Consider the following 57226-nt stretch of genomic DNA (forward strand, 5'->3'; position numbering starts at 1 on the left):
AAAACAAACCCTGCACTTCCAGCATCGATCACCTCCTGTCTATAAGGAGGCGTCAACGCATGGCCTTCAACGCGGATCGACGCGCCGAAAAGTCATATGCGATAGCCCTGCCCTTGCGGGGAGGGGTCAGGGGTGGGGGTCGCGCAGAAGGCACCGCTGCGGTTACTTCTGAACCACCCCCACCTCCTACCTCCTCCCCGCAAGGGGGAGGAGAACGCCACGTTCGGCTGCCGAGCGAAGCCGGCAGCCTGTCTCAAAAAGAATCAGTTGCGCGGCTGCGGCGCCGTTCCGCCTAAGTGAAACACCCGGTGCGGCACCAGCTCGCCGCGCTCGACGTCGCCGACGGCGACCAGCACGCCGCCGCAGGTCGCGTAGGCCTTGCCTTCCATCGGGGCGTCCTGGCCGCGCAGGATCACCGGCTGGCCGCGCATCAGGCGCAGGCCCATGTCGCGGCTCACCGCCACCGAGGGCACCTCGTCGAGGGCCGTCTCGACGGGCTTGAGCTGCGCCTCGGTGCTCTCCTCCAGCGACTGGACGGAGCACGCATTCGCCTCCTCGAACGGGCCGACGCGGGTGCGGCGCAGGGCCGAGACGTGGCCGTGGCAGCCGAGCATCCGGCCGAGGTCGCGCGCCAGCGCCCGGACATAGGTGCCCTTGCCGCACTCGGCCGCGATCACCGTGCGGTCGCCCGAGTGTTCGATCACCGAGAGATGGTCGATCTGCACGGTGCGGGCGACGAGTTCCACCACCTCGCCGTCGCGGGCGAGGTCGTAGGCGCGCTCGCCCTGGATCTTGATGGCGGAGAAGCGCGGCGGCACCTGCTCGATCTCGCCGACGAAGTTCGGCAAAGCGGCCTCGACCGCCTCGCGGGTCGGGCGTTCGTCGCTGGTGGCGACCGGCTTGCCCTCGGCGTCGTCGGTGTCGGTCTCGACGCCCCAGCTCACCTCGAAGCGGTAGGCCTTGCGGCCGTCCATGACGAACGGCACCGTCTTGGTCGCCTCGCCGAGCGCGATCGGCAGGATGCCCGAGGCCAGCGGATCGAGGGTGCCGGCATGGCCCGCCTTCTTCGCGTTGAACAGGCGCTTCACGATGGCCACCGCCTGCGTCGAGGTGATGCCGACGCCCTTGTCGAGCACGACCCAGCCGCTCACGTCGTTCTTCTTCGGCCGGTCGTGGCGCGGGCGCCCGCGCTGGGGCCGGCGGCCGGAGCGCGGCGGACCGTCATGGCGGCGGGCCTCGCCGCGCGGCGCCTCGTCCGGCGATGGGGAAGAAATTTCGTCCTGCATCCTGTCCTCGATCGACGGGGGTTTTCGGGAAGACTCGTCCCGTCATCGGGCCTCGCGCGGAGGCCCGGATTTCTGCAAAGCGTAGGGCCGGTCCGTGCCGGCCCGTCTTTCGGATCAATCGTCCGCGGACGAATCCGTTTCGCCGTCGCGGGGCGCGCTCTCAAGGTCCCGCTGAACCTTGTCGCTTCTGAGGAGCCGGTCGATCCGGGCGGCCTCGTCGAAGGTCTCGTCGCGGCGGAAGCGCAGTTCGGGCGCGTATTTGAGGTTCACCCGCCGGGCGACCTCCTGGCGCAGGAGCTTCCGGTTGCGCTCGAGCGCGGCGATCACCGGCTGCTCGTCCTGGCCGCCGAGCGGCATGACGTAGGCGGTGGCGAGCTTGAGGTCGGGCGACATGCGCACCTCCGGCACGGTGACGACGTGCGAGCCGAGCACCGGGTCCTGGATGTCGCCGCGCTGGAGCACTTCGGCGAGCGCGTGGCGCACGAGTTCGGCCACGCGCTGCTGGCGCTGCGAGGGGCCGGACGGGGTCTGTTTCTGGGCCATGTCGTTCTAACGGAGCCGCGAGGCTCGATGGAAAGGGAACGGGGCCGCGGCTCTCGCCGCGGCCCCGCTTTCCGAAGGGCAGTGAGGCGGGCGCCGCTTAGAGCGTGCGCTTGATTTCCTCGATGTTGAAGCACTCGATGAAATCGCCGACCCGCATGTCCTGGTAGTTCTGGAAGGACATGCCGCACTCGTAGCCGGCCGTGACTTCCTTGGCGTCGTCCTTGAGGCGCTTGAGCTGCGACAGGCGGCCCTGGTGGATCACCACGTCGTTGCGCAGCAGGCGGACATGGGCGCCGCGCTGGACCACACCCTCCATGACGCGGCAACCGGCGATCTTGCCGACCTTCGACACGTCGAAGATCTGCAGGATCTGCGCCTCGCCGAGCTTCTCCTCGCGGAGCGTCGGCGGCAGCATGCCCGACAGCGTGGCTTTGATGTCGTCCACGAGGTCGTAGATGATGCTGTAGTAGCGGATCTCGGTGCCGTCGCGCTCGGCCGCGTTGCGGGCTTCCTTGTGGGCCCGCACGTTGAAGCCGATCACCACCGCCTTGGAGGCGTTGGCGAGCGTGATGTCCGACTCGGTGATGCCGCCGACCCCCGAGAGGAGGATGCGCACGCCAACCTCGTCGTTGCCGAGCGCCGTGAGGGCGCCGTTGATCGCCTCGACCGAGCCCTGCACGTCACCCTTGATGATGATCGGCAGTTCCTTGCGGTTGGCGCCTTCCTTGGCCTCGCGCATCATGTCGACGAGCGAGCGGTTGGCACCGCCGGTGCGGGCATTCAGGCGCTCGCGCTTGATGCGGGCGCGGTACTCGGTGACCTCGCGGGCGCGGGCCTCGTTCGCCACCACGATCACGCGGTCGCCGGCGTCCGGCGTGCCGTTGAAGCCGAGCACCTCGACGGGCACGGACGGGCCCGCGTAGGGCACGTGCTTGCCGGTGTCGTCGATGAGGGCGCGGATGCGGCCCCACTCGGCGCCGGCCACGACGATGTCGCCGGTGAACAGCGTGCCGCGCTGGACCAGCACCGTGGCCACGGGGCCGCGACCGCGGTCGAGCTGGGCCTCGATCACCGTGCCCTCGCCGTCGCGCTTCTCGTTGGCGCGCAGATTCATGATCTCGGCCTGAAGCTGCAGGCCCTCCAGCAGGTCGGACAGGCCGTCGCCGGTCTTGGCCGAGACCTCGAATTCCAGGGTCTCGCCGCCCATCGACTCGACCTGGATATCGTGCTGGAGCAGCTCGGTGCGGACCCGCTGGGGGTTCGCCTCCGGCTTGTCCATCTTGTTGATGGCGATGATGATCGGGACGCCCGCCGCCTTCGCGTGCTGAATCGCCTCGACGGTCTGGGGCATCACGCCGTCATCGGCGGCCACCACGATCACGACGATGTCCGTCACCTTGGCGCCGCGGGCGCGCATGGAGGTGAAGGCCGCGTGGCCGGGGGTGTCGATGAAGGTGACGAGGTCGCCCGACGGCGCCGACACCTGATAGGCGCCGATATGCTGGGTGATGCCGCCGGCCTCGCCCTCGACCACGTTCTCCTTGCGGATCGCATCGAGCAGCGAGGTCTTGCCGTGATCGACGTGACCCATGATCGTGACGACCGGGGGACGCGGCTCCAGATCCTCCTCCAGATCCGGCTCGTCGGAGCTGAGGCCCTCCTCGACGTCGGACTCGGCGACGCGGCGGACGGTGTGGCCCATCTCCTCGGCGATGAGCTGGGCCGTGTCCGAATCGATCACGTCGGTGATCTTGTGGATCTGGCCCTGCTTCATCAGCAGGCGGATGACGTCCACGGCCCGCTCCGACATGCGGTTGGCGAGTTCCTGGATCGTGATGGTCTCGGGGATCGTCACGTCGCGGGCGATCTTCTCCTTGGCTTCCTCGTGCCGGTGCCCGCTCATGCGCTGCTGGCGGCGGCGGAAGGCGGCAACGGAGCGCGTGCGCTCCTCCTCGCCCGAGGTCGCGTTGGCGATGGTGAGGCGCCCGCGGTTGCGGTCGCCGCCCGGCGACTTCGGCGTCTTGGGCGGCGTGATGATCTTGAGCGGCATGCCCGGACGACGGATCACGCGCTTGGTGTCCGACTCGTCCTCCATCGCCGGGGCGCCGGGGCGCGCGGTCGCGGGGCGAGCGGCTCCCGCGCCCGCAGGGCGGGCGGCGGTCGCGGGCGTCGGCGCCTTCTCGGGCTCGGGGGCCGGAGCGGGCTTGGCCATGAAGTTCAGGTCGCGCGGCTTGCGCGTGTCGGCCGTGAGGACGCGACGCGGCTCGGCGGGCGGCTGCGGCGTGACCGGACGCGGGCCGGCCGAGGCCGCCGGACGCGGCGCACCGGGACGCGCCGGGGCGGCACCCGGACGAGCCGGAGCGGCCGGACGGGCCGGGGCAGCGGGACGCGCAGCAGCAGCGGCAGGACGCGCCGGAGCGGCGGGGGCCGGACGGGCAGGTGCGGCAGCCGCAGGCGCAGCAGCAGCGGGCGCCTCGGCGGCCGGGGCGGTGGGCTGAGCGGCCGGAGCGGCGGGCGCCTCGACCGGAGCGGCGGCGGCAGCCGCGCGGGCGGCCTCCTCCTCGGCGCGGCGGCGCGAATCCTCGGCGGCCTTGCGGCGGAGTTCGTCCTCCTGGCGGCGACGGTCCTCCTCCTCGCGGCGGCGGGCCTCGGCGGCCTCGCGTTCGCGGCGCTCGGCCTCCTCACGCTCCTGGCGGGCCTTGACCTCGGCCTCGGCGCGGGCGCGGTTTTCGGCCTCGCGGCGCTGGGCGTCGGCCAGCGCGCTGGCGCGGGCGTCCCGCTCCTGCTCGCTCAGCGTGCGCAGCACGACGCCGGACGCGGAGCGGCCGGGGGACCGGGCCGCCGGGGCCGGGGCGGGCGCGACCGAGGCCGGACGCGGCGGCGGAGCCGCGATCGGCTCGCGCGGCGCTACCGTTCCGGGGGCGGCGCCGATCGTGCGCCGCTTCACCGTCTCGACCACGACGGACTTCGACCGCCCGTGGGAGAAGCTCTGACGCACGGTGCCCTGCTCGACCGGACGCTTCAGCGACATCGGCTTCGAGGGGGCTCTGTTCTGCGTCTTGTCACCCGGATTGTTCGTATCGCTCATTCAGTCTGAACCCTGAGGGCTTCCATCGTCAGCGCGGCCGGCGGCGGGCGCGCCCGGCCGAGTCAACGTCATTACATCGTCGTGCGAATCGAAGGCCGTCGCGCCGGCACCGGGCGGGGCGTCCACCTTGGACGCCGACGCCACACCTTCGAAGGCCCGGAACCGACGCCAACGCGCGAGATAGCCGGTGGTGCCGGCTCCCGCGACGAGGGCAGCGTGTATCACATGATCCCGCCCCAAGGCCATGTCCAATTCGACGTTGGACAGGTCATCGATGACGGGAATTGCCGATATGGCCTCGCCATGGCGCCGACGCAAGGCCGCGGCGAGCTTGCGGCGCCCGTCCGGCATGGCGTCGGAGGCGTGAATCAGCGCCGCGACGCTCTCCGCCCCGAGAATCGCCGACTCGACCTTGCCGAAGCCGGTAACGAGGCAGCCGGCCTTATTGGCGAGCGCCAGGGCTTGGCGCATGTCGGTGCGAAGCCCGTCCGCGACGCGCTCGGGCAGGTCGGGCGGGGTGCTCGCGCCGTTCGTCCTGAAGGCGCGGTTGAAGGCGCGGCGCTTCATCGCCGCGGCCACCGTCTCCCGGTTCGCCGTGACCCAGGCGCCGCGGCCGGGGAGCCGGGCGCGCAGGTCCGGCACCACCGTGCCGTCGGGGCCGAGCACGAAGCGGATCATCGCCTCGGGCGATTGGGTGACGCGGGTGACGATGCAGGTGCGCAGGGGATCGCGACCGCGGGCGGGCCCACGGTCGAGGGGCGGGGCGTCCTCAGCCTCCGCCGGCCTGTCGATGCTCTCGCTCACCCGCGCGCGCCTTTAGGCGTTCTGCGTCTCGGGACGGGTCTCGCCCTCGGCGGGCGCTTCCCCGGCCTCGCCCTCGGCGGCCTCGCCCTCCTCGCCCTCGGGCTCGGGCAGCGACTCGATCCAGCCGGCCTTGAGGCGGGCGGCCATGATGAGGGCCTCGGCCTCGGCCCGCGACAGCTCGAAGCCGTCGAGATAGCCCGCGTGGCGCACGGCCTCGGGGCCGCGACCTTCGGTGTAGCCGACGAGGTCGTCGGTGGCGCAGCCGGCCAGATCCTCGACCGACTTCACCTCGTTCTCGCCGAGCGCGACCATCATCGCGGTGGTCACGCCGTCGATCTCGCGCAGCTCGTCCTCGACGCCGAGTTCGCGGCGGCGGTCGTCCTGCTCCTGCTCGATGCGGGCGAGGTGGTCCTGGGCGCGGGCCTGGATCTCGGCACCGGTCTCCTCGTCGAGGCCCTGGATGTTGGAAAGCTCCGCCACGTCGACGTAGGCGATCTCCTCGACGTTGCGGAAACCTTCCGCAGCGAGGAGCTGGCCAACGGTCTCGTCGACGTCGAGCGCCTCCATGAACACCTGGGTCCGCTCGGCGAACTCCTTCTGGCGGCGCTCCGATTCCTCGGCCTCGGTCAGGATGTCGATGTCCCAGCCGGTGAGTTGCGAGGCCAGCCGCACGTTCTGGCCGCGGCGCCCGATGGCGAGCGAGAGCTGGTCGTCGGGCACCACGACCTCGATGCGGTCGGCCTCCTCGTCGAGCACCACCTTCACGACTTCCGCCGGCTGGAGCGCGTTGACGATGAAGGTCGCCTGATCGTGCGACCACGGGATGATGTCGATCTTCTCGCCCTGCAGCTCGCCGACCACCGCCTGGACGCGGGAGCCGCGCATGCCGACGCAGGCGCCGACCGGGTCGATCGAGCCGTCGCGAGAGATCACGGCGATCTTGGCGCGCGAGCCCGGATCGCGGGCGACCGCCTTCACCTCGACGATGCCGTCGTAGATCTCCGGCACTTCCTGGCCGAAGAGTTTGGCCATGAACTGCGGGTGCGAGCGCGACAGGAAGATCTGCGGCCCGCGAACCTCGGTGCGCACGTCGAACAGGTACGAGCGGATGCGGTCGCCGGGGCGGAAGGTCTCGCGCGGGATCATCTCGTCGCGACGGACGATGCCCTCGCCGCGGCCGAGATCGACGATGACGTTGCCGTACTCGACGCGCTTGACCGTGCCGTTGAGGATCTCGCCGATGCGGTCCTTGTACTCGTCGTACTGGCGGGCGCGCTCGGCGTCGCGGACCTTCTGGACGATGACCTGCTTGGCCGATTGCGCGGCCACGCGCCCGAAATCGAACGGCGGCAGGGTGTCGGAGATGACGTCGCCGACGAGCGCGCCGGGGTTGTAGCGGCGGGCCTGATCCAGGGTGATCTCGCGGGCGTCGTTCTCGACCTGATCGACCACGAGCAGATGGCGCGACAGGCGCAGCGCGCCGCTCTTGGTGTCGATCTCGGCATGCACGTCGGTCTCGGCGCCGTAGCGCGAGCGGGCGGCCTTGGCGATCGCCTCCTCCATCGCCTCGATGACGATCTGGCGGTCGATCACCTTCTCGCGGGCCACCGCGTCGGCGATCTGCAGGAGTTCGAGCCGGTTGGCGCTGACGACGGCCATGGGGTCTGTCCTCTTGTGCGGTCTCGTGAACGTCCGCCGCTCGGGGCGGATTGCTCGTCATTTTGTTTGGAGCATCGTCTTTGTCCGAAAGCCGGAAACCACCTTTCGGGACGAGGCTCTAGTGAAGGGTGTCGCGGTTCTTCAGGCGGGCGGCCTTGGTGACGACGCCGGGGCCGGGCTTGCCCTTGGGCTTCTGTCCCGCCGGGGCCTTCTTGCCCTTCACCGGCTTGTCAGCCTTCGGCTTCGGGCGCTTGGGCTGCGGGATGACGCGGTACTGGGGCGCCTCGTCGGTCCCTTCCGCCTCGTCGTCCTCCGCATCCTCGTCGAACGCGTCGCCGTCCTGGGGCGGGGCCGAACCGCGGCGCAGCGACTCGCGGATCAGATCGTCTGTGAGCACGAGATGGGCTTCCGCCAGATCGCGCAGCGGCACGTCGATCCGGCTCGGCAGGCCGGGCTTCACGTCGGGCAGGTCGATCGGCACCGTGGCGCCGTCCGGGCTCGGCACGCCGATGATGCCGCGGAAGCGCTTGCGCCCGTCGAGCGGCACGGCCAGCTCGACCTTGGCCTCGTAGCCGGCCCAGCGCTCGAAATCCGAGACGCGCACCAGCGGCCGGTCGATGCCGGGCGAGGAGACTTCGAGGTAATAGGCGCCGCCGACCGGGTCTTCGAGATCGAGCAGCGGCGAGATCGCGCGGCTCACCGTCTCGCACTCGTCGACGCCCATGGTGCCGTCCGGCCGCTCGGCCATGATCTGCACGGTGCAGCCGTTCTGGTTCGAGATCTTCACCCGTACCAGCCGGAAGCCGAGACCCTCGATCGGGCCCTCGATCACCTGGGCGACGCGCGCGGCGACGCCCGTCTCCCCGACCAGACGCTTCTCGGTGGGCTCCGCCATGCTGTCGTTTCCGGCCCGCTCGACTTGACGTTAACTTGACTGTTCCGGTGCAGGCCGGCTCGCGGAAACAAAAAAGAGCGGGCCCCGGAGGACCCACTCCCGCAAGCAGCCTATCGACTGCACCAGAAATGTTGAGGCGTGACTTAGCCCCGGCCGGCGCAGAATTCAAGCGATTCGATTGCGGCGCCTTGCGTGCGAGCGCTCGCGCACGACTCCAAATTCCACCCACCGTCATTCCGGGGCGCCGAAGGCGAACCCGGAATCCACGACTGGCCGCGACGGTTCGGCTGCAACCGGGCACCGCGCATCACGGGTGGATTCCGGGTTCGCTTCGCGCCCCGGAATGACGGTGCGAAGATTGACACCGGCCGGTGCGGGTGGCGTTACCGAAGCCCGCCGCGAGAGGAGACATCCTTGCCCCATCGCTCCGGCCCCGACCCGGACGCCCTGCACCCCATGCCGGGCCACAGCCGCGTCACCTTCATCCGCAACTTGCCGCTCCCCGAGAACGTCGAGGTCGGCGCCTATACCTATTACGACGACCCGGCCGGGCCGCAGGCGTTCCTCGACGCGATCCTCTACCATTTCCCCTTCCTCGGCGACCGGCTGGTCATCGGGAAGTTCTGCGCCCTCGCCGCGGGCACGCGCTTCCTGATGAACGGTGGCAACCACCGCCTCGACGGGCTCTCGACCTATCCCTTCCCGATCTTCGGCGGCGACTGGACCGGCCGCTTCGAGGGGGAACTGAACTTTCCCAACCGCGGCGACACGGTGATCGGGAACGACGTGTGGCTCGGCTTCCAAAGCACGATCCTGCCCGGCGTCACCATCGGCGACGGGGCGGTGGTGGCCGCGCATGCGGTGGTGAGCCAGGACGTGCCGCCCTACGCGATTGTCGCCGGCAACCCGGCCCGCGTGGTGCGCCGCCGCCTCTCGGAAGAAGACGCCGCGCGGATGCAGCGGATCGCGTGGTGGGACTGGCCGGTGGAGCGCATTACCGCACATCTGCCGCTGATCGGCGGCGGGGATGTGGGAGCGCTGGAGGCGGCGGCACGGGACGGCTGAGCGCTCTGCAGCGACGAGGCGTCGCCTCAGCCCGTGCTCTCGAGCGGGAACGGCGTCGGCGTCCAGAACGGCTCGACCGCCGTCCCCACCACGTTCTCCCGCTCCCAGCCATGAAGGATCGCGGCGAGCGCGGTGCGGTCGTTGTCCAACAGTGGAGGGCCGATCTCTTGGATACGCTCGCAGAGCCGCGGGTAGCACGTTTCGACCTTTTGCCACCAGCAACGCGCCAAGTTCAAATTTCCCATCGCAATATCGTATACTAAGTTTTCGACGAAAGTCTTACCCCAGGTATAATCCATATGCGCCTCGGTAAATGAGCGACACGATCGCAAATTATCAAGCGTTCTCAAGAGACGAAGGGTCTTTTCAATGCGGAGATGAAGCTCGCCCTGCATCAGCGGATTGTCCCAGAACCAGAGATCCAATGACTTTGAGTCATCGACCGGCGGGTAGATATATGCATGGCAAAAACCGATATCCCTTGTGGGTTCCGTGTCAGGAAGAAAGAGGGGGAGCAACCACCAAGCCGGATTGCAATAAAGGGCTGAAGAAGTCCGTCCGATATGGATCACCCTGGCGACATGCGTCACCGGCGTCAGCCACAGCGAATCGCTGGTGACGAGCGCGAGGTCCGGATGGCGCTTCAGGAGAGGGCGGACAAGTTGCCGGATCTGCCGAGCGGTCGTCATGAGCGAGGTTTCACCTGAATCACGATGACCCGAACCGTATCAGGAAAATGTCGGCTGGCGGCAGCGGCGAGCCGAAGCGCGCGATCATCGCCGATGTTGGCGCTCCCGGTCTTGAAATCATAGACGCAGGTCGTTCCTGGCGATGTCCTTTCGAAAAGATCGATCCTCGTGGAATTTCTTTCGCCATAACGCGCAGCGCGAGACGCGTCGTTGAAAGAAATCTCCGCCACTAAATTCGGGTCGCCTTTTTTATTCACGGCAGCAGCGATCCAAGCATGGACCTTGTTGCCGAAGTCCTGTGGCGAACGATACAGCCCGCTCGCACGCACGCTCCGAACGGCCTGCTCGGCCAGCGCCTCGACCTCACCGTTCCGGCGGCAGGCCGCATCGAGCGTTCGCTGATCGATACGGCCTGCGAACGCCGCGCTCACCCCCGTTTCGGTCAGATCGATGGCGTACTCGTTCGCCGTGAGGCCGAGGACGGCTTTCCCGAAGCGGTCGTTCCGCGCGGAGAGAACCGCGAAGAGTGCCCCCGCTAATCTGACTGTCACCGCTGTCGTCAGCGGGACGGCCGGAAGAAACGTCGATTGAACGAACGCCTCCGGCTCCGCGCCCGCGGCGGTGAAGGTGCTGCGCCCGAGCACCGCGCCGGTCGCACCGTCGCGGATCGTCTGGGTCAGGCTGGAATTCTCGAAGATCCGGCTCTCGCCGTCCGGCGCGGTGACGATGTGCTGCTCGTCGTAGTCCCGGCGACCGGCCCGGACCCGGATCGACAGGACTTGCGTCCCATCGTCGAGGAGCGTCCGCTCGCGGCCGTCGACATCGCCGTCGGAGCCGCCGGACCGGCCGCCCGTCGAGCCGCCCCCGGCTCCGCCCGCCGGCACCCACTGCCCGCCATCGGACCGGCCCGCGGGCGCCCGTGGCTGATCGTCCGAATATTTCCGTCTCAGCGTCCGTTCGAGCCGGATCGCCGCCCGATCCAGCGTCGCCCCGGCCAGCAAGCCCCGGATGGCCGCGATCTCGGTGCGACGGTCGATGCGCCGGCTCATGCTCGATCCTCCTGTTCCTCGAACAGGAAAATATGCATAATATGACTTATGTCAGCTTACAAGACTTTTGTCCTATAGGACGGCTTCGGCGGCCTGTCGGGGCGGGGGACCGCCCAAACGAAAACGCCGCCCCGGTGGGGGCGGCGCTTCGAAGCGTCGGCTGATGGAGCGGGATCAGGCGGCCTGACGCGCCTTGCTCAGCAACTTCCGGTTCACCAGCACCTCGGCGATCTGCACGGCGTTGAGGGCCGCGCCCTTGCGCAGGTTGTCCGAGACGCACCAGAAGTTCAGGCCGTTCTCGACCGTGGCGTCCTCGCGGATGCGGGAGATGTAGGTGGCGTCCTCGCCCGCCGCCTCGTGCGGGGTCATGTAGCCGCCGTTCTCGCGCTTATCGATCACCAGGACGCCCGGCGCGTTCCGAAGAATCTCGGTCGCCTGCTCGGGGGAGAGCGGGCGCTCGAACTCGACGTTCACGGCTTCCGCATGGCCGATGAACACCGGCACCCGCACCGCGGTCGCCGTGAGCTTGATCTTGGGATCGAGCATCTTCTTGGTCTCGGCGACCATCTTCCACTCTTCCTTCGTGTAGCCGTCCTCCATGAACACATCGATGTGCGGGATGACGTTGAAGGCGATCCGCTTGGTAAACTTCTTCGTGACGACTTCACCAGCGGTGAAGACGGCGCGGGTCTGGCTGAACAGCTCGTCCATGGCGTCCTTGCCGGCGCCGGAGACGGATTGGTAGGTCGAGACCACGACGCGCTTGATCGTCGCCGCCTCGTGCAGGGGCTTGAGCGCCACGACGAGCTGCGCCGTCGAGCAGTTCGGGTTGGCGATGATGTTGCGCTTGGTGAAGCCCTCGACCGCGTCGGCGTTCACCTCGGGCACGATGAGGGGCACGTCGGCGTCGTAGCGGAACGCGGACGAGTTATCGATGACGACGCAGCCGGCCTGCCCGATGCGGGGGCTCCACTCCTTCGAGGCCTCGCCGCCCGCCGACATCAGGCAGATGTCGGTGTCGGAGAAGTCGTAGGTATCGAGGACTTTGACCTTGAGGATCTTGTCGCCGAAGGAGACTTCCTGGCCCTGGCTGCGGCGCGAGGCGAGCGCCACGACCTCGTCGGCCGGGAAGGCGCGCTCGGCCAGGATGTCGAGCATCTCGCGGCCCACATTGCCCGTGGCTCCGACGACGGCGACCTTGTAACCCATCTGTCCAACTCCGCTGCGCGGACGTGATCTCTTTTGCGATGAAAGACCGGCCCGCTCCCCGTTTGGGCGGCGTCCATGCCGGGCCCTCGGGGAATCCATAGGCGGAAGAGCCCGCCCCGACGCGGCGAGGTGGGTTTTTCCGGCGGGCGGAGCAAGATGCCCGTCCGGGCCCCCTGTCAAGGGGGCGAGGGAGCCGCGCTGACGAAGCGGCCGGGTTGAAACCGCCGATTCACCTTGGGGGCAGAATCACGAGGACGGCGCCGGCGCGGCAACCGGGCGGTGCGAGGCATGTGGGCAGGATGGAGCATGCCCCCTTCACGCCGCGAGGACGTGCCATGCCCCCCAACCTCGACGAAGCTCTCGTCGCGGATGCGCGCGACGACCACCACGACCTGCGCGGTCTCGCCCAGCCCCGGCGGATGCGCCGCGCCCGGCTCGCCGCGCAGCTCACCGCCTGCGCCGCGCTGATCGCGGGCCTGTCGCTCGTCGCCCGCGAGCGGATGACCGCCCCCGAACCGCGGGACTGGGCCGACCCGCCCCGCAGCGAGGCCGCGGCCCCGCGGATGGTGGCCTCGGCCGAGCCCCTGCTGACCCTGACCGCTGCCGCCTCCGATCTGCCGGTGCCGCCGCCGCAGGCCGAGCCGAGCCGGTGGGACGCGACCCGCGGCCAGCGCGAGGACAGCGTCAGCCAGGGGCGTTTCGACGCCATCGAGGCGCCGTGGCTCCTCGTCACCGCGACCGATCCGGGCGTGGCGCGGACCGAGCCCGCCCCGAGCCTGTTCGTGACGCTGGTGCGCCGCGCCGCCGACGGGCGGGGCCTGTCCGTCACCCGCACCGGCGAGCGCGGCGTGGTGGCGACCCGCTACGGCAGCTTCGAGACGATCGAAGCGGTGCTCGCCGGCGACGGCAGCCGCACCTGCACGGGTTTCCGCAGCCTCGACCTCCACAGCTTACGGCTCGACGGCTGGCTCTGCGGCATCCTCGGACAGGCGCCGGAGCGGCGGGCGGTGGCCTGCGCCATCGAGCGGATCGCCCTCTCGGGCCGGGTCGCGGCGGCGCTCGGCGCGGGCGAGACGGGCAAGGGCGGCACGGGTGCCTGCGAGCCGGAAGCGGTGGCCGGGGTGCTCGGCGACCACACCGGCTCGATCGCCATGGCCACGGCGGCGGGGTCGGTCGCGGCCCTTGGTGCCGGGCGACACATTACGGCAAAACGGCGGCGGAAATGATCGGCTCCCCGCCACAATCGGGGAACAACGGCCACGCCTGGGCGTCTACCCTGCAACACAGGCGGGATTCTTAACGAAGGCCCCGATACGGTCCCCTCGCAATCAACAAGGTGTGCCATGCGCTCGACCAAGATCGCCCTCCTGGGCGCCATGACCCTCACGGCAATCGGCTTCGGGACGGCGGCCGAGGCGCAGGGTCCCTACGGCAATCCCGGTTACGTGCGCGTGAGCCAGCCCCTGCCGATCCGCATTCGTCCGCGCTCCTGGCTCGACGCCGGCAACGTGGTCGAGCCGGGCAACGGCTCGGTCTCGAACCCGGCCACCAACCCGGCCTTCATCGCCGCCTCGAACCAGCTGAACCCGGTCTACGGCCGCAACGACCGCTTCGGCAACGGCATCCTGCCCGACCCGATCACCAACGGTCCGTTCATCGGCGCCCGCTCGACGGCGATCCGCAACGTGGATCTCTCGTTCATCGACGGGATCGACCCGACCTCGTACGTCTCGCGCACCGGCATGAACCCGTACCGGTAAGCCGTTTTTCCCGACGACGGTTGGACGATTGCGGGCCCTGCGGGGCCCGTTTTCGTTTGTCCGAAGGCCGCCTCACATGAGGCAGCCTCTTACTAGCCTCCCCGTCATTCCGGGGCCGCGCAGCGGAACCCGGAATCCACGACTGGCCGCGACGCTTCGTAAAGCCGGCGCATCACGGGTGGATTGCACGCCTCGGGCGCGCCCCTCCGGGTCCGGGTTCTCGCCTACGGCGAGCCCCGGAATGACGGGGAGGGTCACGCCCCCTTCGGCAACCCCGTCTCGATGATCCGCGCCCACAGCGAGGCGCCGTACGGAATTGCCGCGTCGTTGAAGTCGTATTCCGGGTGATGCAGCCCCGCCGACGGACCGTTGCCCATGAAAATGTAGGCGCCGGGCCGGTGGGCCAGCATGTAGGAGAAATCCTCCGCCGCCATCATCGGCGCCACGTCGCGCTCCACCGCCTCAGACCCCACCACCTGCGCGGCGACGTCGGCCATGAAGTCGGTCTCGGCCGGGTGGTTCTCGGTGGCCGGGTAGCCGCTGGCGAAGTCGACGCTTGCGGTGGCCCCGAAGGCGGCGGCGACGCCGGTCACGATCTCCTCGATGCGGCGGAGCACCAAGTTACGCACCTTCGGGGTCAGCGCCCGCATGGTGCCGCGCAGCTCGGCCCGCTGCGGCAGCACGTTGAAGGCGTGGCCCGCCTCCACGGCGCAGACCGAGACCACCGCCGAATCGAGCGCCTTCACGTTGCGCGACACGACCGATTGCAGGGCGACCACGATGTGGCTGCCCACCAGCACGGTATCGACCGCCGCGTGCGGCAGGGCGGCGTGCCCGCCCCTGCCCTCGACATGGATGGTGAAGCGGTCGGTCGAGGCCATGATCGGGCCGGGGCGGATCGCGAAGGTGCCGAGCGGCTGGTCGGGGATGTTGTGCAGGCCGTAGACCGCCTCGACGCCGAAGCGCTCCATCATCCCGTCCTTCACCATCGCCTCGCCGCCCCCTCCCCCTTCCTCGGCGGGCTGAAAGATCAGCACGGCGCGCCCGTCGAAATCGCGAGTCTCGGCGAGGTATTTGGCGGCACCCAGCAGCATGGCGGTGTGCCCGTCATGGCCGCAAGCGTGCATCTGGCCCGGCACGGTCGAGCGGTAGGGCAGGTCGCGCACTTCCTGGATCGGCAGCGCGTCCATGTCGGCGCGCAAGCCGATGGCGCGGTTCGAGGCGTGGCCCCGGCCGCGGATCACCCCGACGACGCCGGTGCGGCCGATGCCGGTGGCGACCTCGTCGCAGCCGAATTCCCGCAGCTTGTCGGCGACGAAGTCGGCGGTGCGGTGCACGTCGTATTGCAGCTCGGGATGCGCGTGGAGATCGTGCCGCCACGCGGCGATCTCGTCGGCGAGGCCGGCGATGCGGTCGATGACGGGCATGGATCTTGAACCCTTGCGGAGCAACGTCCGAACGTCCCGGATCGTCCCCAGCAAGCAGAAGGCCAAGGCCGGGTCAACGGCGAAGCTTGTTTTTGGGACGGGGCCACGCAGGTGGTCCCTCCGTGGTTTCGGCCCCACCACCGTCATTCCGGGGCGCGAAGCGAACCCGGACCCGAAGGGGCGCGCCGGAGGCGTGCAATCCACCCGTGATGCGACGCTGCGCAGGGCGTCGCGGCCAGTCGTGGATTCCGGGTTCCGCTTCGCGGCCCCGGAACGACGGCGGAGCGGTGAGGCTCACCCCTCCCCGGCAAGATCATCCAAAATCGGACAATCCGGCCGCCCGTCGCCGCAGCAGCGTTCGGCCAGATTCTCCAGGGTGCGGGCCATGGCCTCCAGTTCGCGGATGCGGCGGCGCAGGTCGCCGACATGGGCGAGCGCCAGCCCCTTCACCGCGGCGCTCGCCCGCTCGCGGTCGCGCCAGAGCGCCAGCAGGTCGGCGATCTCGGCCATCGAGAAGCCGAGGTCGCGGGCGCGGCGGACGAAGCGGAGTGCGTGGAGGTCGGCCTCGCCGTAGACGCGGTAGCCGGACGCCGTGCGCTCGGCCGGCCCGAGCAGGCCGGTTTCCTCGTAGTAGCGGATCATCTTGGCCGAGACGCCGCTGGCGCGGGCCGCCTCGCCGATGGTGACGCTCATGGCGTGCCTCCGGCGCGGCGCAGGCGCAGCGCGTTGCCGACGACGAAGACGCTGGAAAGCGCCATCGCGCCCGCCGCCAGCACCGGCGAGAGCTGCGGCCCGCCGAACACCGCGAGCGCGCCCGCGGCCACCGGGATCAGGGCGGCGTTGTAGGCGAACGCCCAGAACAGGTTCTGGCGGATGTTGGCCATGGTGGCGCGCGAGAGCGCGACCGCCTCGACGAGGCCGGTGAGCGCGCCCGACATCAGCACCACGTCGGCGCTCTCGACCGCCACATCGGTGCCGGTGCCGATGGCGAGACCGACTTCGGCTTCGGCCAAAGCGGGCGCATCGTTGATGCCGTCGCCGACGAAGGCGACCGGGCCGTGGGCGGCGCGCAGGCTCCGCAGGGCCTCGACCTTTCCCTCGGGCAGGAGTTCGGCGCGCACCTCTTCGATGCCGAGCGAGCGGGCCACGACCTGCGCCGTCGCGGAGGCGTCCCCGGTCAGCATCGCCACGGTGAGGCCGCGGGCCCGCAGGGCCGCGACCGCGGCGCGCGCCTCGGGCTTGACCGGATCGGCCACCGCCAGCAGGGCGGCGAGGCGACCGTCGAGGGCGAGATGGACCGGGCTCTTGCCTTCGCCGGCCAAGCGCTCGGCTTCCGCGGCCAACGGGGCGACATCGACGCCGAGCCGCTCCATGTGGCGGCGGTTGCCGAGCGCGACCGCGTTGCCCCCGACCCGCGCGGTGACGCCGTGGCCGGGCACGGCCTCGAACGCAAAAACCTCCGGCAGGGTGCCACCCTCGGCGCGGGCGGCCTCCGTGACCGCGCGGGCGATGGGGTGCTCGGAGCGGGCCTCGACGGCGCCGGCGATCGCCAACGCCTCGGCCCGCCCGACGCCGGGCGCCACCAAAAAGTCGGTGAGGCGGGGGCGGCCTTCCGTCAGCGTGCCGGTCTTGTCGAGGGCGACGACGCGGGCCTCCTGCAGGGCCTGCAACGCCGCGCCCTGGCGAAACAGCACGCCGCGCTCGGCGGCGCGGCCCGTCCCGACCATGATCGAGACCGGCGTGGCGAGCCCCATGGCGCAGGGGCAGGCGATGATGAGCACAGCGATACCCGCGACGATTGCCGGGCCGAGCGCGGGCGCCGGGCCGAGCGCCAGCCAGCCGAAGAAGGTCAGCGCGGCGACGCCCATGACGGCGGGGACGAACCACAGGGTGATGCGGTCCACCAGCGCCTGGACCGGCAGCTTGCCGCCCTGCGCCTCCTCGACCATGCGGACGATGCGGGCGAGCACCGTGTCGGCCCCGGTGCGGGTGACGGTGAGATCGAAGCCGCCGGTAGTGTTGAGCGTGCCGCCGACGACGGACGCCCCCTCGCCTTTCCGTACCGGCACCGGCTCGCCGGAGATCATGCTCTCATCGACGTAGGATTCGCCCGCCGTCACCGTGCCGTCGGCGGGCACGCGCTCGCCGGGACGCACCCGCACCCGGTCGCCGACGCGCAGACTCTCCACCGGCACTTCGTGTTCCTCATCGCCGTCGAGGCGGCGGGCGGTGCGGGGCGAGAGGTCGATCAGCCGGGCGATGGCCGCCCCGGCCCGGCCGCGGGCGCGGGCTTCCAGGGTCCGGCCGAGCAGGATCAGGGTGACGATGAGGACGCTCGCCTCGAAATACAGATGCGCCGCTCCCGCCGGGAGCCATTGCGGCGCCGCGACCGAGACGAGGGAGTAGAGGTAGGCCGCGCCCGCGCCCAGCGCGACGAGGGCGTTCATGTCGGGATGGCCGCGCAGCAGGTTCGGCACGCCGACGCGGAAGAAGCGCCGGCCCGGACCGGCGAGCACGAGGGTCGCCAGCACGGCCTGAAGCCACGCCACGGTGCCGCCACCGAGCCGGCTCGCGAGCGCGTGGTGGAAGCCGGGAAACAGGTGCCCGCCCATGTCGAGGACGACGACGGGGGCTGCGAGCGCGGCCGCGATCACGAGGTCGCGCCGCAGGGCCGCTTCCTCCTCCGCCTGACGGTCGGGGCGGGTGGTGTCCGCGGCGCGCTCCGACGTGAGCGGTTCGTAGCCGGCCTCGCGGATCACCGCCTCGATCTCAGTCAGCGAGACGGTGCCGACGGCGTGGCGCAGCTCGGCCCGGCCGGTGGCGAGGTTGACGCTCGCCGCGACCGCGCCGGGAAGGCTCAGCAGCGCGCGCTCGACGCGGCCCGAGCAGGAGGCGCAGCTCATGCCCTCGACCGTGACCGCGGTGACGGTCTCGGGCACGTCGTAGCCGGCCTTGCGGATCGCCGCCACGGCCGCGGCGGGCCGGGCGCCGGTCAGGCTTGCCCGACCAGTCGCGAGGTTGACCGAGACGTCGCGGGCTCCTGGCAAAGCGGCCAGCGCCCGTTCCACGCGGCCGACGCACGAAGCGCAGCTCATGCCCTCGACGGGCAGGCTCAGCCGGGACGGCGTTTCGTCCGCGCGGGAGGAGGAGACGGGGCGGTCTGCAATGGCTTCCATACGCGACAGATGGGGCTTCCCATGATGGGAAGGTCAAGGGCGCAGGTCAGGCCGCCATCGCACGGCATTCGCGCTCGCAGGCGCGGCAGGCGGCAACGCATTCGTCCATGTCGCCGACGTCCTCGCAGGAGCGGGCGCAAGCCGCGCAGATCTCGGCGCAGGCGCCGCATTGATGGCGATGGACCGGGCTGCCGATCAGCATCATCTGCGCGCTCGCCCGGCAGGCTTCGGCGCAGGCAAGCATGAGGCGAAAGTGCTCCGGCTCGACATGGCGCCCGCCCGTTTCGAGGCAGTGGTTCGAGGCCATGCCGAGGCAGGTGCGGTAGCAATGGAGGCAGGCCTCGAGGCAGGCCTGCATCGCGTCGGGAGTGTGGGCCATGTGATGGCTCCGCCGTGATGGGAGAAAGGGTCTCCCCCGGCCAACCGGGGGGCGCACGGCCCCGTTCCCAACCTCCAAGCCTGCCGCCCGTGGAGACGAGGAGCGCCGTCCGATTATCGACGGGCAGGGTTCCGGACGCCTCGGCGCCGGACGGATTCACTGCTTTCGCGAACCGCATCGCCGCACCGCCATCGGCAATTGCAGACATCCGGCCTAGGCCCGACGGCATAGCCACGGACAAATATACACATTATCCAATATTTCAGGCGAACCGCCATGGTGTTATAGTACCATTACCCGGGACGCCATTTCCTCCACCTAGTCAAAGCCTTCAGAGCGAGCGAGGTCGCGTCGGAGCCCATGGAACGCGCCATGACTGCACGATCGGTGGAAAGCCTCGTCGGCCTGCTCTCCTTCCTGCTCGCCGCGGGCACGATCCACCTTACGAGCGACGGGCGCGACATCGCGGCGGTGTGGCCGGCCAACGCCGTGCTCCTCGCCGCCCTGCTCGACCGCCGCCCCGGCACCGGCACGGGGGTGTACGTCGCCGGCTTCCTGGCCAACCTCGCCGCCAACATTCTTACGCGCGGGGTGAGTATCGGCCTTCCGCTCTACGGGCTGTGCAACCTCGTGGAGATCGGGCTCGCGGCCCGCCTGCTCCGGCCCGCGCTGGGGGAAGACGGCCTCCTGAGCGCGCCCTCCGTCGTCGGGCGGTTCATCGTGGTCTGCGGCCTCCTCGCCCCCGCGCTCAGCGGCGTCGGCGGGGCCACGATCGCCGCGCGCCTGTACGGGCAGGACTTTTGGGATTCCTTCACCACCTGGATCCTCAGCGACGGCCTGGGCCTGCTGATCCTCACGCCGTTCTTCTCGGCGCTGCTGCGGGGCGACTATCGCCGGTGCTTCGCCGACAGGAACGGACGGCAGCGCCTGGAAGCCGCGGGGCTGCAGGCGCTGACTGCGGCGGTCGCCTACGGGGTGTTCTACGTCGCCGCTCGGCCGCTGCTGTTCGTGCTGTTCGGCCCGGTGATGCTGGTGACCTTCCGGCTCGGACGGCTCGGGACGACGCTGGCGGTGATGATCATCGCAGCGATCGGCGCCGTCGCGACGCTCAGCGGGCATGGGCCGATCGCCACGATCGCGCCGGACCCGCGCGAGCAGGCCGTGCTGTTCCAGCTCTTCCTGGCCGGGCTGCTGCTGACCTGCCTGCTGGTGGCGGCGGCCCTCTCGGCGCGGGGCGCGCGCTTCACCTCGCTGTCGCGCAATGCCGAGGCCTTGCAGGTCCAGCGGGCGGAACTCGCGCGTCTCGCGGCCACGGACGCCCTGACCGGCATCCTCAACCGCGCGGCCTTCGGCGCCACCGCCCTGGCCGTGATGCAGGACCCGTCCGGCGCGCCGCTGAGCCTGATCGCGGTCGATCTCGACCTGTTCAAGCCGATCAACGACCGCCACGGCCACCGCACCGGGGACCGGGCGCTGATCCATCTGGTCTCGGTCCTGCAAGCGGGATTGCGCGAGCACGACGCGATCGGGCGCGTCGGCGGCGACGAGTTCCTCATCCTGCTGCCGGGGACCGAACGCGACCAGGCCGAGGCGATCGCGAAGCGGCTGCAGGAGGCGCTGCACCGCGCGCCGATGACGCTCGACGACGGCACCGCGCTGCGGCTGGCGATGTCCTGCGGCGTCGCGCAGCATCGACCTGGGACGAGCTTCGAGGAGTTCGTCCACACGGCCGACATGGCGCTCTACGCCGCCAAGCGGGCCGGGCGCCGCGACGCGTCGGCGGCGTAAGGCTGCGGGCCGATGCGGCGCAGGGAAGACCTCTACTCGTCGCTCAGCCTCAGCCTGCCATCGACGAAGACCGCTCGCGCCCAGGTGTCGGCATAAGAGTCGGCCCCGAACCGGTAGTCCTTGGTCCATTTTTCGGGCGGCAGCTGCATGAACCCGCCGACTCGGACCTCCCCTTGGGTGAAGTGCGATCCGCAACTGGTGGTGTCGTAGAGGACGCCGAACGTGCGCGGAAGCTCGCCCCGGATGGGCCGCACGATCCGCAGGCGTGCAAACCGCTGGAATTCCGAGACCTTTCGGACGCGCAGCACCTTCACCTCGCCAACGAGGATGCGTTCGGGCCATGTCACGACGGAGCCCGGTGCCGGAAGCCGGATATCGCATGCCAGCGCGGTCGTTGCCGACGGCAGCAGCATCGCAAGACACATCAACCCGAGGCGCATCGACCCTCTCCCCCATCGACATCGCGGTCTTCACACGGCCGCGGCGGAAGCCGCGAGCCTCGCCGGTCATCCCTCCGGCGACGCCTCCGCCACCTCCGGCCGGTACGCCGGCAGCGTCACCCGCACCGTCGTGCCGGCCCCGAGCTCGCTCTCAATGCTGAGCCGGCCGCGGTGGCGGTTGAGGCTGTGCTTGACGATGGCGAGGCCCAGCCCGGTGCCGCCCTGCTGGCGGCTCGACGCGACGTCGACCCGGTAGAACCGCTCGGTCAGGCGCGGGATGTGCTCGGGCGCGATGCCGGGGCCGGCGTCGCTCACCCGCAGCTCGATCCGGTCGGGGCGGCCCTCGCCATCGGCGACGCGGTGGAGCGAGATCGTCACCACGCCGCCGCTGCCGCCGTACTTCATCGCGTTCTCGACGAGGTTCTCGATCACCCGCTGAAGCTCGTCGCGCTCGCCCAGCACCGGCATCGGCGCGTCGGGCGCCTCGACCGACAAAGCGATGCCGCGCTCGCGGGCGAGCGGGGCCTGCATATCCACGAGCTGGCGGGCGATCCGGGCGAGATCGACGGGACGCGTCGGCGCCACGTGCTCGCGCAGCTCGATGCGCGAGAGCGAGAGCAGGTCGTCGATGAGCCGCGTCATCCGCTGCGCCTGGGTGCGCATGATCCCCAAGAACTGCTCGCGGGCGCGGGCGTCGTCGCGGGCCGGGCCCTGGAGGGTCTCGATGAAGCCGAGCAGCGCCGAGAGCGGCGTGCGCAGTTCGTGGCTGGCGTTCGCCACGAAATCGACCCGCATGGTCTCCAGGCGGCGCGCCTCGGTGAGGTCGCGCAGGAACAGCACGATGTTGGGCTCGCCGCCCCCCGGCATCTCGGGCATCGGCAGCGCGCCGATCTGCACCGCGAAGGCGCGCTCGGTCGGCAGGCGGGCGACGTAATCGACGGTCAGGCTCGCGCCGGTGCGCAGCACCTCCTCGATGCCGTCGAGGATGTCGGGGGCGCGTAAGGAAAACGAGAGCGGATGGCGCAGCTTCAGCCCCGGCAGCAGGCGGCGGGCGGCGGGGTTGGCCTCCATCACGACGACGCGGCGGTCCACGAGGATGACCGGATCGGGGATGTTGGCGAGCAGCGCCTCGGCGACCGCATGGCGGGCGGGCAGGCCGGGCTCGCGCGGGGGCGGCGCCACCGGGCGCCGGGTGCGGCCGAGCAGGCCGCCGACGATCAGAGCGGGCACGGCCGAGACGATCAGGGCGGTATCGACATGGCCGGCGAGCGCCGCGCCGGTGAGGACGACGGCGACCGTCACCGCGGCGCCGATCCAGGCCGACGGGTCCGAGGCCACGGTCAGGTCCTCGCGCGCATCACGGGTCGTTCGCCGCCCGGCGGCGGCGCAGCCGCGACAGGCCCTCGTAGACGCCGAGCATCAGCAGGGCGAGCACGAAGGGCACGAGGTAGTAGCAGATGCGAAACAGCAGCAGCGAGCCCAGCACCTCGTCGCGGGGCAGGTAGGACAGGGCGATCAGGATGGTGGCCTCGAACACGCCGAGGCCGCCCGGCGCGTTCGAAGCGATGCCGAGCATGGCGGCGAGCACGTAGATCGCGAGGAACGTGGTGAAGCCGAGCGTCATGCCGTCCGGCAGCAGCACGTAGAGCACGGCCGCCGCCGCGCAGACGTCGCCGATGCCGACCAGCATCTGGCTGAACGAGACGGTGGCGCCGGGAAGTTCCAGCTGCCACTGGCGCACGGTGATGTAGCGGCGCTTGACCGAGACCCAGGCGATGTAGCCGAGCACCGAGCCCAGCGCGCCGAAGCCGAGGATCTGGTTGAGCCGCACCGTCGTGTTCACGCCGATGCTCTGGAAGGTGAGGCTCGCGAGCTGCCCCGCCTCGATGATGAGGCTGAGGCCCAGCACCACCCCCATGCCGAGCCAGAAGGTGAAGCCCGCGATCACCGTGAGCGCGGCGATCTTGGCGGCCGAGAGCCCGCGCTTGGAGTAGATCCAGTAGCGGATCGTCGCCGCGGTGATGAGCGGGAAGCCGAGGGTGAAGCTCACCGCGTAGCTCGTGAACGAGGCGAGCGCCGTCGTCCGGTAGGGCACCTTGAGCCGGAGTTGGCGCAAAGCCAGCGCGTCGTAGCAGGTGAGGAACAGGTAGCTCACCGCCACCATCCCGAAGGCCTCGGCGAGTTGCCGGTTGGTGACCTCGGTGAAGGCCTTCTGCAGTTCGGCCCAGGTGATCTCTTCCGAGAGCTTCCACAGCACGAACAGCGAGGCGAGGATGAGGATGATACTCGCCAGCGTGCCGAACCAAGCGTAGGGGCCGCGCTTCACCTTCGGCCCGGCGGCCTCGCCGTCCGAGGCGGCCTCGGCCGGTGCGGCTTTGGCCGCCGGCTTATGCTTTCCGGCAAAATTCATCTGAGATCGGCGCACGCCTCCGCTGATCGCCCGCCTCGCGCCGTCGGCGCGCGTCGCGACCCGAGCGGGTGCCCTGCTCGCCCGCCCCGGCGCATTTAGGGTCAAAGCCCGCCAAAGGCCAGCGAGCGCGCCGACGATGCACACCCGCCCTGCGCGCCGATGGCGACGGACACGGCGATGTCATCCCTTCGCGGCGAGCCGGATTGCCGCCTCGCGAAAGCCGGCCAGGATGCGCTCGCGCACCGCGGGCGACGTGCAGACATAGGTCGGGCTCGGATGCGGCACCGGAATCACCGGCAGATCGGGCCGCAGTTCGGCCAAGGGTGCGGCGGCCTGCGCGGCGAAGCGCCCGGCCGGCACCACGACGGCGAGCCGCGGCAGCAGCGCGAGCAGCGGGGCGAAGTAGGGCGCGGCGGCCTTAGCCTCGGCGCGCCGCGGGGCGCGGTTGCGGGCGCCGGGCGCGTGGATCACCCAGGGGATGGCGTTCCAGATCAGCGTGTTGCCCCGCGCGATGCCGGCCTCGGCGAGGAAGCGGAACAGGTTGGCCGCCGTGCCGGTGGCGTTGTCGCGGGAGACGAAGCCGGTGCGGCCGATCGACGGACCGGGGGTTTCGAGGAGCAGCAGCAGGCGCGCCGCGACCCCGCCGTCGAGCGGGTCGGGATCGGGCACGGGGGCGCCGCGCTCGGCGGCGATGGTTCGGGCAAGCGCCCGCAGGGGGGCGATGTGCGGGGCGCCGAGCAGGGCGCGGCGGGCTTCGAGGGCGGCCGGGTCGGCGAGGGTTTTGGGGGTGGTGGGTGGCGCCCCGGCGTGCCTCGGATCATCCGGGATGTCCGTCGGGCCCTCCGAGCCGCGTCGAGCGCGGGTCCCCTCCCCCTTGCGGGGAGGGGTCAGGGGTGGGGGTCGGCCAGAAGGCACCACTGCGCTCAATCCTGAACCACCCCCACCTCCTACCTCCTCCCCGCAAGGGGGAGGAGACGCTCCGTCCTGCTCACGAAACGGCGGGCGGGTACGGGAGAACCAACCTCGCCTGAGCCAAACCGGATCAGCCCAAGATCCCATCCGGCAACCGCCCTTGCACCAGGAACCGCTCGATCCCCTGCTCCGCGGCGAGCCGCGCCTTCAACCCCTCCGCCCCGCCGAACTGGAACCCGATCTGCGAGGCATACGCCGCGCAGGCCTCGGCCTTGCAGCGCTCGGCCTCCGCGCCGAGGCGGACCGTCTGCTCGGGATAAGGCTCGAACAGGTGGCGCAGCGGCTCCTTCGGCGTCGCGTCGCGCACGGTGTAGGGAAAGTCGCGCCACCACAGCACCGGCAGCGGCGGCTGGGCGCCGCGGAAGGCGCGCACGACCTGGACGTGATCGACATGGCCGCCGACCGCTTGCGGCGCGAGGATCAGGTCGGGGCGCGTGTCGGTCATCAGGCGTTCGAAGGCGTCGGCGAGGTTGAGGCCGACGTTGTCGTCGGGGCGCAGTTCCGCGAACAGCTCGGGGGCCGATGCGTAGCCGCGGTGCGGCGCCTCGCGGAACGGGAGATGGACCGGGGGCTCGATGCCCAGCGCCTCGGCCGCCACCACGTCTTCCGCCCGGCGCAGAGCCATGTAATCGACCTCCGCCCCGAGTCCCTTGTCGAGCTGGCAGGCGAGCGCGAAGCCCTTTGGGTCGGCGACGGAGGCGGTGAACACCGTCGCCATCACGACCTGCCAGCCGTTGGCGGCCAGCCGCGCCAGCGTGCCGCCCGCCGAGAAGGCGGCGTCGTCGAGATGGGGCGAGATCGCGAGGGCGACGGGCATCAGAGCAGGTGCGGCTCGGCGCGGAAGCGGCAGGACGGATCGTAGGGCAGTTCGTCCGCAAAGTCCGTGTGCGGTGCCTTCCCGGCGACCTGCGCGTACACATCCATGATCTGGCGCCCGACCGCATTCCACGAATAGACCCGGCGGCACTCCTCCAGCCCGTCGCGGGCGAGGCGGTTGCGCAGGTCGTCGTCCTCGACCACGCGGCCGAGCGCCTTGGCGAGCGCCGGCACGTCGCCGGGGTTCACGAGCAACCCGTTCTCGCCGTCGCGCAGGCAGTCCGAGACGCCGACCGAGTGGGTCGAGACCACGGCGAGCCCCGAGGCCATCGCCTCCAGAATCGTGTTGGAGAAACCTTCCGCGTAGGTCGGCGAGACGAACACGTCGGCCTGGCGGTAGAGGTCCGGCACGGTGTCGTAATCGGCGTAGCCGGTGAAGCGCACCTGATGCGAGGTGAAGCCGATGGCCTCGGCGCGCGCGCGGGCGGCGTCCACGTCCGGGCCGATGCCGGAGATGGTGGCGTCGAACGGCAGGCCGGCCTCCCACAAGCGCTCCAGGGCGTCGAGGAAGTCGAGCACGCCTTTCCGGCGATCGACGCGGCCGTGATAGAACAGGCGCACCGGCTCCTCGTCCTCGCGCTCGGCCTCGAAGCGCGCGCCCGGCGTGAACCGGGCGGTGTCGACGGCGCCCGGCACGATGGTGAAGCGGGCGGGGGCCGAGCCGAGCCGGTCGCAGACTTCCCTCACGAAGGACTCGCCGCCGATCAGAAGGGCGTTGGCGTGGGCCAGCACCTCGACCATCGCGACGCGGTGGGTCTCGCAGCAGGAGCCGACCCAGTGGCCGTCGCCCCCCTGGATCGACACCACGGTGGGCAGGCCGAGCCGCTTGCCGGCGACCAGCACGGCCCAGCCGGTCGGGTAGCCGTACTGCGCGTGCAGCACGTCGAACGGCTTTTTCGCGTGCTCGGCTTGAATCGTGGCGATCATCTCCTCGATGTCGCGTTCGAAATCGCCGTTTTCCTGCTCGCCGCGCTGCTCCAGGCCGATGACGTGGACGCCCGGCACCGGGGGCGGCGGGCCGCCGCCATAGACGCGCGTGCCGAATTCGTCGCCGCGGTACTGCGAGATCATCGTAACGTCGTGGCCCGCCCCCGCAACCTCGCGCAAAAGATTCTGGGCGTAGACGCTCATGCCGGAGATCGCCGGGAAGTAGCGGCGGCTGACGAAGCAGATTCTCATGGATTAGGCAGTCCCGGAACGGGGGTCTCGCGGGGCGTCTCGTCCGGCCGGGGCAGGCCGGGGCCGGGGCGGCGGCACGTGCGCAGGTATTCGAGGGCTTGGCCCACCATCACGTCGGCCCGGTGCGAGTCGCGCGACAGCTCCACGCAGACGAGCTTTTGGAAGCCGATACCATCGAGGGCGTCGAGAACGGAGGCCACGTCCATGTCGCCCTCGCCGAAGGGCAGATGGATGTGCTCGCCCCGCTTCATGTCCTCGATCGCCACCGTGCCGATCCGGGGTGCGAATTCCGTCACCGCCGCCGCCGGGTCGCGCTCCTGCGTGACGAGGCAGTGGCCGGTGTCGAGAGCGAGATGCAGGCCGGGGATGTCGAGGTCGGCGAAGTCGTCCAGCGTCTCGATCAGCATGCCGGGCTCGGGTTCGAGCGCGGCGACGACGCCCTTCTCGGCGGCGAAGTCGGCGACCTCTTTGAGACCCTCGATCAGCCAGCCCCGCGCCGCGCCGTGATCGACGCCGGGTTTCGGCACGCCGGCCCAGAACGAGACGGCCTCCGAGTTCAGGATCTTGCCGATTTCGATCGCCCGCTTGAGGAAGCCGACCCGGCGGGCACGGCCCGCGGCGTCGGCGGTCACCAGCGTCGGCTCGTGCTTCGCGGTCGGGTCGAGCAGGAAGCGGGCGCCGGTCTCGATTACCGAGCCGAGTTCGAGCCGGCTCAGGATGCTGGCGATGCGGTCGGCCTCGACCACCCAATTGTCGGCGAAGGGGTCGAGATGGTGGATGTCCAGCGTCAGCGCGACGCCGTCGTAGCCGGCGTCCCCGATGAGGCGGATCGCGTCCTCGATCCGGTGGTTGGCGGTGCCGTTGGTGTTGTAGGCAAAGCGCAGCGTCATGCCGGCCTCCGATCGGCGCGGCGGCCCTGGCGCTCGTAGCGGAACGGGGCGTGGTGCGATTCCGGCTCGCGGTAGAGCGGGTAATGCGAGCCGACGATCTTTTCGGCGAGCGCCGTGTCGAACAGCGGCTGGCCGCCGAAGCGTTCGATCGCCTCCGGGGGCAGGCGCACGGGGAGCAGCGTGTCGGTGGGGGTGCCGAAGCGGATCAGCGGGTGGTCGCGGTCGATGAGCTTGCGCGTATTGCGCTCGCCGATGCGGTAGTAGCTCATGGTCTCGACTTCGAGCCCCGGCACGATCGCCTTGACGACGCCGATGCCGCCGCCGGGGGGCGAGCAATCGACGTAGAGCACGTCGAACCCGGCCTGCTCCAGCCGCTCGCGGGCGATTCTTCCGCGGGCATGGCCGTCCGGCGCGGGGGTCGTCGGCAACTCGGAAAACGCCTTGGTGCTGCGCTGGGAATAGACCGTCTCGCCGAGCACCCCGCGGAGTTCGGCGGGCTTCATGTCGATCCAGGCGAGCATGGCCTGGAGCGCGCGGCTCTCCTCCAGATCGAGACTCGGCAGCGCCTTCTGGATGAAGGCCTCGACGTAGCCGGGGGGCGCCACGGTGTCGGCCAGCGCCAGCGGCCCGTGCCCGAAGGTTTTTCGCACACGCGCCGCCTGGAATTCCAAGAGAGCCTTGCGCAGAGCGCGTTCGCGGTCGGGGTCGCAGGCCTCGCCGCAGGCCGAGAGTGCGATGGGCGCGGGCGTGCGGGCCGGATCCTCGTCGTAGCCGACGACGTAGAGGTTGGTCATGCCGAATTCGTCGGTGGCGAATTTCGGGAGCGCCCGGATGCCGAGCCCTTCGAGGCGGTCGAGCATGGCGCGGGTCTCGGGGCCGATGCCGGTAAGATCCAGCATCACGCCCTGGTCGAGCGCGCGGAACAGCAGGCCGTTGCCGTCGCGCTGGAGCATTTCGAGCAGGCCGTGGCCGAGCGCAAACTCCACGTCCGGGCCGGCGCCGAGGCCGTTGGTGATGAGGTTGGTGAAGGGCTGGTAGCCCTGGCGCAGCTCGAAATAGTCGGTCGCGGCGACATCGAGGGGCGCCCAGACGGATTCACCCGTTCGCGCCCGCACGGCGCGGGTCCAGTCGAGGGGGGTGTCGCGGTCCACCGAGGAGCCGGCGGGGAGGCCGAGCGTCAGCGGATCGACCACCGCGCCCGCGCCGTGGACGCGCACGAGGTCGTGGTAGGAGCGCTGGTCCTCGTTGTCGCCGCCTCGCGCCCGCAGGCGCGGCAGCAGGGCGACCGAGGGCATCAGGTTCTCGGCGATCTCGGCCACCGCGCCGATCAGCGCCTCGTCGTCGGTGGCGCCGTAGCCGATGCCGGACGGCATCGCGCCGACATAGAACGGATCGTCGAGGAAGAGCGCCACGAACCAGACCGGGATGCCGGTGCGGTCGAGCCCCGCGAGGTTGAAGCCGACGACGCGGCCCTCGGGCAGCACGTCGAGATAGGCCCGCACCGGCTCGGGCAGCCGCTCGGGCAGCCCCTCGATGACGCGCGGGGCGCCGCGGCGATAGGCGCGGGGCGCGGCGAGCGTCGCGTGGCGGGCGCGGTCGTCCCGGTCGAGGGTCTCGGTCATCGCTTTTCCATCCGCAGAACCGAACCTCGTTCCACCCTCACCCTCATCCTGAGGTGCTGAGCGCAAGCTCAGCCTCGAAGGAGGGCTCCAGTATGCGCGCGATCCGCTGGAGCCCTCCTTCGAGGCTGCTTCGCAACACCTCAGGAAGAGGGGGTTGGGTGGGACGGGGCCAGTTTCCTCTCTCTGGTTGCCTTCAGGCCGCGTCGCGGCCCGCGGGCGTGCCGGCCGCCGCGTAGGCGCGGGCGATCAGGCGCATGGTGTGAAGGTCGCGCTCGGCGTCCCAGGCGGCGCGCAGGGCCGGCTCGCGGAGCGCTCGGCCGAAGGCGCGCACCTGTTCGAGGAAGGGCGAAGCGTCGGTGTCGAAGGGGATCGGCCGGCTCGCGCCGGTCGCGCCGTCTGTGAAGGTCACCGAGCCGCCCGCGGTCTGGCCCATCGTGTCGATGGCCGTCAGCAGGCCCCCCGTGCCGACCACTTCGAGGCGGCGGCGCGGGAGCGCATCGGGGCAATTGTAGGCGACGTTGAGTTGGGCCAGCGCCCCGCCCTCGGTGCGGCCGATCAGCAGGGCGCCGTCATCGACGGCGTAGTCCTGGGCGCGGGCCTGGGTCATGGCGGCGATCTCGACGAGGGGCTCGCCGAGGAGGAAGTCGACGAGATCGAGGCCGTGGGGGGCCAGATCCATCAGGGCGCCGCCTCCCGCCTGGGCCGGGTCGATGCGCCAGTTCGGTTGCCCCTGAAACGAGGTCCAGGCGCGGTCGAGCCAGCAGGCATAGACGATGCGGACCGCCGTCACGGTGCCGATGCGGCCGTCGCGGATCGCGGCGCGCAGCGCCGCGTGGCCGGGGTGATGGCGCTGGTCGAAGGCGGTGCCGTAGAAGGCGCCGGACCTGCGCACGGCCGCCGCCATCGCCTCGGCGTCGGCGAGGATCGCCGCCATCGGCTTCTCGCAGAGCACCGCCTTGCCGGCGGCGCACAGCGCCTCGACGGCGCCGCGGTGGAGATGGTTCGGGGTCGCGACGTAGACCGCCTCGACCTCCGGCTCGGCGATCAGGCCGGCGAGATCGGCGTGCGCGCGGGCGCCCTCGGCCTCGGCCGCAGCCCGCGACGCCTCGCCCGGATCGGCCACCGCGACGAGGCGATGCCCGGCGGCGCGGATGCCCGGCGCCATGTAGTCGCGGGCGACCCAGCCGTAGCCGACGATGCCCCAGCCAACGGGTTTCATCACCAGCGCTCCGGCAGATCGACGTATTCGCGCCGCCGCACCCGCTCGACCTCGGGCGCGTCGGGCTTGCCCTCCCAGGCGATGGCCTGGGGCCCGTCCGAATGCAGCGGATAGGTGGCTTGGGTCGCGTATTCCGCCTCGTAGCGCTCGGACGGCCAGCGGATGGCGAAGCCCTCGTCCTCGGCCGCGTAGAGCGGATTGAGCTGGAGCCTCGCGTCGGCGGGCGGCAGGGTGATGCCGTCGATCACCGCGCGGGGGGCCGGGCGCATGCCGGGGCCGGCGACCACCGAGAACGCCTCGCAGGTCTTGAGATGGCCGGGCTCCTGCGGCTGCGGCGCGCGGGCCTCGACCAGCGCCCGGGTCAGTTCGGCATCGTCGTAGACCAGCGCGTCTGGGAAAAGCTCTTCCACTTCAGCGGAAGAAATCGCCTTGCCGGCCGAGAAGCCAGGGCGGCCGCTGTTGTGGATGTGGCTCACCGCGAGCCAGCCCTCGTCGCCCGCGGTCTTGCGCAGGCAGGCCAGCACGCCGGGCTTGTCGTCGAGGAAGTAGAAGGCGTCGTTGCAGATCACGAGATCGACCGGCGCCTCGGCGATCGGCCAATGGGCTGAGGCCGCGTCGAAACAGACGAACTGCGCCTTGTCGCCGACGACCCAGTGACGGGCGACCCAGAGCTTGGCGAACACCACGTCGCCGCCCGCGACCTTGACGCCGCGGCGGCGCAATTCGCGCAGGTAATGGCCGATGCCGCAGGCGAGTTCGAACGCGCAGCCCGGCTCGTTCCAGTGAGCTTCGAGCAGACTCAAGCCCGCGAGATAGGTCGGGTCCGACCAGCGGTTGACGAAGTAGTCGCCGACGCGGCCCCAGCCGAGGAGATCGACGGCCTCGCGCAATGTCAGCCCATCGCGCTCGGCGATGAGGCGGCGCAGGTCGTCCGGGTCGGCGGGCGGCCCGGTCCACCAATCGTCCTGATCGGCGAGCAGCAGGATCAGCGCCTCGTCCTCGCGGTCGGCGTCGAGCGCTTCCAGCACGACCTCGACCAGCCGCGCGCGGCCGGTGCGGAGATAGGGAATGCCGTCGATCACCGGCCAACGCTGGCCGGTCTCGACATCGCGCAGGGCGTGCGCGCCGTCGGCCTTCAGCGGATGGCCGGTCTCGGGGGAGAGCAGATCGAAGGGGATCATGACCGGGTGGGCCGGAGCGCGTTCTGTGTCACGGAATCCGCATATCGGTCAGCACGCGATCCTGGAAAGCCTTCACCGGCCCGGCATGGACCAGTTCCATCTCGCCGAGCACCGTGTCCATGGTGAGCGAGGCCGCCCGCAGGTGCTGGGCGATCTGCAGGACGCGGTCGATCGAGTCGGCGGCGTGGAAGGCGCGGCCCTCCGCGGTCGCGTCGTCGGGCAGCACCGCACGGGCGGAGCGCACGGTTTCGCGCAGGGGCTGGTCCAGTTCGTCCAGCGCCCATTCCGAGCAGCGCGCGACGATGGGCCAGAGATGGTCGCCGAGCAGCATCTCGCCGGTGAAGCCGGCATCCGGCATCGCGGCGTTGTGGAAGTGGTGAGCCATGGCCGCCAGAAAGACCGTGGTCGGGTCGGCCCGGTAGAACGGGCTCAGCAGCACGCCGTAGACCGCCACGACGAGGCAGTGCTCGGCATGGTTCTCCGGCGGCTCCAGCAGGATGCGCGGCTTGCCCGGACAGGTCACGCCCGCCCGCGGCTGCTGCGCCAGCGCGCCGACGAAGCCGGGCACGGGGCCGGCTTGGAGGTCGGCCGGACGGCGCAGGGCCTCCCGCAGCCGCTCGTGCAGCGCCGGATCGACATCTTCGGCGACCGCATCGAGCCCCGCCACGAGGATGGCGGAGGCTTGGGTATCGTCGAGCCCGACCGCGGCGAGGAACGCCGCGTCGAGGTCGCAGAGCCGCGCGGCGGCGAGCGCCTTGGCGGTGATGTCGAGGGCGACCGTCTCCGGCGCCGTGCCGCCAGTGAGCGCCGACCACCCTTGCGCGAACAGCCGCTCGGCGATGGAGCCGTCGCAGCCCGCCGAGCGGACGCGCTTCAGGTCGCCGAGTTCGACCAGGAGGTCCCGCAGCGCGAGCGGCGCCGCGGGACCGGTCTCGGAGAATCCCGCCACGGGCGGGGCTTTCTCAGCGCACGCCCAGCCAGTCGAACAGCATCCGCTGCTGCTTGCCGAAATCGTGCTCCGGACCGTGGCCGTTCTTGACCATCGGCGCCTTGAAGAAGGTCGAGAGCTGCTCCTGCACACCGCCGTCGCCGCGGGTCTTGGCGAGGTCGAGGACGCGGGCGATCTCGATCACGAGCGGGGCGGCCAGAATCGAGTCCTTGCAGAGGAAGTTGACCTTGATCTGCATCCGCTGGCCCATGAAGCCGGTGACGTCGATGTTGTCCCAGGCTTCCTTGTCGTCGCCGCGCGGGCGGTAATAGTGAATGTGCACGAGGTGATCCTCGACCGGATAGCCGAGGATCGAATCGAGCACCGTGCCTTTGGTGTTCAGCTTCGACTGGAGCGAGTCCTTGTCGTTCAACGCAAGGCCGTCGCGGTTGCCCAAAATGTTGGTCGAGAACCAGCCGTCGACGTGGAGCGAGCGGGCCTTCAGCGCCGGGGCCAGCACCGTCTTCATCATGGTCTGGCCGGTTTTGCCGTCCTTGCCGGCGACCGGGACGTTCAGCTCGCGGGCGAGTTCGAGGAGCGCCGGCACGTCGGCGGCGACGGAGGGGGTGAAGTTGGCATACGGCACGCCGCTCTTGATCGCCGCATAGGCGTAGAGCATCGCGGGCGAGATCGACTCGTCGCTCGAATCCAACCCCTTCTCGAAGGCGTCGGAGGAGTTCAGCACCGCCTGCGACAGGTCGGGCCAGCGCTCGGTCGAGGCGAGGTTCACCACGACGACGTCGTCGAGGTTGCTCTCCTTGCGGAAGCGGTTGAGGTCGTTGGCGATGACCGAGACGGCCTCGCGGTGGTCCTTGGCGACGATGCGGTTGGCGCCGTCGATGTTCTTGCAGAACTTGGCCGAGCCGACGGCGGGCCAGGGGGTGATGCCCTTGAGCGCCTGAGCGCCGTTGTCGATGTCCTCACGCGTCAGCACGCCGTGGCCGGTGGCGGCGGAGGCGAGGTCGTCGCCGTTCAGGTCCCAGCCGCCGAAGACGAGGTCCTTGTAGTCCGCCATGCCCGGCACGGGCACGCCCGCGAGCGGCAGGCCGTCCAGACGGTTCGAGCCGGACTTGATCGTCTCGATGCCGGCGATGGCGGTCGTGGCGACCGCACCGCCCATGCCGACGAACGCCACTCCGACGCGTCGACCGGTCTGAATGCCCATGAACCCGACTTTCTGCTGTGGTGGCGCGGACGCCTTAGGATGACCCCTAACTGGTCGCCGCGCAGCCCATGACAACTGTGGCCTAGCTGGTCCGTTCCGAGGACGGATGCGCCTTGTTTGACGCAGGGCGATGTCGCAGGCCCAGGCGCGAAATCGTTAATTTATCGTAAACACAGTGGCTTAACGGCCCATTAACGCGACCACGTTTGGATCACGGGGTGGTCCCATTGTGGTCACACCCGGCGGCGAAACACTCCGCCGTCAAAAGAAGCCCGGCCGAAAAGACGCCGGAGCACCAAAAGGAAGACCGATGGGGGTTTACCCGGAGCCGGCGCTTTGCGCCGACGACGTGAGCCGACTCGTGCCTTGCGGGTCGCTCGCCAGCGCAGACGCGGTCCCCGGCCGCGCCACCTCTCGGGCGGGTTCCGCCGCCCGCCTTTCCCTTGCCCTGCTCGCGGGCCTCGTCCTGCTCTCCGCCCCGCGCGCCGCGGACGCCACCGAGGGCGACATCGCCGTCTCGATCCCGGCGCTGGTGCGCGCCGAGATGCGGGCCGACCTCCGCTCCGCCGACGCCGCGCCCGAATGGGGCGGCGCCGCGCTGACCGGCCAGGACGACACCGTGTCGGCTCCCGTCGCCCGCGTGCAGGGGGCGATGGGCGCCCCCCGCGACGGCGAGGACGAGGTGCTGCGCTTCGGCGACATGAGCGTGCCGCGCGACCTCGTGGCCACCATCGTGCGGGCCTCCGAGGCCACCGGCGTCGATCCGGTCTATATGATGGCGCTCGCCGACAAGGAATCCAGCTTCGACACCGACGTGAAATCCTCCGCCTCCTCGGCGCAGGGGCTCTTTCAGTTCGTCACCGGCACGTGGCTGGAGATGATCCGCACCTACGGCGCCCGCTACGGTCTCGAGGCCGAGGCCGCCGCCGTGAAGGGGAGCGGCGGCGCCATCACCATCGCCGACGCCGGCATGCGCAAGCGGGTGCTGGCGCTCCGCAACGACCCGTTCGTCTCCGGCCTGATGGCGGGCGAGCTGATCAAGCGCGACCGCGCCCGCATCGAGGCCCGGATCGGCCGGGCGCTCAAGACCACCGAACTCTACCTCGCCCACTTCCTCGGCACGGCGAGCGCCGGAAAGTTCCTCTCGCTCAGCGCCGAGGATCCGGACAAGGTCGCCCAGAAGGTCTTTGGCCGCGCCGCGCGGGCCAACCGCTCGATCTTCACGGCGAAAGCCGGCGGCAAGCGCCGCAGCCTCACGGTCGCCGAGGTGCACGAGCGCCTCGACGGCATGATCGACCAGCGCATGAGCCAGTATCAGGCCATCGCCGAACTCGCCGGCCAGACCCAGGAACAGGCGGTGGCCGACACCCCGATCCTCGACGCCCGCCTGCGGCTCGACGGGGCGGTGGCTCCGGGGCTGACGACGCGGACGATTCAGTAAAGCGATCATCGACTGACCGCGGCGACGCCCGCGCATCCCCTCGCCCCGCTGTGCGGGGAGAGGGCTTCGGCGACCCCGTTGTCGCCGAAGCGAGGCGGCAGCCGAAGGTGAGGGGGCGCTTCCGAAGGAGCCTCTTCCGTCAAGTCCCCCTCACCCTCGCTACCGCTTGTCGCGACGACGACGAGGTCGTCGCGACCCTCTCCCCGCGTGCGGGGAGAGGGGGCTCGGCGGCACCGATCCGGGCAAAAAGAATCAATGTCCGGCCGGCGCCTGCCCGCCGGACTTAGCGCTCTTCAAGAGCAGCGCCAGCGGCACCGCCGTCATCGCCATGATGGCCAGCACCTTGAACACGTCGATATAGGCCCAGAGCGCGACTTGCGTCTGCACTTGCTGCGCGATCCAGGCCAGCGCCTGCCGCTCGGCGTCGGGGCCGGCGAAGCCCCGCTGCGAGAAGTAGGCGGTCGCCTGCCGCATCGTCTCCTGATAGGCGGGCTCGACCGAGGAGACGTGCTCGCCGAGCCGGCTCTGGTGGAATTGCTGGCGGTAGGCGAGCGTGTTCTGGGCGATGCAGACGCCGACCGAGCCGCCGACGTTGCGGGCGACGTTGATCAGCGCCGAGGCCTGATCGGTCCGATCCTTGGCGATCCCCTGGTAGGACGCCGCCGTGATCGAGAGAAAGATCATCGGCAGGCCGATGCCGATGTAGATGCGCGACCACATGAAGAACGAGAAGCTCGATTCGCCGTTGAGGCGCGTCAGGTCGAGCATGCCGACGGCGATGATGGTGGCGCCCGTCGCGATCAGCCATTTCGGCGCGACGAAGCCCGAGAGGCGCCCGGCCACGAACATCATCACCACGGTCACCGCTCCGCCGGGCCCGAGCACGAGGCCGGAGAGCGTCGCGGTGTAGCCGTAGAGTTCCTGGGTGAGCTGCGGCAGGAACTGCGTGGTCGAGATCAGGATCGCGCCGGTCGCCAGCATCACGAGGAAGCAGGCGCCGAACTGGCGCTGCCCGATCAGGCGCAGGTCCACCACCGGGTTCTTGCGGGTCAGCAGCCAGGGGATCATCGCGGCAAAGGCGAGGCCCGCGATGATCGTGAAGACGATGATGAGGTTCGAGCCGAACCAGTCCTTCCGCTGGCCCTCGTCGAGCACGACCTCCAGCGCCCCGAGGAAGGTCGCGACCAAGAGGAATCCGACGATGTCGAACCGGACGCCCTGTTCGCGCAGGCGCTTGCGCTCGGCCACCGCCTGGGGCGGGTCCTGGATCACCCAGTACATCAGGGCGAGCGCCATCACGCCGATCGGGCCGTTGATGAGGAAGCACCAGTGCCAGGAGGCGTTGTCGGAGAGCCAGCCGCCGATGGTCGGGCCGATGGCGGGTGCCACGACGATGGCGACGCCGTAGAGGGCGAAGGCCTGTCCGCGCTTCTCCGGCGGGAACGAATCGGCCAGGATCGACTGGGCGAGCGGGGCCATGCCGCCGCCGCCGAGCCCCTGGAGCACGCGGAAGAACAAGAGCGATTCGAGGCTCCAGGCGAAGCCGCACAGGATCGAGGAGAGCGTGAACAGGGCCACGCTCCAGAGGAAGAACGCCTTGCGGCCGTAGCGCTTGGCCAGAAAACTCGACGCGGTGAGCGTGACGGCGTTGGCCACGAGATAGCTGGTGACGACCCAGGCCGCCTCGTCCGGCCCGACCGCGAGGCCGCCGGAGATGTAGCGGAGCGCGACGTTGGCGATGGTGGTGTCCAGCACCTCCATGAAGGTCGCGAGCGCGACGACGACGGCGATGATCCAGGGATTGTGGCCGCCCGTCGCCGCCTCGGTGTCGGCGCTCACCGGACCCGCACCGTCGGCACGATCGACATGCCGGGCCCGATCGCCACGTCCTGCGGCCAGTTCTCGACGCCGATCTTCACGGGGATGCGCTGCGTCACCTTCACGTAGTTGCCGGTGGCGTTCTCGGCGGGCAGCAGGCTGAAGGCGGTGCCGGAGCCCGGCTGCACCGAATCGACCCGGCCGGTGATCTTGCGGTCCGGATAGGCGTCGATCTCGATGTCCACCGACTGGCCGGGGCGCATGTCGGTGATCTGCGTCTCCTTGAAGTTGGCCGTCACCCAGATGTCGTCGGGCACGAACATCGACAGGCTCTGTCCGGCTTGCGCGTATTGCCCCTTGGCGCCGGTGAGGCGCACGACGCGGCCGGCCTGCTCGGCGTGCAGCGTGGTGTAGCCGAGGTTCAGCTCGGCCTGGGCGCGCTGGGCCTGGGCCTGGGCGAGGCTCGCCTGGGCGCTGGCCCTCTGGGCATCGAGGGCGCCGACCTGCTTCTGCGCGGCGACGACCGACGCCTTGGCGCGGCTGAGGTTGGCCTGCTGCTGCTGCAGGTTCGAACTTGATTGCTGCGATTGCTGCACCGTGCCCGCACCCCGCTGGGCCAGCGTGCGGTAGCGGTCGGCATCCTCGTTGGCGAATTCCAGCGCCGCGTCGGCCTGCTCCACCTGCGCCTTGGCGACATCGACCTGCGCCTGCTGCGCCGCCACCTGCGCGTCGATGTTGCGGATCGAGGCCTCCGCGGCGGCGACCTGGGCGTTCGCCTGATCGAGCGCGATGCGGTAGTCGCGCGGATCGATGCGGAACAGCACGTCGCCCGGCTCGACATGCTGGTTGTCGGTCACGGGCACATCGACGACGTAGCCCGACACCTTGGGCGCCACCGCGAACTGGCGCGCATCGACGAAGGCGTCGTCGGTCGATTCATAAGGATGGATCGCCGTGAGCCAGTAGAAGTAGCCGGCCACCCACAGCGCGATCAGGACGATCCCGCCGAGGACGAACCAGAGCGGGTGGCGGCGCAGGATGTTCGGGCGTTTTTTTTCGTCCTTGTCCTGCGACGCGGGTGCTTCCCGCTGCGGCGCGTCACCGCCTTCCTTCAGGGCGCGCGGTTCGTCCGAACCGCGCGCGCGGGAGGTCTCGTCGGTCCGGGCATGGCCGGACGGGGACTGGCGTTCGTCGAGCATCGTTCATGGAGCCTGCGCGGGGGACGACCCGCCCGAACCGCGCTGAAGAAAAAAGCCACCCGCCTCGCGGGATTAAAAGCGAATTCGCCTTCCGGTTCCGCCGCGGTGATAGTGCAATCCGGCAGGGGTGCCATGCGGCACGGGGGACGACGACGGCCGGCCGTGTCCTTCCTGCCACCCGGCGCAAACCTTCGCGATGCGCGGCGCAGGCGGCCGTAGCCCAAAACCTTCTCCCTCCGCTAAGGTCGCCCCGAGAATGGCATGAGCGGGCGCGATGGCGGGCGTGAACGGGTCTCGATGACGGCGCAGGGACCGGACAGCCCCGACGATCCGGGACGGGACCGCCGCGAGGCCTCGGCCGCCGCCCGCGAGGCCGCGCGCACCGCGGGCCTGCTGGCGCGCCAGCTCGGACGGCTCGCCGGCAGCGCCGGGCGCAGCCTGTGGCGGCAGGGCCGCGACGCGGCGCAGCGGACGGCCGGCGCGGCCGGGCCGGTTTTTCGGCGCGAGCGCGGCCCCGCGCCGGCCCCTGCTCCAGCCCCTTTGGCACAGAGGACCGTCGAGCCGGCCCCGGCCCGCACCGGCCTCATCGCCCGCCTGCGCCGCTGGCCGGCGCTTGCGGTGGCGATCCTCGCCGTTCTGGTCCCCGTCGTGGTGCTCGCGGCCTACGTGCTCGCCGCCTTCGCGACGCTTCCGCCGCTGGGCGGCGTCGCGCCGGAGGCCGGGCAGCGGGCGCTGGTGGTCGAGGCCGACGACGGGCGTACCTTCGCCACCCGCGGCGCGTTCCAGGGCGAGAAGCTCACCGAAAAGACCCTGCCGCCGCGGCTGGCCGAAGCCATCGTGGCGATCGAGGATCGGCGCTTCTACAGCCACTGGGGCATCGATCTGCGCGGCCTCTTCCGCGCGCTCTGGCGCAACGCCACCGGCGGCGGCGTGCGCGAGGGCGGCTCGACCATCACCCAGCAATATGCCCGCCTCACCTCGCTCAATCAGGAGAAGACGCTCCGGCGCAAGATCCAGGAGGCGTTCCTGGCGTTGCGCCTGGAGAGCACCCTGTCGAAGCCGGAAATTCTGGTGGGCTATCTCAACACCGCCTATTTCGGCGCGGGCGCCTACGGGGCGGATGCGGCGGCGCGGCGCTATTTCGGCCACGGCGCGCAGGGGCTGACGCTCCCCGAGGCCGCGATGCTGGCGGGCCTCGTGCGCGCGCCCTCGCAGCTCGCCCCGACCCGCAACTTCGGCGGCGCCAAGGAGCGGGCCGATCTCGTGCTCCAGGCCATGGTCGAGACCGGCGCGATCAGCCAAGCGGAGGCCGACAAGGCGCGGAAAGAGAAGCTCACGCTCCACACGCCCCCGGAGACGCCGCCGGGCACCAACTATTATCTCGACGCGCTCCAGGCCGACGTGCGCCGCCTGACGAACGAGACCGGCGACGTCACCGTCCGCTCGACGCTCAACCTCGACCTCCAGAGCCTCGCCGAGGGCGTGCTGGCCCGCCGCCTCGATGCGGAGGGCGCCAAGAAGAAGGTGAGCCAGGGCGCGCTGGTGGCGCTGGCGCCGGACGGCGCCGTGCTGGCGATGGTGGGGGGCCGCGACTACGAGGACAGCCAGTTCAACCGCGCGACCCAGGCCAAGCGGCAGGCGGGCTCGCTGTTCAAGCTGTTCGTCTACCTCGCAGCCTACCAGAAGGGCTACTATCCCGACAGCGTGCTGGTCGATCGCCCGACCCAGATCGGCGAGTGGGAGCCGCAGAACTCCAACAACCGCTTCCGCGGGGCGCTGCCCCTGCGCTCGGCCTTCGCGCTCTCGATCAACACCATCGCGGCGCAGCTCGGCGACGAGGTCGGGATGCCGGCGGTGATCGCCGAGGCGCGCCGGCTCGGGGTGCAGACCGACCTGCCGAACGTGCCGAGCCTCGCGCTCGGCTCGGCGGACGTGACGCTGATCGACATGACCCGCGCCTATGCCGGCGTGCTGGGGCCGGGCGTGCCGGTCGAGCCCTATCTCGTGCGCGCCGTGAAGGGCGGGCCGCCGCAGCCGCTCTACCAGCGCAGCGCCCCGAAGCCCGGCGCGCCGATGGACGCGCAGGTGCAGACCATGATCCTCGACTCGCTCCAGGCGGTGGTGGATTCCGGCACCGGCAAAGCCGCGCGGGTCTCAGGGGTCGCGGTCGGCGGCAAGACCGGCACCAGCCAGGACTTTCGCGACGCGTGGTTCGTCGGGCTGACGCCGGACATGATCGTCGGCGTCTGGGTCGGCAACGACGACAATTCGCCGATGAACAAGGTCACCGGCGGCGACATCCCGGCCCGCGTGTTCCACGACTTCGTCGAGCGTGCCCAGAAGGTGCTCAAGGGCCGCAAGCGCCCGACGCCGTCGGCGGCCCGCGGCGAGACCGTTGCGGCGAACGCGGTCGCCCCGCCGCCACCGCCCACGCCCCCTGCCTCGATCCCGACCAACGCCGGGCCGGAGGTGCGCGGCGTGCCGGAGGTGGTCGATACCGGCACGCTCTCGATCCGCGGGCGCACGGTGCGGCTGCTCGGCGTCGTCGGCGAGCGGGGCGCGCTCGCCCGCCAGCTCGCCCGCTACCTGCGGCGGCGCGAGGTGGTGTGCTCGGGGGACACCGAGATGCGCTGCCGCCTCGACGGCGACGACCTCGCTGCGCTCATCGTCACCGCGGGCGGGGCGCGCGCCACCGAGGACGCGCCCCCCGACCTCGTGGAAGCGGAAGATCAGGCCCGCGCCGAGCGGGCCGGCCTGTGGCAGCGGGAGCGGTGAAGCGGCCACCGGCTTTCGGGGAAAGCCGATGCGTCACGGGCAGCGGTCGCATCGACTTGGATGCGATATTCAAAATGATGGTTGGGGGACGGTCGGAAGCCCCCATCCGTAAGCCGAACTTAACCTAGGCGAAGAATGGTCGCCTCACGATCGCGCGATCCTGAGGCCGTTCCCGTGAAGCTCGTCGCCAACACCCGCATCCTCACCAAGGTCGCCGTGCCGCTCGGCCTCCTCGTCGCGGCCTCGGTCGGTTCCGTCACCTATGCCAGCCGGACGATGGACGGTCTGGTCGAGCAGACCCGCCACCTCACCGATGTTCAGGCGGTGCGCCAGGAGAGCATCCTGCGGACGCAGCTCTCCATCACCGAGGCGACGATCCAGAACCGCAACATCATCATCGAGACCGATTCCGGTAAGATGGGGAACTACAAGACCCGCGGGGACGCGGCGATCCAGGCGGCCTACGCGTCGATCGACCGACTGATCGCGTTGTCCGACGATCCGCAGCGCCGCGCCGTCAACCAGAGCCTGCGTCAGTCGGCGGAGGGCTACTTCACGATCCTCGCCCGCTCGACCGATCTCGGCCTGAAGAACGACGGGCAGGGCGCGATGAAGATCGCACAGACGGAGGCCTCGCCCGCCCGCGCCAAGCTGCGCGATTTCGTGGACGACCGTATCCGGATGCTCAACGAGGAGATGGAGGCCGAGAAGCAGGCCGTCGTCGCCGAGGCGTCGCGCACCAAGACGATGCTGATCGTGGGCTCCGGCCTCGCGCTGCTCCTCGCTCTCGCGCTCGCCGCCGCCATCGTGGTGTTCGGCATCACCCGCCCGCTCGGGCGCCTCGTCGCCGTGCTGCGGCGGATGGCGCAGGGCGAGATCGACTCGGGCATTCCGGAGGCGCGCCGCGGCGACGAGATCGGGCAGGTCGGCCAAGCCGTCGAGCGGATCAAGGACATGGTCGCCCGCAAGGCCGCCGAGGAGGCGGAGCTGCGCCACATCGCCGACGCGGCCGCTGCCGCCGAGCGCAAGCGCACGATGATCGAACTCGCCGACGGCTTCGAGCGGGCGGTGGGCGGCATCGTCGGCATGGTGTCGTCCTCGGCCACCGAGTTGCAGGCCACCGCCTCGACCATGACCGCCACGGCGACCGAGACCGCGAGCCAGGCCGGCACCGTCGCGGCAGCGGCCGAAGAAGCGTCCGCCAACGTCAACACCGTGGCGGCGGCGGCCGAGGAACTCGGCGCCTCGGTGGCCGAGATCGGGCGGCAGGTGTCGAGCTCGGCCGACCTCGCGCAGGCGGCGGTCGCCGCGTCGGACGACACGTCCGCCCTGGTGCGCGAACTCGACGGGGCGGTGGCGCGCATCGGCGACGTGGTCGGGCTGATCTCGTCGATCGCCGGCCAGACCAATCTTTTGGCATTGAACGCAACGATCGAGGCCGCCCGCGCGGGTGAGGCCGGCCGCGGATTCGCCGTCGTCGCCGCGGAGGTGAAGGAGCTCGCGACCCAAACCGCGCGAGCCACGGAAGAGATCTCGCAGCAGATCGGCCGCATCCAGGGCGCGACCGGTCAGGCGGTCTCGGCCATCGGCGGCATCGCGGCGCGCATCCGCGACATCGACACCGTGGCCGCCGGCATCGCCGCGGCGGTGGAGAAGCAGGGCGCGGCGACCCAGGAGATCGTCCGCAACGTCGCCCAGGCTTCCGCCGGCGCCTCCGAGGTCACCGGCAACATCACCGGCGTCGCGGGCGCCGCTGAGGAGACGGGCGCCGCGGCGACGCAGGTGCTCGGCGCGGCGGGCGAGCTGTCGCGGCAATCGGAGCAGTTGCGCGCGGAGGTCGGGCGCTTCCTCGCGACGGTGCGGGCGGCCTGATCGGCCTTACCGGCGGATCGCTACGGCTTTCCGCCGGACACCGTCATTGCGCGGCGAGGCGTAAGCAATCCAGGGCTCCGCATTGTCCAGGGAGGTCGCGCGAGACGTTCGTCGGCGCGGTCTCGCCTTCTCTGGGAAACGCGCGCCCTGGATCGCTTCGGCTCCGCCTCGCGATGACGGGGTGTGGTGGACACCGAAGCGACCAACCGGAAACCGCCGGTCCGCCCTACCGGAACGGCGGCTCGTCGAAACTCCGCAGCTTGCGCGAGTGCAGCCCGGCCCGGTCGGCCCTCAGCGTGTCGAGCGTCGCCAGCCCGATCTTGAGGTGCTCGGCCACCGCCCGCTCGTAAAAGGCACTGGCCGAGCCCGGCAGCTTGATCTCGCCGTGGAGCGGCTTGTCGGAGACGCAGAGCAGCGTGCCGTAGGGCACCCGCAGGCGAAAACCCTGGGCCGCGATGGTGCCGCTCTCCATGTCGACGGCGATGGCCCGCGACAGGTTGATCGGCCGCCGCTCCTGGCTGAAGCGGAGTTCCCAGTTGCGGTCGTCGTAGGTCACGACCGTGCCGGTGCGCAGGCGCCGCTTGAGGGCGTCGGCGCGCTCGCCGGTCACCGCGGCGGCGGCCGATTGCAGGGCGATCTGGACCTCGGCCAGCGCCGGCACCGGGATGTCCGGCGGCACGAGGTCGTCGAGGATGCGGTCGCGGCGCAAGTACCCGTGCGCCAGCACGTAGTCGCCGATGGTCTGCGACTGGCGCAGGCCGCCGCAATGGCCGACCATCAGCCAGCAATGCGGGCGCAGCACCGCGAGATGGTCGGTGATGGTCTTGGCGTTGGAGGGGCCGACGCCGATGTTGACGAGCGTCGTGCCCTGCGGCGCTCCGTCGGCCCCGCGGGCGACGAGGTGGTAGGCCGGCATCTGGAAGCGGTGCCAGGGCGAGGCGGCGATCAGCGCGTCCGGGTCGGCGCCCGCGGCATCGGCTTGGCGCACCACGACGCCGCCCGGCAGAACGAGGCGCTCCCCCTCGCCCGCCGCCAGCCGATCAAGGGCGTGGCGGACGAAGTTGTGGACGTAGCGGTGGTAGTTGGTGAGCAGGATCCAGGGCTGGATCTCGCTCCAGTCCGAGCCCGTGTAGTGGACGAGGCGGCGCAGCGAGTAATCGGTGCGGATGCCGTCGAACAGGGCGAGCGGGCGCGGCTCGCCCGGCTCCTCCCACCACAGCCCGTCGGCGACCTCGTCGCCCACCACCGAGAGCAGCGGCACGGGAAACAGGGCGGCGAGGTCGCTCGCGCTGACGCCGCTGCCGCCGAGATCGGTGCCGGGCTCGACCACGTAGGGATAGGGAATCTCCTGGGCCGAGAGCCCGACCTCGATCGCCGCGCCGTAATCGCGCACCAGCGGGCGCAGCTGCTCCAAGAGGTAGGCGCGGAAATAGCCCGGCTGGGTCAGGGTGGTGGAATAGATCCCCGGCGCCTGGAACTTGGCGGTCGCCCGCTCCAGCCGCGGCAGCGGCCCCGCGGGCTGGTAGGTCAGGCGCAGTTCGGGATAGCGGAATTGCAGCCGCTCGGCCGGGCTCGGCGGTTCGCGGGTGTCGAGGTAGCGGGCGAGCGCCGTCTGAAGCGCCCGGGTCGCCCCCGCATGCAGCGCCTCCAGCCGCTCGACGGCCTCTTCCGGATCGGTAATCGACTCCATCGGCCGCAACTCGTCGCTGACCATGCGCCCTCCCCTCATCCCCTGGCGTCCCCTACATCGGCGCGGGCGCGGCGGTGAGCAAGCCGGTTCGGGACGGATGCAAGGAGACGTGGATGCACGAGCAAGCCGAGCGCCGCCCCGGCGAGGAGACGGTGACGCTCCCCGAGTCCTACGATGCCGGGCTCTACTTCATCGGCCGGGTGCGCACGCCGTGGAGCAGCCGGGCCGAGTGCCCGAAGAACGGGCGCCAGACCGACGCGGTCTGCACCCTCGAAGTCGATCCGCCCTATCGCCCCGGCCTCCAGAACGTGAACGGGGCGACCCACCTGATCGTGCTCTACTGGATGGACCGGGCCGCCCGCGACCTCGTGCGCCAGCATCCGCGCCACGCCGAGGGCAGCCGCGGCACCTTCTCGTTGCGCTCGCCCGCGCGCCCGAACCCGATCGCGCTCTCGGTGGTCGAGTTGCTCGGCATCGAGGACGGCACTTTACGCGTGCGCGGGCTCGACTGCATCGACGGCACGCCGCTCCTCGACATCAAGCCCTATTACGCCACCACCGACAGCCGCCCGGAGGCGCAGGTCGATCGCGCCGGTACGGTGGCGAAGGCGTGAACGGCAAAGATGTCGCACCGGGCCGACAGCATTCGACCACTATACCATCCTGTGATGGTTAATTCATCGAAGAACTGTCGATCAACAACCTCAACGATGAAGAACAGCGCCGATTAAGGCATTCTTTATGGTTGGGGCAGCTACTGATCGCCATCGGAGGGAGCGATGGCATCGGCATCGACCACATTCCGTCTCTGCGACCAGCGCCCGCCCTCGTTGAAGGGCGCCCTCGCCGAGGCCCTGACGGTGCCGCCACTGCTGGCGACGATGCTGCGCAGCATGATCGAGGCGTGGCCGGAGGAGGTGTACGCGCAGCCCGCCGTCGCCACCCGGTTCCTCGGCCGGCGCACCACCTTCGTCTGCGAGCCGGGCCTGATCCGCAGCCTGCTGGTCGATCAGGCCGATGCGCTGGAGCGCGAGACCTTCATGCTGCGGGCGCTCTCGCCCGCGCTGGGGCGCGGCATCCTCACGGCGGACGGCGCGTTCTGGCGCGGGCAGCGGCGGACCGCGGCCCCGATGTTCCGGCCCGACCGCATCCGCGGCTTCGTGCCCGCCATCGCGGCGGCGGCGGAGGCCGGGCGCGCGCGCTGGCAGGAAACCGCACAGGACGCGCCTGCCGCCGACATCCTGCCGGAGCTGATGCGCACGGCCTTCGAGATCATCGTCGCCACGATGATCTCGGGCGATTCCGAGATGGAGGTCGGCGCCTTCGGCCGGGCCATCGACGCCTACCTGTCGCAGACGCAGTGGAAGATCGCGCTCGCCCATCTCGGCGCGCCGGAATGGACGCCGCATCCGGGCGCTCGCCGGGGCGCCGCCGCCGCGCGCTTCCTGCGGGGCGAGACCGCCCGCACCGTCGCCCGCCGCCGCGCCCGCGGCGAACCCGGCCGCGACCTGCTCGGCCTTCTGCTGGAGGCGCGCGATCCCGAGACCGGCCACGGCCTGTCCGAGGAGGCACTGATCGACAACCTCCTCACCTTCGTCGCCGCCGGCCACGAGACCACGGCGCTCGCGCTCGCCTGGACCCTGCGGCTGATCGCCGACCGCCCCGAGGTGCAGGCGAAGATGCTGGCCGAGATCGCCGGTCTTCCCGCCTCGCTCAGCCAGAGCCCGGACGGGGTCGAGCGCCTGACCTACACGCGGCAGGTCGTGATGGAGGCGATGCGGCTCTATCCGCCCGCGCCCCTGATCGTGCGGCGCACGACCCGAGAGGTGCGGCTCGGCGAGACCCGGATTCCGGCGGGCGAGTCGGTCCACGTGCCGGTCTACGCGCTGCATCGCAACCGCGGCCTGTGGGACCGGCCCGACGCCTTCGATCCCGACCGCTTCGCCCCGGCGATCCATGCGGGCCGGGACCGCTACGCCTACCTGCCGTTCGGCGCCGGCCCGCGGGTCTGCATCGGCATGGGGCTCGCGCTCACCGAATGCCTCGTGGTGCTGGCCACCCTGCTGCCCGCGCTCCGCTTCGTGCCGGAGCGGGCCGAGATGCCGGAGGCGCAGTTCCGGGTCACCCTGCGGCCCCGCGGCGGCATCCCGATGCGGGTGGTGGCGCGCCATGCCGGCTGACGCCGTACGCGAAAGGGCCGGGGCGAAGGGCGGCTGGCTCGCGCGCCGGCTGCGCTGGGCGGTCGCCGAGGCGCCGCCGGAGCGCTACCGACTGCAAGTGAGGGCCGACCTCCTCGACGAGACCCTGAAGCTCGCCAACATCTCCGCGGTCACGCATTTCGCCGTCGCGGTGGTGCTTCCGATCCTGTTCTGGGACTCCGCCCCGCGGCTCTACCTCGCCGGGTTGTTCGCTGTGGTGACGGCGATCATCGGGCTGACGATCTACACCAACCGGCTCTACCGCCGGCTCTACACCGACGGGGTGTCGGAGGTCGGCGTCGCGCTCGGCTACCGTATCTCGGCGGGGCTCGCGCTGGCGCTGGGGCTCACCTGGGCGACGATGCCGATCATGCTGTTCGCGCCGGCCAGCGCCGACCAGCGCCTGATCATCGTCGCCACCGCCGCCGGGCTGATCTCGGACGCCTACGTGGTCGGGCCGTTGCTGTCGGTCTCGTTCCTGTTCGCGGTGCCGCTGATCCTCGGCAGCTTCGCCGGGCTCGCCCGCTCGGGCGAGGCCATCGCGGTCAGCATCGGCGTGCTGCTCGTCGTCTACGCGGTGTTCGTGCTGGCGAGCGTGGCGCGGATGAGCCGGCTGTCGCTGGAGCGCATCCACGACCGGGTGCGCGTCGAGGACCAGGGCCAGACCATCGGCCTCCTGCTCAACGAGTTCGAGGCCAACACCAGCGACTGGCTGTGGGAGACCGACGAGGCAGGCGGGCTGCAGCACGTCTCGACCCGGATGGCGCAGGCGCTCGGCCGCCCGAAGGCGGACCTGCACGCGACCTCGCTGGCGACGCTGCTCGGCGGCGGCGGGCAGGACGGGGATGGCGTGGCCGAGATCCTGGCCTGTCTCACCGCCCGCGAGCCGTTCCGCGAAAAGCTCGTGGCCTTCGCGGACGGCGAGGGCCTGCGCTGGCTGCGGCTCTCCGGCAAGCCGTTCCAGGACCGGCGGGGCGCCTTCGCGGGCTTCCGTGGCGTCGGCTCGGACGTCACCGCGAGCCGGGCCGCCGAGGAGCGGATCGCGTATCTGGCCACCCGCGACACCCTCACCGGCCTGTCGAACAGGGCGATGTTCCACGACATCGCCCAGACCGCCTGCGGCGCGGCCGCCGAGCCCGGCGGGACGCCCGCGAGCCTGCTCTACCTCGACCTCGACGGGTTCAAGCTCGTCAACGACAGCGCCGGCCACGGCGCGGGCGACGCGCTGCTGCGGCAGGTCGCCGACCGCATCCGCGCCGTCACGGCCGCCGAGCCCTCGGCCCACGGCTTCCGGTTGGGCGGCGACGAGTTCGCGATCCTGCATCGCGGCCCCGTCGAGGCGGCCGAAATCCTGGCCCAGGCCTGCGTCGTGGCGCTCGGTGAGCCCTACTGGATCGAGGGCGTGCGCGCGGAGATCGGCGTCAGCGTCGGCCTCGCCCACGCGCCCCGCGACGCGACCGATCCCGAGAGCCTGCTGCGAAAGGCGGATCTCGCCCTCTACACCGCCAAGGAATCCGGCAAGGGCCGCTGGCACGCCTTCGACGCAAGCCTGGAGCGTCGGGCCCAGCGCCACCGCGAACTCGACGCGGCGATGCGCTCAGGCCTGGAGAACGGCGAGATGGCCCTGCACTACCAGCCGCTGGTCAACCTCGCCGACAGCCGCGTGGTCGGCTTCGAGGCGCTGTTGCGCTGGACCCGGCCGGGGGAAGGGCCGGTCTCGCCCGCCGAGACGGTGCCGATCGCCGAGAGCACCGGTTTCGTCATCGAGATCGGCCGCTGGGCGCTGCGCACCGCCTGCCAGGAGGCCGCGGGCTGGCCCGAGGGCTTAAGGGTCGCGGTCAACATCTCCTCGATCCACTTCCGCCTGCCGGGCTTCGTCGCCGAGGTCGAGGCGGCTTTGCGGGCGACTGGGCTCGCCCCCGACCGCCTGGAGATCGAGATCACCGAGACGATCTTCCTCGGCAGCACCCCCAACGTCCTCGACAACCTGCGCCGCCTGCGGGCGCTCGGCGTGCGCATCGCGCTCGACGATTTCGGCACCGGCTTCTCGTCGCTGAGCTACCTGACCCAGTTTCCCGTCGACAAGATCAAGATCGACCGCGCCTTCGTGCGCGACCTCATCACCCGCCGCGAATGCCTCACGGTGATCGAGGCGATCATGGTGATCGCCCGCGATCTCGCCATCGACGTCACGGTGGAGGGCGTGGAAACGGTGCAGCAGGCGGAACTCCTGCGGCTCAAGCGCTGCAACAGCGCGCAGGGCTTCCTCTACAGCCCGGCCCGCCCCGCGCGGGAGGTGCCGGCGCTGATCGAGAGCATCCCGCTCAACGCCCGGCGGGCGCTGCCGCAGGCGAGCGCGGCGTGAGGGTTTTTGCTTGGTCCGATCGGTCTCCGATCGCCCACCCCGTCATTGCGAGGCGGAACTGACGCAATTCAGCGCTCCGTACCATCCGAACGAGGCGCGCGGCTGAAACGGGCTGCCGACATCGCCGTTTCGCCAACGCTTGCATCGTCGCGCTCTGGATTGCTTCGGCTCCGCCTCGCAATGACGATGTGAAGCGAAACCGGAGCGGCCGACCGGAAGCGCTACGCCAGTCCCGCCATCGCCTCGAACACCAGCGCATGCCGCGCCGCGATGGCGTCCACATCGCTGCCGTAGCCGCCGCCGACCACCGAGCAGAGCGGAACTTTTTTCGACTTCGCCAGGCCGACCACGAAGCGGTCGCGGGCCAGAAGCCCGTCGTCGGTGAGATCAAGCCGGCCGAGGCGGTCGTCGCGGTGGGGATCGACGCCGGCGTTGAAAAAAATCAGGTCGGGTGAAAACCCCTCGACCAGCGGCGGTAGGCGCGCCGCCAGCACCGCCAGATACTCCGCGTCCCCGAGCCCGTCGGGCAGGCCGATATCGAGGTCGCCCGGCACCTTGTCGATGGGGTAGTTGCGCTCGCAATGGATCGAGAGGGTGAACAGGTCGGGCTCGCGGGCCAGACAATCGGCGGTGCCGTCGCCCTGATGCACGTCGAGATCGACGATCAGCGCCCGGCGGATGCGCCCCTCCCGCTTGAGCGCGAGGGAGGCCACCGCCACGTCGTTGAACACGCAGAACCCCGCCCCGCCGGCCCGCCGGGCGTGATGGCTGCCGCCCGCGGTGCTGCCCGCGAGCCCGTGCTTGAGGGCAAGCCGCGCGGCGCAGAGCGTGCCGCCCGACGAGGCGCGGGAGCGGGCGACCACCGATTCCGTCACCGGCAGGCCGATGGCGCGTTCGACCGCCCGCGGCACCTGCCCGGTCAGCACCGCCTCGACGTAAGCGGGATCGTGCGCGCCCGACAGCAAGGCGGCGTCGGCGGGCTCCGGCGTCACGAAGCCGTCCGGCGCCAGCCCGCGCTCGGCGAGAATCTCGGCGAGCCGGCCGTATTTGCGCATCGGAAAGCGGTGGCCCTCCGGCAGGGCGGCCTCGTAGGCCGGATGGAACACGATCGGCAGCACGGGCACGCCTTCGGAAGAGGGTGTCACACGCCTGATAAGGCCGCGCTGCTACGGGCGTGAAGGGGCGCGACCCGGCGCCCGATGCCGCATGTTCGGAGACGCCTCGCATGGCCGCCTTGCCGGAGAGCGGCACGCTCGCGACCCTTGCCCTCTGGGCGGTCCTCGCGCTCGTGCTCGTCAACCTCGCGAGCCTCGCGGTGGCGATGCTCCGCATCGGGCGACGGCGCCGCTCTCCCGCGTTTCCGGCCAACGCCCCCGTCTCGGTGGTGCGCCCGCTGCGGGGCCTGGAGGCCTTCAGCGAGGAGACGTTGCGAGCGAGCTTCCGGCTCGATCACCCGGCCTACGAGCTGATCTTCTGCGTGGCCGACGCCGCCGACCCGATCCTGCCCCTGCTGGAGCGGATGCGGGCGGAGTACCCGCACATCCCCTCGCGGCTGATCCTCGGCGACGAGCGCATCGGCGGCAACCCGAAGCTCAACAACTGCGTCCGCGGCTGGGACGCCGCAGCCCACGACTGGGTGATCCTGGCCGATTCGAACGTGATGATGCCCCCCGACTACATTCAGCAGATGCAGGCGGCGTGGCGCCCCGACACCGGCCTCGTCTGCTCGACGCCGATCGGCGACCGGCCGGACGGGTTCTTTGCGCTGGTCGAATGCGCCTTCCTCAACACCCTCCAGGCGCGCTGGCAATATGCCGGCGAGGCGCTGGGCCTGGGCTTTGCTCAGGGCAAGAGCATGCTGTGGAACAAGCCGTTCCTCGACGCGCGCGGCGGCATCCGTGCGCTGAACGCCGAGATCGCCGAGGACGCGGCGGCGACCAAGCTCGTGCGCGCCGCCGGATGCCGGGTCCATCTCGTGGCCTCGCCGTTCCGCCAGCCGCTCGGACGGCGGACGCTCAGCGAGGTCTGGTCGCGGCAGCTGCGCTGGGCGCGGCTGCGGCGGGTCACCTTCCCGCTGTTCTTCGCCCCCGAGATCGGGATCGCCCCGCTGCTGCCGCTGACGCTCGCCGCACTCGCGCTCGGTACCGCGGAGGCGACCGCCCTGCTGACGGCGGCCGGCGCACTCTGGTACGGCGCGGAAGTCGCGCTCGCGGTGCGGGCCGGCTGGCACCGCTCGCCGCGCCTGGTGCTAGCCTTCCTCGTGCGCGACGCCCTGCTGCCCGCGATCTGGGCCAGCGCCTGGGGCCGCACGGCCATCGTCTGGCGCGGCAACCCGATGGACATCCGCCCCCGCGAGGCCGCGCCGCTGGAGACCGGCCCCACCGCCGCCTGACCGGCCCGGGCGATTGGCGATGGACAAGGCTTGCGCGATGCACATCTAGCTCCGGTACGGGAGCCGTCGCGCCGACGGCCCCCTCCAAAAACGGCCGGCGGAGTGCGTGATGGAGCAGGCATCGGAAGGAGCGCGCGGCGTCGCGGTGATCGGCGGCGGGGCCTGGGGCACGGCGCTCGCCAACGCCGCCGCCGCCGCGGGGCACCCGGTGACGCTCTGGCTGCGCGACGAACAGTCCGCCGCGCAGATGCAGGCGAGCCGCGCCAACGCCCGCTACCTGCCCGGCATCGGCCTGCACGAGGGCGTGCGGGCGACGACCGAGACCGGCGCGCTCGGGGGCGCCGCCACCGTGCTCCTCGTCGTCCCGGCCCAGACGCTGCGCGGCGTGCTCGGCACGCTCGCCCCCGTGCTGCGCCCCGACGCGCCGATCGTGCTCTGCGCCAAGGGGATCGAGCGCGGCAGCGACAGCTTCATGAGTGCGGTCGCCGCCGAGGTGATCGGGCCGGAGCGCCCGGTCGCGGTGCTGTCGGGCCCGAGCTTCGCCGTCGATGTCGCCCGCGGATTGCCCACCGCCGTGACGCTCGCCTGCGCCGACGGTCGCGAGGCCGCGCGCCTGTCCGGCCTGCTCTCGGGCCCGGCCTTCCGCCTCTACCACACCGACGACGTGCGGGGCGTCGAGATCGGCGGGGCGGGCAAGAACGTGCTCGCCATCGCCTCGGGCATCGTCGCGGGCCGGGGGCTGGGCGAGAGCGCCCGCGCTGCGCTCATCGCCCGCGCCTTCGCCGAGCTGATGCGCTTCGCCCGCGCCTACGGGGGACGGGCCGAGACGCTGATGGGCCTGTCGGGCCTGGGCGACCTCGTGCTCACCGCCTCCTCGTCGCAATCGCGCAACTTCGCCTTCGGCGAGCGGCTGGGCAGGGGCGCCACGCCCGAGGACGCCGCGGGCGGAAAGCTCGCGGAAGGCGCCTTCACCGCCGCCGCGCTGGTCGGCCTCGCCCGCGCCCGCGAGGTCGAGATGCCGGTGGCGGAAGCCGTCGCCGCGGTGGTCGCGGGCGACCTCACGGTCGACGCCGCCATGAGCCGCCTGCTGTCGCGCCCGCTGAAGGGGGAAGTCGAGTGAGCGGCCCGGTCCACGCCTTCCTCGCCGGCACCGGCCGCGACGGCGCCGGGCGGCTTCTCGCCGACGTCATCGCCTTCGACGACGCCCGCATCGAGGGCGTGCACGACTTCATCCAGTGGTGCTTTCCCCTCCCCGAGGCGAGCCGCGCGGTCCCCGGCGCCCCGGTGCTGACGCCGACGGAAGCCGAGGCCGTCCGCGCCGACCCGGCGGCGCTCGAGGGCTTGCGCGCCGCGACCGCCCGCATGGCCCGCTTCTACGAGTCCACCGACGGCTGGCTGCGCGCCTACGATCACAACCACCTGCGCATCACCCGCATCCTCACGGCGCTCCGCGACCTGATCGGGCGGGATGCGGCGCGGGATTTTCATGAGTTGGTGATGAAGCGGGTGCAGGCGGCGGGGACGCCGGTGAATGCGGACAGCCTCACCTACTGGCAACGCGCGCTCGGATAGCGACCGCCCGTCTTCACCCACCCCCGTCATTCCGGGGCCGCGCAGCGGAACCCGGAATCCACCCGTGATGCGCGGAGCCCGGCTGAAGCTGCGCTGTCGCGGCCAGTCGTGGATTCCGGGTTCGCCTTCGGCGCCCCGGAATGACGGCCGAGAGAAACTTGAAGCTCCGACCGAACTCCCACCCCGCTTCAAGCCCAGCCGCAATTCCCGTAAGCGGGGCCATCGTCCACGGAGCCCCCTCCCCCATGGCCCACTGGCTGTTCAAGTCCGAGCCCTCGACCTGGTCGTGGAAGCAGCAGGTCGCGGCGGGCGAGGCCGGGACGTTCTGGAACGGGGTGCGCAACCACCTCGCCAAGAAGCAGATGCAGGCGATGCGGGTGGGGGAGCGCGGCTTCTTCTACCACTCGAACGAGGGCAAAGCCGTCGTCGGCATCGTCGAGGTGATCAAGCCGTACTATCCCGATCACACCGACGAGACCGGCCGCTTCGGCATGGTCGATGTCCGCGCCGTGGCGCCGATGCCCCGCCCCGTGCCCCTCGACACCATCAAGGCCGAGGACGCGCTGAAGGCCATGATGCTCGTCGTCAACTCGCGCCTCTCGGTCCAGCCCGTGACGGACGCGGAATGGGCCCTGGTCTGCGCAATGGGCGGCTACGAGGGGTAAGACTCACACAGATGTGAAGCTCGGCCGCTTGCCGCCGGACTCCGGGCGCACTCGCTTTGCCATCGAACGATCAACGGACGAAACCACGATGGCCCCGCGCGAACCCCTGCTCAAACCCGTGCCGATCGCCGAATTGCGGCCGACCCAGATGACGGTCGGCTACCGCGAGGTGGCGGAGAAGCGGCGGCGCTGGCGCGAACACGATGCGGAGAAGAAGGCGGCCTTCCTCGGCTCGCACATGATCCCGGTGCTGCTCGGGCCGAAGAAGCACCACTACGTCATCGACCATCACCACCTCTCCCGCGCGCTGCACGAGGAGGGCGTCGAGAGCGTGCTGGTGACGGTGGTGGCCGACCTGCACAAGCTCAGCAAGGACGCGTTCTGGACGGTGGCCGACCACAAGTCCTGGGTCCACCCTTACGACGCCAGCGGCGTCCGGGTCAGCTTCTCGGACATCCCGAAAAAAATCTCGGCGCTGGCCGACGACCCCTATCGCAGCCTCGCGGGCGAGCTGCGCCGCGCCGGAGGCTTCGCCAAGGACACCACGCCGTTCAGCGAGTTCCTCTGGGCCGATTTTTTGAGACGCAAGATCAAACCGAAGATCATTGCCGACGACTTCTCCGCCGCCCTGGAGCGGGCGATGCGCTTCGCCAAGTCGCCGGAGGCCGGCTACCTGCCCGGCTGGTGCGGCCCGGTCGAGGGCTGAACCAAGCCCAGCGCCGCCGCCGCCGCGACGAGGCTGAGCGCGGCGGCGATCAGCGCGTTCCAGCCGGCGAGCGAAATCCCGAGAAAACGCCACGCGGCGGCGGTGCAATCGACCGGGCGCACGCTCTCCAGGCTCTTGAGGAAGTCGCCGACATCGGCCGGCCCCGCACCCGAGCCGCCGCCGCAATCGCTCGGGCCGGGCCAGAACTCCCATTCGGCGCCCGCGTGATAGACGCCGAGCCCCGCTCCGTAGAGCAGCACCAGCGCGACGAGCCCTAGCAGAAACCGCGCCGGCCGCGGCGGCAGGAACGCGGCGATCATCGCCAAGGGTGCTGCGAGGTAATACGGCACCCGCTCGGTCAGGCAGAGCTTGCACGGCACGTAGCCGAACCCGTGCTCGAACACGAGCGCGGCGCCGACGGTGGCCACCGCCGCGACGGCGAGCGCAAGGGCGACGGTCCGCAGGCTCACAGCACCACCTTGAACGCGACGAAGCCGAGAATGATCACCGCGGCGAACAGGCCGGCCACCACGTTGAGGTGCCGGTCGAGCACCGCGCGGATGCCGACGCCGTAGCGCCCGAGCAGCCACGCGAGCAGGAAGAACCGCGCCCCGCGGGTCACCACCGACAGGACGGTGAACCAGAACAGCGAGTAATGCGCGAAGCCCGAGGTGATGGTGACGAGCTTGTAGGGGATCGGCGTGAGACCTTTGAGCAGGATCACCCAATGCCCGTAGGTGGCATAGGAGTTTTGGAACGTCTGGGCCTTGTCGGCGAGCCCGTAGAGGTTGAACAACCAGACGCCGACCGAATCGAACAGCAGCGCGCCGATGGCGTAGCCGACGAGCCCGCCGAGCACGGAGGCGACGGTGGCGATGGTGGCGTAGAGCCACACCCGGTCGGGCCGGCTCACCGCCATCGGCACCATCATGGCGTCGGGCGGCACGGGGAAGAACGAACTCTCGGCGAACGCCACGGCCCCCAACGCGTAGGGCGCCGAGGGCTTGGCGGCGAGCGCGAGTATCCACTCGTAGAGACGGCGGATCATGAATCCTCATCCGCTGGCGGAAAGCGCCGCCCTTTCAGCACAGAAGGGCGGCGGAAGCGAGGGCGTGGCGACGGAGCAAAATTCGCGCTGGCCCTGAGCCCCCGGCCTGTGCCATGAGGCGGGGGCGTCGCGGGTATGGCGGAATTGGTAGACGCGGGCGACTCAAAATCGCCAGCCGCAAGGCGTGGGGGTTCGATTCCCTCTACCCGCACCAAGCCCCCCTCAATCCGACTTCAGGAAGCGGCGAATCCAGTCCGCGACCCTGTCGTTGTCCGCGTGCCCCTCCAGCGAGGCGAGCGCGTCGCGCACCAGGGCCGGGTTCTGCGCGCCCGCGCGGTGGCCGTCGGTCAGCGCACGGGCGTAGTCCGGGCGGAACTCGGGGTGGCACTGGAACGAGAGGGCGGGCCGGTCGGCGTAGGCCAGCACGCCGTAGGGGGTGAAGGTATTGCCCGCGAGCACCCGCGCGCCGGGGGGCAGGGCCACGACCTGATCCTGATGGCTCACGGGGATCGCGATGGAGCCGCCCTCGTCCATGAAGGGCGCGCGCTCGATCACGTCGTAGGCGTGCAACCCGAGGCCCCAGCCGCGCTCGGAGCGCTCGACCCGGCCGCCGAAGGCCTGCGCCAGCGCCTGATGGCCGAAGCACAGGCCCACGAGCTTTTTCGAATGGTCGAGGTCGCGCAGGAAGGCGAGGAGGTCGGCGACCCACGGCGTCGCGTCGTAGACCGAGGCGGGCGAGCCGGTGATGACGTAGGCCTCGAACGCGCTCGGCGTCTCCGGCCAGTGCCCCGCGGTCACGTCGAAGCCCGTGTAGGCGTGGCCGTCGCCGATCAGGGCCTCGACCATCGCGCCGTAGGAGGGAAAGCGCCCGCCGAGCCGCTCCGGCGGGAAGCCGGTTTCGAGGATACCGATGTGCATGGGCTTTTTCTCATTGTGCATCGATCCCGACCCTTGGTCGGGCTCGACGCGCCCGGCGGACGACCGCCGCCGCCAGTGTTCGTGCTTCTCGCGCGCGGGCGGACGACGATGAGGAAGTCTCATCGTCGTCCGGGGTTTAGATCGCCGGATCGAAGCTCGAAACCGGCTTCACGGCCGCAGGCTTGGCGACGACCCGCGCCAGCCCGACCGCGACGACCATGACGGCGGCGAAGATGGCAAAGATCAGCGGGTTGTAGACGATCAGGGCCACGAGGCAGATGCCGGCCATGACCAGCGCGAAGCCCGGCGCGTAGGGATAGAGCGGCGCCCGGTAGGGCCGGGCCAGCGACGGCTCGCTGCGGCGTAAGCGGAACAGGGCGAGCATGCTGGTCACATACATGGTCAGCGCGCCGAACACCGCCATGGTGACGATGCTGGCGGTGAGCGACTGGCCGGCGACGCTGATCAGGCTGTCGCTGTAGATCGCCGCGATGCCGACGACGCCGCCCGCGATGGTGGCGCGGTGGGGCGTGCGGAAGCGGGGATGCACCTGCGCGAAGGCGCCCGGCAGGAAGCCGGCGCGGGCCAGCGCGAAGATCTGGCGGGCATAGCCCATGATGATGCCGTGGAACGAGGCGACGAGGCCGAACAGGCCGAGCCAGACCAGCATGTGCAGCCAGCCGCTCGATTCGCCGACGACCCGCTTCATCGCCTGGGGCAGCGGATCGTTCAGATCGGACAAAGCCTTCCAGTCGCCGGTTGCGCCGGCGAACAGCATCACGCCGAAGGCGAGCACGGTCAGCGTCAG

General features: G+C 70.8%; 48 protein-coding genes and 1 tRNA gene (1 of these 49 cut by a window edge). 16 read left to right on the top strand and 33 right to left on the bottom strand.

The window, feature by feature from the left end; genetic code table 11:
• Nucleotides 1-263 precede the first annotated feature (263 nt).
• The 6 genes from truB to rimP form a co-directional block, all read right to left on the bottom strand.
• Nucleotides 264-1286 (bottom strand): tRNA pseudouridine(55) synthase TruB, encoded by a 1023-nt coding sequence (gene truB / locus AAHG03_RS21775; RefSeq protein ID WP_342153154.1) that lies wholly within the window; start codon nt 1284-1286, stop codon nt 264-266.
• Between the two features lie 114 nt (nt 1287-1400).
• A complete protein-coding gene (gene rbfA / locus AAHG03_RS21780) occupies nt 1401-1829 on the bottom strand; it encodes a 30S ribosome-binding factor RbfA (protein WP_342153156.1) in 429 nt (142 codons plus the stop codon).
• A 97-nt stretch (nt 1830-1926) separates the two neighbouring features.
• Nucleotides 1927-4917, bottom strand: a complete 2991-nt coding sequence (gene infB / locus AAHG03_RS21785; protein WP_342153157.1) for a translation initiation factor IF-2 — start codon at nt 4915-4917, stop codon at nt 1927-1929.
• A complete protein-coding gene (locus tag AAHG03_RS21790) occupies nt 4918-5721 on the bottom strand; it encodes an RNA-binding protein (RefSeq protein WP_412759780.1) in 804 nt (267 codons plus the stop codon). It lies immediately after the preceding gene.
• 12 nt (nt 5722-5733) lie between these two features.
• Nucleotides 5734-7380: a transcription termination factor NusA gene (gene nusA / locus AAHG03_RS21795; RefSeq protein ID WP_342153159.1), complete on the bottom strand. Its 1647-nt coding sequence runs from the start codon at nt 7378-7380 to the stop codon at nt 5734-5736.
• A gap of 118 nt (nt 7381-7498) precedes the next feature.
• On the bottom strand, nt 7499-8275 hold the full coding sequence (gene rimP, locus AAHG03_RS21800) for a ribosome maturation factor RimP (RefSeq protein ID WP_342153160.1): 777 nt from the start codon (nt 8273-8275) through the stop codon (nt 7499-7501).
• Nucleotides 8276-8731: 456 nt separating this feature from the next.
• Here rimP and AAHG03_RS21805 point away from each other — a divergent pair, with 456 nt between their 5' ends.
• Nucleotides 8732-9340 (top strand): CatB-related O-acetyltransferase, encoded by a 609-nt coding sequence (locus AAHG03_RS21805; protein WP_342153251.1) that lies wholly within the window; start codon nt 8732-8734, stop codon nt 9338-9340.
• Between the two features lie 26 nt (nt 9341-9366).
• Here AAHG03_RS21805 and AAHG03_RS21810 read toward each other — a convergent pair whose 3' ends face one another.
• The 3 genes from AAHG03_RS21810 to AAHG03_RS21820 all read right to left on the bottom strand — a co-directional run bounded on the left by AAHG03_RS21810 (nt 9367) and on the right by AAHG03_RS21820 (nt 12287).
• Nucleotides 9367-10029, bottom strand: coding sequence for a hypothetical protein (locus tag AAHG03_RS21810; protein ID WP_342153161.1), 663 nt, complete (start codon nt 10027-10029; stop codon nt 9367-9369).
• The gene (locus AAHG03_RS21815; protein WP_342153163.1) at nt 10026-11078 is read right to left on the bottom strand and encodes a hypothetical protein; all 1053 of its coding nucleotides are present in this window, start codon (nt 11076-11078) and stop codon (nt 10026-10028) included. Before AAHG03_RS21815 ends, AAHG03_RS21810 begins: the two co-directional genes overlap by 4 nt.
• A gap of 174 nt (nt 11079-11252) precedes the next feature.
• Nucleotides 11253-12287, bottom strand: a complete 1035-nt coding sequence (locus AAHG03_RS21820) for an aspartate-semialdehyde dehydrogenase (RefSeq protein WP_342153166.1) — start codon at nt 12285-12287, stop codon at nt 11253-11255.
• Nucleotides 12288-12622: 335 nt separating this feature from the next.
• Between AAHG03_RS21820 and AAHG03_RS21825 the strand changes: the two genes are divergently transcribed.
• A complete protein-coding gene (locus AAHG03_RS21825) occupies nt 12623-13513 on the top strand; it encodes a hypothetical protein (protein ID WP_342153168.1) in 891 nt (296 codons plus the stop codon).
• Between the two features lie 117 nt (nt 13514-13630).
• Nucleotides 13631-14047 (top strand): hypothetical protein, encoded by a 417-nt coding sequence (locus AAHG03_RS21830; protein ID WP_056248681.1) that lies wholly within the window; start codon nt 13631-13633, stop codon nt 14045-14047.
• Nucleotides 14048-14301: 254 nt separating this feature from the next.
• Here the strand turns inward: AAHG03_RS21830 and AAHG03_RS21835 are convergent, their stop codons facing one another.
• The 4 genes from AAHG03_RS21835 to AAHG03_RS21850 all read right to left on the bottom strand — a co-directional run bounded on the left by AAHG03_RS21835 (nt 14302) and on the right by AAHG03_RS21850 (nt 19029).
• Nucleotides 14302-15474: a M20 aminoacylase family protein gene (locus AAHG03_RS21835; protein WP_342153170.1), complete on the bottom strand. Its 1173-nt coding sequence runs from the start codon at nt 15472-15474 to the stop codon at nt 14302-14304.
• A gap of 294 nt (nt 15475-15768) precedes the next feature.
• Nucleotides 15769-16167, bottom strand: a complete 399-nt coding sequence (cueR, locus tag AAHG03_RS21840; protein ID WP_342153171.1) for a Cu(I)-responsive transcriptional regulator — start codon at nt 16165-16167, stop codon at nt 15769-15771.
• On the bottom strand, nt 16164-18650 hold the full coding sequence (locus tag AAHG03_RS21845; RefSeq protein WP_342153172.1) for a heavy metal translocating P-type ATPase: 2487 nt from the start codon (nt 18648-18650) through the stop codon (nt 16164-16166). Before AAHG03_RS21845 ends, cueR begins: the two co-directional genes overlap by 4 nt.
• A gap of 46 nt (nt 18651-18696) precedes the next feature.
• Nucleotides 18697-19029, bottom strand: coding sequence for a four-helix bundle copper-binding protein (locus AAHG03_RS21850; RefSeq protein ID WP_342153174.1), 333 nt, complete (start codon nt 19027-19029; stop codon nt 18697-18699).
• 372 nt (nt 19030-19401) lie between these two features.
• Between AAHG03_RS21850 and AAHG03_RS21855 the strand changes: the two genes are divergently transcribed.
• Nucleotides 19402-20817 carry a GGDEF domain-containing protein gene (locus AAHG03_RS21855; protein WP_342153175.1) on the top strand — a complete coding sequence of 472 codons (1416 nt, stop codon included), beginning with the start codon at nt 19402-19404 and terminating at the stop codon, nt 20815-20817.
• Nucleotides 20818-20849: 32 nt separating this feature from the next.
• Here AAHG03_RS21855 and AAHG03_RS21860 read toward each other — a convergent pair whose 3' ends face one another.
• From AAHG03_RS21860 to AAHG03_RS21915, 12 genes are all read right to left on the bottom strand, one after another.
• Nucleotides 20850-21257, bottom strand: coding sequence for a hypothetical protein (locus tag AAHG03_RS21860; protein WP_342153177.1), 408 nt, complete (start codon nt 21255-21257; stop codon nt 20850-20852).
• Between the two features lie 66 nt (nt 21258-21323).
• Complete coding sequence (locus AAHG03_RS21865; RefSeq protein ID WP_342153179.1) at nt 21324-22595, bottom strand: ATP-binding protein; 1272 nt, start codon at nt 22593-22595, stop codon at nt 21324-21326.
• A gap of 19 nt (nt 22596-22614) precedes the next feature.
• Complete coding sequence (locus AAHG03_RS21870) at nt 22615-23667, bottom strand: lysylphosphatidylglycerol synthase domain-containing protein (protein ID WP_342153180.1); 1053 nt, start codon at nt 23665-23667, stop codon at nt 22615-22617.
• A 180-nt stretch (nt 23668-23847) separates the two neighbouring features.
• The gene (locus AAHG03_RS21875; RefSeq protein ID WP_342153253.1) at nt 23848-24495 is read right to left on the bottom strand and encodes a uracil-DNA glycosylase; all 648 of its coding nucleotides are present in this window, start codon (nt 24493-24495) and stop codon (nt 23848-23850) included.
• A gap of 214 nt (nt 24496-24709) precedes the next feature.
• On the bottom strand, nt 24710-25459 hold the full coding sequence (locus AAHG03_RS21880) for a PIG-L deacetylase family protein (protein ID WP_342153255.1): 750 nt from the start codon (nt 25457-25459) through the stop codon (nt 24710-24712).
• Nucleotides 25456-26694, bottom strand: a complete 1239-nt coding sequence (locus tag AAHG03_RS21885; protein WP_342153182.1) for a glycosyltransferase family 4 protein — start codon at nt 26692-26694, stop codon at nt 25456-25458. The genes AAHG03_RS21880 and AAHG03_RS21885 overlap by 4 nt, the downstream gene beginning before the upstream one ends.
• Entirely contained in the window at nt 26691-27584 is an 894-nt protein-coding gene (locus tag AAHG03_RS21890; protein ID WP_342153184.1) for a sugar phosphate isomerase/epimerase family protein, read from the bottom strand. Before AAHG03_RS21890 ends, AAHG03_RS21885 begins: the two co-directional genes overlap by 4 nt.
• Nucleotides 27581-29206, bottom strand: a complete 1626-nt coding sequence (locus AAHG03_RS21895; RefSeq protein WP_342153185.1) for a YcaO-like family protein — start codon at nt 29204-29206, stop codon at nt 27581-27583. Before AAHG03_RS21895 ends, AAHG03_RS21890 begins: the two co-directional genes overlap by 4 nt.
• Before the next feature lie 193 nt (nt 29207-29399).
• Nucleotides 29400-30425 carry a Gfo/Idh/MocA family protein gene (locus tag AAHG03_RS21900; RefSeq protein ID WP_412759783.1) on the bottom strand — a complete coding sequence of 342 codons (1026 nt, stop codon included), beginning with the start codon at nt 30423-30425 and terminating at the stop codon, nt 29400-29402.
• Nucleotides 30425-31606, bottom strand: a complete 1182-nt coding sequence (locus AAHG03_RS21905) for a class I SAM-dependent methyltransferase (RefSeq protein WP_342153189.1) — start codon at nt 31604-31606, stop codon at nt 30425-30427. The genes AAHG03_RS21900 and AAHG03_RS21905 overlap by 1 nt, the downstream gene beginning before the upstream one ends.
• Nucleotides 31607-31634: 28 nt before the next feature.
• Nucleotides 31635-32555 carry an HD domain-containing protein gene (locus AAHG03_RS21910; RefSeq protein ID WP_342153191.1) on the bottom strand — a complete coding sequence of 307 codons (921 nt, stop codon included), beginning with the start codon at nt 32553-32555 and terminating at the stop codon, nt 31635-31637.
• Between the two features lie 13 nt (nt 32556-32568).
• Nucleotides 32569-33759, bottom strand: coding sequence for an inositol-3-phosphate synthase (locus AAHG03_RS21915; protein WP_342153192.1), 1191 nt, complete (start codon nt 33757-33759; stop codon nt 32569-32571).
• Nucleotides 33760-34069: 310 nt separating this feature from the next.
• Between AAHG03_RS21915 and AAHG03_RS21920 the strand changes: the two genes are divergently transcribed.
• Nucleotides 34070-35200, top strand: coding sequence for a transglycosylase SLT domain-containing protein (locus AAHG03_RS21920; protein WP_342153193.1), 1131 nt, complete (start codon nt 34070-34072; stop codon nt 35198-35200).
• Nucleotides 35201-35452: 252 nt separating this feature from the next.
• Here AAHG03_RS21920 and AAHG03_RS21925 read toward each other — a convergent pair whose 3' ends face one another.
• Together AAHG03_RS21925 and AAHG03_RS21930 are read right to left on the bottom strand one after the other, a co-directional pair.
• Nucleotides 35453-37039, bottom strand: a complete 1587-nt coding sequence (locus AAHG03_RS21925; RefSeq protein ID WP_342153194.1) for a DHA2 family efflux MFS transporter permease subunit — start codon at nt 37037-37039, stop codon at nt 35453-35455.
• The gene (locus tag AAHG03_RS21930; protein ID WP_342153195.1) at nt 37036-38217 is read right to left on the bottom strand and encodes an HlyD family secretion protein; all 1182 of its coding nucleotides are present in this window, start codon (nt 38215-38217) and stop codon (nt 37036-37038) included. Before AAHG03_RS21930 ends, AAHG03_RS21925 begins: the two co-directional genes overlap by 4 nt.
• Before the next feature lie 297 nt (nt 38218-38514).
• Between AAHG03_RS21930 and AAHG03_RS21935 the strand changes: the two genes are divergently transcribed.
• The gene (locus tag AAHG03_RS21935) at nt 38515-40992 is read left to right on the top strand and encodes a PBP1A family penicillin-binding protein (RefSeq protein ID WP_342153256.1); all 2478 of its coding nucleotides are present in this window, start codon (nt 38515-38517) and stop codon (nt 40990-40992) included.
• 135 nt (nt 40993-41127) lie between these two features.
• Nucleotides 41128-42864: a methyl-accepting chemotaxis protein gene (locus AAHG03_RS21940; protein ID WP_412759781.1), complete on the top strand. Its 1737-nt coding sequence runs from the start codon at nt 41128-41130 to the stop codon at nt 42862-42864.
• Nucleotides 42865-43090: 226 nt separating this feature from the next.
• Here the strand turns inward: AAHG03_RS21940 and AAHG03_RS21945 are convergent, their stop codons facing one another.
• Nucleotides 43091-44578: an AMP nucleosidase gene (locus AAHG03_RS21945; protein ID WP_342153198.1), complete on the bottom strand. Its 1488-nt coding sequence runs from the start codon at nt 44576-44578 to the stop codon at nt 43091-43093.
• An 89-nt stretch (nt 44579-44667) separates the two neighbouring features.
• Here AAHG03_RS21945 and tsaA point away from each other — a divergent pair, with 89 nt between their 5' ends.
• The 3 genes from tsaA to AAHG03_RS21960 all read left to right on the top strand — a co-directional run bounded on the left by tsaA (nt 44668) and on the right by AAHG03_RS21960 (nt 49117).
• Nucleotides 44668-45168, top strand: a complete 501-nt coding sequence (gene tsaA, locus AAHG03_RS21950; protein ID WP_342153200.1) for a tRNA (N6-threonylcarbamoyladenosine(37)-N6)-methyltransferase TrmO — start codon at nt 44668-44670, stop codon at nt 45166-45168.
• A gap of 165 nt (nt 45169-45333) precedes the next feature.
• On the top strand, nt 45334-46734 hold the full coding sequence (locus AAHG03_RS21955) for a cytochrome P450 (protein WP_342153201.1): 1401 nt from the start codon (nt 45334-45336) through the stop codon (nt 46732-46734).
• Entirely contained in the window at nt 46724-49117 is a 2394-nt protein-coding gene (locus tag AAHG03_RS21960) for a putative bifunctional diguanylate cyclase/phosphodiesterase (RefSeq protein ID WP_342153202.1), read from the top strand. Before AAHG03_RS21955 ends, AAHG03_RS21960 begins: the two co-directional genes overlap by 11 nt.
• Before the next feature lie 221 nt (nt 49118-49338).
• Here AAHG03_RS21960 and AAHG03_RS21965 read toward each other — a convergent pair whose 3' ends face one another.
• Nucleotides 49339-50235, bottom strand: a complete 897-nt coding sequence (locus AAHG03_RS21965; RefSeq protein ID WP_342153203.1) for a histone deacetylase family protein — start codon at nt 50233-50235, stop codon at nt 49339-49341.
• 107 nt (nt 50236-50342) lie between these two features.
• Here AAHG03_RS21965 and AAHG03_RS21970 point away from each other — a divergent pair, with 107 nt between their 5' ends.
• From AAHG03_RS21970 to AAHG03_RS21990, 5 genes are all read left to right on the top strand, one after another.
• Nucleotides 50343-51509, top strand: a complete 1167-nt coding sequence (locus tag AAHG03_RS21970; RefSeq protein ID WP_342153204.1) for a ceramide glucosyltransferase — start codon at nt 50343-50345, stop codon at nt 51507-51509.
• Between the two features lie 109 nt (nt 51510-51618).
• Entirely contained in the window at nt 51619-52629 is a 1011-nt protein-coding gene (locus AAHG03_RS21975; RefSeq protein WP_342153206.1) for an NAD(P)H-dependent glycerol-3-phosphate dehydrogenase, read from the top strand.
• Entirely contained in the window at nt 52626-53081 is a 456-nt protein-coding gene (locus AAHG03_RS21980; RefSeq protein ID WP_342153208.1) for an opioid growth factor receptor-related protein, read from the top strand. The genes AAHG03_RS21975 and AAHG03_RS21980 overlap by 4 nt, the downstream gene beginning before the upstream one ends.
• Before the next feature lie 245 nt (nt 53082-53326).
• Nucleotides 53327-53746 (top strand): EVE domain-containing protein, encoded by a 420-nt coding sequence (locus AAHG03_RS21985; protein ID WP_342153209.1) that lies wholly within the window; start codon nt 53327-53329, stop codon nt 53744-53746.
• Between the two features lie 88 nt (nt 53747-53834).
• Entirely contained in the window at nt 53835-54452 is a 618-nt protein-coding gene (locus tag AAHG03_RS21990) for a ParB-like protein (protein WP_342153210.1), read from the top strand.
• On the opposite strand, the gene AAHG03_RS21995 is transcribed toward AAHG03_RS21990, so the two are convergent.
• Together AAHG03_RS21995 and AAHG03_RS22000 are read right to left on the bottom strand one after the other, a co-directional pair.
• Nucleotides 54416-54922: a disulfide bond formation protein B gene (locus tag AAHG03_RS21995; protein ID WP_342153211.1), complete on the bottom strand. Its 507-nt coding sequence runs from the start codon at nt 54920-54922 to the stop codon at nt 54416-54418. The genes AAHG03_RS21990 and AAHG03_RS21995 overlap by 37 nt on opposite strands.
• Entirely contained in the window at nt 54919-55500 is a 582-nt protein-coding gene (locus tag AAHG03_RS22000; protein WP_342153213.1) for a YqaA family protein, read from the bottom strand. The genes AAHG03_RS21995 and AAHG03_RS22000 overlap by 4 nt, the downstream gene beginning before the upstream one ends.
• A 129-nt stretch (nt 55501-55629) precedes the next feature.
• On the opposite strand from AAHG03_RS22000, the gene AAHG03_RS22005 reads away from it, so the two are divergent.
• A tRNA-Leu gene (locus tag AAHG03_RS22005) sits at nt 55630-55714 on the top strand.
• Nucleotides 55715-55722: 8 nt separating this feature from the next.
• Here the strand turns inward: AAHG03_RS22005 and AAHG03_RS22010 are convergent.
• Together AAHG03_RS22010 and eat are read right to left on the bottom strand one after the other, a co-directional pair.
• A complete protein-coding gene (locus AAHG03_RS22010) occupies nt 55723-56418 on the bottom strand; it encodes a glutamine amidotransferase-related protein (RefSeq protein ID WP_342153215.1) in 696 nt (231 codons plus the stop codon).
• A 136-nt stretch (nt 56419-56554) separates the two neighbouring features.
• Nucleotides 56555-57226 carry the 3' portion of an ethanolamine permease gene (eat, locus tag AAHG03_RS22015; protein WP_342153216.1) on the bottom strand. It continues 705 nt past the right edge of the window, so only the last 672 of its 1377 coding nucleotides appear in the window; the start codon falls outside the window, past its right edge — the gene reads right to left on this strand; it ends in the stop codon at nt 56555-56557.

The organism is Methylorubrum subtropicum, from assembly GCF_038442325.1.
GTDB lineage: Bacteria > Pseudomonadota > Alphaproteobacteria > Rhizobiales > Beijerinckiaceae > Methylobacterium > Methylobacterium subtropicum.

Coding starts and splice junctions, on each gene's coding strand:
- truB (WP_342153154.1), bottom strand. CDS start 1,286: ATGCAGGACGAAATTTCTTCCCCATCGCCGGACGAGGCGCCGCGCGGC.
- rbfA (WP_342153156.1), bottom strand. CDS start 1,829: ATGGCCCAGAAACAGACCCCGTCCGGCCCCTCGCAGCGCCAGCAGCGC.
- infB (WP_342153157.1), bottom strand. CDS start 4,917: ATGAGCGATACGAACAATCCGGGTGACAAGACGCAGAACAGAGCCCCC.
- nusA (WP_342153159.1), bottom strand. CDS start 7,380: ATGGCCGTCGTCAGCGCCAACCGGCTCGAACTCCTGCAGATCGCCGAC.
- rimP (WP_342153160.1), bottom strand. CDS start 8,275: ATGGCGGAGCCCACCGAGAAGCGTCTGGTCGGGGAGACGGGCGTCGCC.
- AAHG03_RS21805 (WP_342153251.1), top strand. CDS start 8,732: ATGCCGGGCCACAGCCGCGTCACCTTCATCCGCAACTTGCCGCTCCCC.
- AAHG03_RS21810 (WP_342153161.1), bottom strand. CDS start 10,029: ATGACGACCGCTCGGCAGATCCGGCAACTTGTCCGCCCTCTCCTGAAG.
- AAHG03_RS21815 (WP_342153163.1), bottom strand. CDS start 11,078: ATGAGCCGGCGCATCGACCGTCGCACCGAGATCGCGGCCATCCGGGGC.
- AAHG03_RS21820 (WP_342153166.1), bottom strand. CDS start 12,287: ATGGGTTACAAGGTCGCCGTCGTCGGAGCCACGGGCAATGTGGGCCGC.
- AAHG03_RS21825 (WP_342153168.1), top strand. CDS start 12,623: ATGCCCCCCAACCTCGACGAAGCTCTCGTCGCGGATGCGCGCGACGAC.
- AAHG03_RS21830 (WP_056248681.1), top strand. CDS start 13,631: ATGCGCTCGACCAAGATCGCCCTCCTGGGCGCCATGACCCTCACGGCA.
- AAHG03_RS21835 (WP_342153170.1), bottom strand. CDS start 15,474: ATGCCCGTCATCGACCGCATCGCCGGCCTCGCCGACGAGATCGCCGCG.
- cueR (WP_342153171.1), bottom strand. CDS start 16,167: ATGAGCGTCACCATCGGCGAGGCGGCCCGCGCCAGCGGCGTCTCGGCC.
- AAHG03_RS21845 (WP_342153172.1), bottom strand. CDS start 18,650: ATGGAAGCCATTGCAGACCGCCCCGTCTCCTCCTCCCGCGCGGACGAA.
- AAHG03_RS21850 (WP_342153174.1), bottom strand. CDS start 19,029: ATGGCCCACACTCCCGACGCGATGCAGGCCTGCCTCGAGGCCTGCCTC.
- AAHG03_RS21855 (WP_342153175.1), top strand. CDS start 19,402: ATGACTGCACGATCGGTGGAAAGCCTCGTCGGCCTGCTCTCCTTCCTG.
- AAHG03_RS21860 (WP_342153177.1), bottom strand. CDS start 21,257: ATGCGCCTCGGGTTGATGTGTCTTGCGATGCTGCTGCCGTCGGCAACG.
- AAHG03_RS21870 (WP_342153180.1), bottom strand. CDS start 23,667: ATGAATTTTGCCGGAAAGCATAAGCCGGCGGCCAAAGCCGCACCGGCC.
- AAHG03_RS21885 (WP_342153182.1), bottom strand. CDS start 26,694: ATGAGAATCTGCTTCGTCAGCCGCCGCTACTTCCCGGCGATCTCCGGC.
- AAHG03_RS21890 (WP_342153184.1), bottom strand. CDS start 27,584: ATGACGCTGCGCTTTGCCTACAACACCAACGGCACCGCCAACCACCGG.
- AAHG03_RS21895 (WP_342153185.1), bottom strand. CDS start 29,206: ATGACCGAGACCCTCGACCGGGACGACCGCGCCCGCCACGCGACGCTC.
- AAHG03_RS21900 (WP_412759783.1), bottom strand. CDS start 30,425: ATGAAACCCGTTGGCTGGGGCATCGTCGGCTACGGCTGGGTCGCCCGC.
- AAHG03_RS21905 (WP_342153189.1), bottom strand. CDS start 31,606: ATGATCCCCTTCGATCTGCTCTCCCCCGAGACCGGCCATCCGCTGAAG.
- AAHG03_RS21915 (WP_342153192.1), bottom strand. CDS start 33,759: ATGGGCATTCAGACCGGTCGACGCGTCGGAGTGGCGTTCGTCGGCATG.
- AAHG03_RS21920 (WP_342153193.1), top strand. CDS start 34,070: ATGGGGGTTTACCCGGAGCCGGCGCTTTGCGCCGACGACGTGAGCCGA.
- AAHG03_RS21930 (WP_342153195.1), bottom strand. CDS start 38,217: ATGCTCGACGAACGCCAGTCCCCGTCCGGCCATGCCCGGACCGACGAG.
- AAHG03_RS21935 (WP_342153256.1), top strand. CDS start 38,515: ATGACGGCGCAGGGACCGGACAGCCCCGACGATCCGGGACGGGACCGC.
- AAHG03_RS21940 (WP_412759781.1), top strand. CDS start 41,128: ATGGTCGCCTCACGATCGCGCGATCCTGAGGCCGTTCCCGTGAAGCTC.
- AAHG03_RS21945 (WP_342153198.1), bottom strand. CDS start 44,578: ATGGTCAGCGACGAGTTGCGGCCGATGGAGTCGATTACCGATCCGGAA.
- tsaA (WP_342153200.1), top strand. CDS start 44,668: ATGCACGAGCAAGCCGAGCGCCGCCCCGGCGAGGAGACGGTGACGCTC.
- AAHG03_RS21955 (WP_342153201.1), top strand. CDS start 45,334: ATGGCATCGGCATCGACCACATTCCGTCTCTGCGACCAGCGCCCGCCC.
- AAHG03_RS21960 (WP_342153202.1), top strand. CDS start 46,724: ATGCCGGCTGACGCCGTACGCGAAAGGGCCGGGGCGAAGGGCGGCTGG.
- AAHG03_RS21970 (WP_342153204.1), top strand. CDS start 50,343: ATGGCCGCCTTGCCGGAGAGCGGCACGCTCGCGACCCTTGCCCTCTGG.
- AAHG03_RS21975 (WP_342153206.1), top strand. CDS start 51,619: ATGGAGCAGGCATCGGAAGGAGCGCGCGGCGTCGCGGTGATCGGCGGC.
- AAHG03_RS21985 (WP_342153209.1), top strand. CDS start 53,327: ATGGCCCACTGGCTGTTCAAGTCCGAGCCCTCGACCTGGTCGTGGAAG.
- AAHG03_RS21990 (WP_342153210.1), top strand. CDS start 53,835: ATGGCCCCGCGCGAACCCCTGCTCAAACCCGTGCCGATCGCCGAATTG.
- AAHG03_RS22000 (WP_342153213.1), bottom strand. CDS start 55,500: ATGATCCGCCGTCTCTACGAGTGGATACTCGCGCTCGCCGCCAAGCCC.
- AAHG03_RS22010 (WP_342153215.1), bottom strand. CDS start 56,418: ATGCACATCGGTATCCTCGAAACCGGCTTCCCGCCGGAGCGGCTCGGC.